This window comes from Thermodiscus maritimus, from assembly GCF_055382595.1.
This window is the reverse complement of the sequence record NZ_AP042434.1, coordinates 1,372,580-1,429,457: the sequence shown is the minus strand read 5'-3', so window position 1 is coordinate 1,429,457 and position 56,878 is coordinate 1,372,580. Positions and strand designations below refer to the sequence as shown.

Below are 56,878 nucleotides of genomic sequence, written 5' to 3'. Positions count from 1 at the left end.
GGTCCGCGCCTTCCTCCGCGAGAAGTTCACGAGCGCAGACTATGGTGTGAGCGGGGCCAATGCCATAGCCGCGGATACTGCTAGTATTGTGCTCGTGGAGAATGAGGGTAACATTAGGCTCGTCACAGGCCTACCTGAGAAGCATATTGTGGTTGCTGGTGTGGAGAAGGTTGTTGAGAACCTCGAAGTCGCCCTGAAGCAGGCGCTGGTCCAGTCGGCCTATGCAGGCCTATACCCTCCAACCTATATGAACATCATATCAGGCCCCTCTAGCACGGCTGATATAGAGCATAGGAGGGTTTACGGGGCCCATGGCCCCAGAGAAGTCCACCTGGTACTAGTCGATAACGGGAGGATGAAGGCTCGGGACTCGCCGCTCCGGGAGCAGCTTAGGTGTATAAGGTGTGGACGCTGCCAGTGGGAGTGCCCTGTTTGGAGGCATACTGCCAACTTGTGGGGTGGGGATACTTATGGGGGTCCAATGGGTGTGAACTGGACTGCTATAACGGAGGGTTTGGAGAAGGGGGGAGAGCTGAGCATGCTGTGCCTCCAGTGCATGCGTTGCGACGTGGTTTGCCCCGTAGAGATACCGCTCTCATCGATCATACACTGGCTTCGGAGGAGCTACGTGGCTGGACTCTTATCCTAGACTCTAGCCTCCCCCGGATCTTCTCCAGGATCTCCTCGGCCACTTTGAGGTCCACGGAACTCCTCCTCACAGCTTCCAGGTCTATAACCGTGAGGCTTATGTAGCCGTTAAGTACTGCCCAAACATCGCTTCCTTCAACGGTGTCCCAGTACCGGTCCCTGAAACTGTGAGAGGCCGGCTCAAAGCGGCCTCCAACCCCTACAAGCCTCAGCTTGTAATTGTTCCATGCTAAGCGGGTCGCCATTACCCCTCTAGGTTTCTCCGGCACGTTCAGGTTAACCAGCATGCCGGGTCTGAGACTCCTTAGGTGTTGCAGGAGTTCAGCCGCGGCCCAGGCGGCCGGCGAGTATTCATCCTCGGTTAACCCCTTGTCTGTAGCGAGGCTCACTGCTAGACTTGGTATCCCGTTTAGGGCTCCCTCTATAGCCGCTCCAACGGTGCCGCTCGTGAAGAGGTCTTCCAAGCCTATATTCGGCCCCCTATTGATCCCAGAAACTATCACGTCGGGCTTTTCGCTTAGAAGGTGGTGAAGTGCAAGGTAGACTGCAGAGGCGGGTGTCGAGTCAACCCACCATGCCTTCCTCGCCCATGGATAGTCTGCTTCACCATACTCTGCCCTCATCCTCATGGACTTACCCATACCACTCTGCGGATTCTTTGGCGCGACAACGTATACCTCGTGCCCCCTTTCATGGATCTCTCTCACGAGCCTCTTCAGGCCGGGAGCATCGATTCCATCGTCGTTTGTAGCTAACACGATCAACGCGGTTTCTCCAGGCAGTGAATGTGGATTAAGGAAATTAAGTCCTTGCGCAGGGCGGGTCGTAAGGATCCTTTATCTCAACCCCCAATAACAGGCAAGTTTGGGTCTTACTCCCATAATATATGCACTCAAGGCAATTAGTAGGTTTTCTACCGTCGAGGGTGAGCCCCTTAGTCTCACGGGCAAGCGCCCGCTTCCTAGCCTTAATCCGGCCTAAGCCAGGCCCCTGTGGGCCGGAGGCCTCCCTGGCCGGCGGCGCTGGTGCTAGCTGTGGCTTGGGCGGAGCAGCTGGCTTGGCCTCCCTTTCCACCATAGCTTTCTCAGGCTTCTTGGCTTCCTGGGCCTGCCTGTAGTATTTGCATTTCTCGTACTTGTCTGTGAGGCAGGGATATGCTAGTGGGTTAACCTTCTTTCCTGTAACTCCGCATATTACTATTGGCCCCTTTCTTTCCGCGTATGGACAAACCAATAGTATTCGCCTCCCGTTAAGGGTTGGGGTGTTTACCCCGCTATAATGGGGGACTGTATGGGTTTAATTGGTAGCGCCTGTTATTCTACCACCTCTGACTCCTTGAACAGGTAGTATGCTCCAGCAGCTGCTAGCAGAGCTGGGACTATGCCTCCCAGGAGGTACCATGCCCCCAGTGCTAGTGATCCGCTCTCCTTCGCGAGCGAGTAGGTTGGAAGCGTTGCACCATGGATTAGGAAGCCTAGACCGAATAGTAGGAGTGATGTGCTCCTTATCTCCTTGTACACTTTGAGGAGATATGCTCCGGTTATGAGGGCTACTGGGACAAGTATCCCTAACACCCTCCCCGCGCTGGATATAAGGATCCTCTTGTCGAGAGGCGTGATGTGAGAGAAGTTTAATGCGATAGTCCAGATCGTTCCAACCACTATTATCGCTGCTGGGATATAGACTTTAACACTCTTCCTCTCAACGCCAAGAATCTCCGCCGCGAATAATACTTCGAAGGCCGCCCATAGTATTATGAAGACTCCCCTCACAGCGTCTAGGGCTAGCATACTGTTTAGGTAGCTGGATTCAAGATTATTCCACGAGCCTCCAGCAAGCGCTAGAAGCTTTGATGCCTCATAACCGTCTAGTAAGCTCTCGAGGCCAACCCACAATAAGCCGAGGCCTAGCCATAGGAGGGCCTTGTGGCCCACTTTCTTATAAACGTAGAGGACGAATATGCTGGCTAACAGGAGGACGACAAATGTCCCGTAGGGATAAGCTATCTCTGGTTGCATAAGGGTCCACCTCCCACTTACATTACACTATACCATGATTTAAGGGTTAAATGTATCATACTAGTTTATAACAATGACGTTACCAAGCACTAATCATGGATTGTTTGAGAATGCAAGGGGCTCGAGTATGAGGGTCTCAGTGGTCGGGGGAGGCGTTGCCGGACTCACACTAGCATTGATCATGGCGAGGAGGGGTCATAGGGTCACACTCTACGAGCAGCAATACCCCGGCTGGAGCGCTACGGGGAAGAGTGCCGGGATAATAGTCACGGTATTCGAGGAAGACCTGCTAAGGCATGTCCTTGCATCCCTCGACTTCTACCATAGCCTCCCCGGCTCGGAGTCTATTGTGAGGGGTGTGGATGCTCTATACCTTCATAGAGAGGGAGCCTGCGTCTCCAAGCTACTCCGCATACATGAATCTCTCGGACTTGGGAGCCCCAACCATGTACAAGTCGATCTCGGAGTAGACTTCGATTACGGCAGGGATTACTATGCCCTCATAAGAACGTACCTTACCGATGCGGGGTGGACCGTTAACACCCTCTACTCAGAGCTGCTGAGGAGCGGCGGAGAGATAGTGGATGGGTGGGTTGAGAGAAAGGGAGACAGCTTCCACCATCAAAGCGGGAGACTTGAGGGAAAAATTGTTGTAGCGGCTGGTCCATGGACAAGAATACTCCTACCAGAGATAGAAGACTCCACCACCATCTACAGGTGTCAAGCGGCTAGCGTGGAGGGACCCGCCCCAAATGTAGTCATTGAGGATGACGCCCTCGAATACTACCTTGTCCCAACCACTAACTCCCGCTTCGTGATCGGAGACGGGGCTAACCCTATAATAAACGACCCCATTGACGGCTTCACCCCCGACCCGGAGGACTCCTATGATGTACTAGAAAGGTATGCGAGGAGGGTCCCCGAGGCCTGGGAGTCTAGGATTATACAGGTGTGGGCCGCCCCATGCATCACTACAGGGGACGGACTCCCACTAGCTGGTAGAGTGTACGATGACGTCTACGTTCTAACGGGCTTCAATGGGGCCGGGTTAACGCTGGCTCCAGCGATAGCAAGGATGCTCGCGGCCGAGCTCGAGGGGAAGGGGAGGGTCCCCCAGGACTTCTCACGGCTGGAGAGACCCTCTCGAGGCGTTGTAGAGCCGTATTTCGTCAAATGCTAGAGCACCCGCCAGATATACCTCATTTAAAGGAGTGCATCCTACATTATCTCCCCGGCGGCTGAGAATGCAGAAGCGGATACTCGTCACCAACGATGACGGGATATATAGTCCTGGCATAAAGCTCCTCTACGATGCTGTCAGCCCTCTCGGCAAGGCGATCGTATTCGCCCCCGAGACACCGAAGAGCGCGAGCGGGCTGGGGATAACCCTCCACAAGCCCCTGAGAGTTATGAGGGTCAAATACTGGGGGATAGACGTCTACCTAACCAACGGTACCCCCAGCGATATCGTGTATCTAGCTATAAATGAGGCTGTCCCACAGCTCGACCTAGTAGTCGCCGGGATCAACGTGGGTGATAATACGAGCGTCCAGGTTATACTGTCCAGTGGGACAGTAGGAGCTGCAGCACAGGCCAGCCTGCTAGGCATACCCGCCATCGCTTTTTCAGCCAACGTCGAGGACGCAAACGACTTCAACGACCCGGAATATGCAAGGGAGGTGACGAGGATAACTAGGGCTATATCAGAGTACGTGTTAGAGCATGGTTTGCCCGAAGGCATACAGGTGTTAAACGTCAACTATCCCAGAAAGATCACTAGGAGGACCGAGGTGAAGCTGGCTAGAATGGCGACAATAAAGTTCCTCCAGAGAGTCAACGTAAGCTATGATCCAAGGGGTAACAAGTACTACTGGATGTATGGCACCATGGCTGAGCCGGAGCCAGGAACCGACGTGTACGTAGTACACGTGGAGGAGAATATCGCTATAACCCCGATAAGCTTCCACCTATTAACTGCGGATACACTAATCGAGAAGCATTCCGGCTACTTCGAGGACCTCGTTAAGAGCATAAAACTGGGAGAGATAAGTGTTTGAGGGTGAGTCTCCGGAGATGTCTTTCCCTTCGAGACGCTTCAAGGACTGGGTTGTCGCTCTAGCATATGCTGAGAAGTGGCTTATACTAGGAACGATTATAGGGATCGCCAGCTCCATAGTAGTGATAGTCTTCTTCGAGCTACTGGTTAGAATGGTAGCCTTCTCCTCCAGCCTCCTAGGAGTCCAACTATCAAGCCCCACCACCGACCTCTCAATAATATTCGCCGAGACGAGCAAGAAGTTAATGATACCCCTACTCGTGCTCGCAGGAGTAGCGGCGAGCGCACCAATAGTGTATAGGATAGCCCCGGAGGCGGAGGGAGGAGGTACCGAGGCAGCGGTCTTCGCCTACCATAGGAGGGCCGCCCTGATACCGGCTAGGGTCCCCTTGGTAAAGCTAGTCGCCAGCGTTTTAACTATAGGAACGGGTACGAGTGCTGGCGTCGAGGGTCCCAGCGTCCACATGGGCGCTGGCGTCGGTAGCGTCCTTGCTAGGAGGCTCGGCCTTTCCCGGCGGGATAGGAACATCGCCTTCGTCTCAGGGATCGCTGCTGCCCTCGCAGCAGTCTTCAGGGCGCCTCTCGGGAGCACCTTCTTCGCTACCGAGGTGCTCTATAAGAGGGATATAGAGGCCCACGCGTTCATGCCAGCCTTCATATCCTCCCTCGTAGCCTATGCTGTATCCGCGCCCTACTTCAAGTTCGTTGAGCCTCTTCCAAGGATAGACGTTCCACCCGAGAATATCTATAGTGTTGGAGGCCTCCTAACGCTGATTGGGCTAGGCTTCTTCATAGCACCGTTCGCATACTTCTTCATTGAATTAATTCTAGGCTCTGACAGGTTTTTCAGGAGGATCGTGCGAAGGCTTGGCTTGCCAATGGAGGCTAAGCCCCTCCTGGGAGCGTTACTCGCGATCCCTATAATACTGGCATTCCCCATAGTGGCGGGGTCTGGGAAGAAGGCGATTGTCCTAGCCCTGACCGGCCAGGTGAAGGACTACCTTCCCTTCCAGCACATTATGCCACTTGTAATTATATTCATTCTCGCCGCTATAGCCAAGGCGCTCGCCACAAGCCTGATGGTAGGCTCTGGTGCAAGCGGCGGCGTCTTCGCCCCCTCACTACTGGCAGGGGCATTTCTAGGCTGGTCCTACTATCTCCTTCTCGGCAGCCATGCTCCTCTGCCTGGACACGTCTATGCATACGTTGGGATGGCGGCCTTCTTCGCGGCTGCTGGGAAGGTCCCCCTAGCAGCCTCAATAATAGTTGGAGAGATGGGGAAGAACTACTACCTAATCGCCCCCACTCTGGCTGCAGCGTATATTGCTAGGGAGCTGACTGGTGAAAAGACAGTATACCCGCCGCAGCTGAAGGAGAGGCCTATAATCTAACCCCTACCTCTCCAAGTATTCCCTAAGAACGTCTAGGTGGGGCTCAAGCATCCCAAGAACCTCTCTAGCCTCATCCTCCCCCAGCCTGTGCCTGTGGATCAACGTACGCCACCCGCCTCCCCTCCACCTGGGGAGGACGTGGACATGGAAATGGAAAACCTCCTGTCCGGCAGCTCTCCCCGAGTTCACTAACACGTTAACTCCTGGCGCTCTAAGGCGGACACGGTATATCCTCGCCAGAGCGGCCGCTGCCCTGAAAACCTTCGACACGATGCTTGGGGGGGCATCATGTATCGACTCGTAGTGCTCGTTGCTGATCACTAGGAGATGCCCCTTCTCAACCGGGTATATATCCAGTATAACCGAGATATCACTGTCCCTGTATACGAAGTAAGCCGGGGCATCTCCCCTCGCGATCCTACAGAAGATGCAGCCCTCCATTCCCGGCACCTCCCCAAGAATGTTCACCGGTATCATCTAAAATACCTGCCACCACCCGCACAATTATAATGGATGACCCGGTTGACTCGTAGAAGGAGTAGAATTAGACAGGAGATAAACAAGATAATCTACACTGGGAGGGGGAAGGACTACAGGATAGTCTACCTCGACAGAACGAGAGAGTATGGTGCAAGGCTCCGAGAGCTCTCCTTCAAGAGGATCAGGAAGGTGACCGAGTGGGCCATCTACCTAGATGACGATGAAACCGTCATTCCGCTCCATAGGGTCGTTGAGATACGTGATGAGAGGGGTAGGAGCGTATGGAGAAGATCCGGGGAGCAAGATACGAGATCGTAGTCGACGAGAAGATAACACTTCCCAAATGGGATCCTGGGGAGAGAAGGCTGTACGTTAACAGGCCCCTTCTAGAGGCTGATGTGAAGATTAGCCTCCTAGGCGAGAGGATAGCTGGGCTCCTACTTCCACCAGTGGAAGCCAGCTCTAATGACCTAGAGGAGCTCATCGCCGTCTACAGGAGGAGGGTAGCGGCAGAGCAAGCGATCGATCTAGTATCTAGGCTTGGACCCCTAGCTAAGATGGCTAGCATCGATCTAGCATACTTCCCAGTATCCAGGGCCCAACTTGTATGGGGGGATGTCGGGTGCATGCTCGACCTCGACCCGGAAAGGCTTAGGAAAGCCTTTAGGGAGGCCGCGAGAGTAGCTGGCGAGGTCGCGGGAGATACTGTCAGGGTAATGCCGAGAAGGTACAGAGAGTTCATCTACACTACTCTAAGAAGGCTACAGATCTCTACCATAAACTGGGCTTCAAGCATAATGAGGCTTATCAGGGCAAGCGGCTACAACCCCCTATCCCTTTGTAGGGAGAGGGATGAGGAACCCCCAGACCCATCTTGGCTAGTCTACCTCCCAGAGGGTCAATTCCTCTATGACTGTCCTGGCGTTGAAGATATAGCGGAGAACTACGTTGGCGGGGACGCCCGGTGTAAGAAGGTTGGATTCACCTCCTCAACCCTAGTATGCGAGGGTCCCTCGGGGAAGATCGCTGTAAAGGAGTATTTGAGGATGATCGCGAAGTGGCTTCCTGCTTCCATACTAAGCAGGTCTGCCGTGAAATACCTTATTACCCCGAAGAGCAGGCTCTATAACGAGTACAAGCATCTGATCGAGCTCAGGAGTATAATTCAGACACCAAGGATTCTAGCTGTTTGCGGTGACCCGGTAAAGGCTGTTATGGCTCGATCATTCATTGAAGGAACCCCTGTCATTGATAGCGGGGATCCAGGAGAGTGGAGGGACTCTGGCAGAGCACTCGCCGATATACATAATGCTGGCTACGTGCTTGGGGATCCGAACCCCGGTAACTTTGTCGCCTCACGGGATGGGCTAGGACTGATAGATGCTGAGCAGGCTAGAAGGTTCACCCCTGCAGGTGGCGCGTGGGATCTAATAGTATACGTATACTATCCCGTAGCCCTTGGAAAAGACAGGGACTTAATAGTAGAGGGGGTTAAGGGCTACTTAGAACGGGTTGATCCAAGGAGGAAAAAACGGGTTGTTAGAGAACTAAGGAAGGGTAAGATATGGCTCGGACTTGTACTCCTACCCTACCAGTTTAGGAAGGCCAGGGAGGTTTTCCGGGAGGCAGGAGTCGAGCTTACCTGAACGTGTTTATGTATGCTAAGTGGCCGTGCCTAGCGTAGGTCTTCGCCCTAACCATCTCTGCTAGATCGATGTTAGCTGGCTTGACGGCGCTCCCGACTACCTCAACCACTCCCATTGCGGCCAGCTCTTCAAGTATAGGCGACGGAGCCATCACCTCTGGAGATCGGTCTCCGCGCACCCACTTTGCCATCCTCTGCATCGTTTTCCTCATATCCCTTCTCACCACTATCATGCTGAGACAGCGCCAGCGGCTATATAGTAGATGTATTCTTTTACGAAGAATTATTAGTGGGCCAGCCTACAGTGGGACCTGCTGGGAAACTAGAGGGTTCCCCCGCTTCCTCCTCTAAGCTTGTTATAAGGCTTCACAGCATAATTATTAGAGTGGAGGTGCTAAGATGCGGGCTACAGCATCCACGGCAGTAATAGTTCTCACAGTTATAATCCTGTTAGCGGCTACAGCAGTATACTCTGTTACAAAGTATAACGGGCCACCATCACAGTCCACCGCACCCTCTGGAAGCAGTACCAGTCCAGCAAACTCAACTACGAGTCCAGCAACAACCAGCCAGGCCGGGGAGACCTCTGCGGAGGAGAGCGTAAAACTTAGTGGCTACCTTAACATAAGCGTGGAGTCGAGGGGATCAGTCATTAAGATATCGAAGTATCACGTCACTGTGAGGGCGAATAACAGCACAGTCACGATAGACATGGTACTACCCAACCCCTGCTACAAGGCGGATCTTAGGTACAACTCACCGGATAACACTCTCCTCCTAACTATAAACTCCCCTCCAAAAGGCAAGGCGTGCATACAGGTTTTGAAGCCTATAAGCCTCTCAACAAGCATAGAGCCCCCGCCCACAGGCAAGGTTATGCTGAAGGTGTATCTCGACGGTAAGCAGGTTGCTGAAGCGGTAATACCCCTCTCATCGTAAGAACCCATCAATTTTTACCACCCTGCTCAAGCACTGGATCACCCGGTGTAGGCGGGCTTGGGGTATCTTGAATCGTTCCACGCGGACAAATCGCTGATAGAAGACTTGATTCTAATCCCTGGGGCTCCAGGATACGAGGATAGAGTGCGGAACTACATTTACGAGATAGCCTCTAAATACGGACGGGTCGAAAAGGACGCGATGGGGAACCTCCTCCTACGCCTTCCAGGTAGAGGTGAGGGGACCATCCTCCTCGCAGCCCACATGGATGAGATAGCACTGGTAGTAACGGGGATAGAGGATAACGGCCTCCTAGCCTTTAGGAAGCTTGGAGGGATAGACGACTCCATCCTCCCAGCCAGGCATGTACTCGTCCACGGCTCACAGGGCCCCGTGCCGGGGGTAATAGGGGCGGAGCCACCCCACCTCAGAATGGTTAGGGGGGAGGATAGGAATAGGGTCAAGCCCTGGTACGAGCTAAGGATAGACATAGGTGCTGACTCCAAAGATGAGGCTATCGAGATGGGTGTAGGAGTACTGGACCAGGTAACCTTCAAGAAGCACATCTCCTACCTAGGCAACGGCAGGTACATCTCTACTAGGGGCCTAGACGATAGGGCAGGCTGCGCCGCGCTGGTGGAGCTGGCTAGGCTCATCGGGTCTGGAGTAGTTGAGCCCAGGCCAGACGTGGTCATAGCATGGACCGTTCAGGAGGAGATCGGCTTGATGGGTGCTAGGGCTCTAGCGAGGAGACTCCAGCCCGACCTCTTCATAGCAATAGACACGACCACCTGCTGTCACCCCTCTATAACAGGAGGGCTAAAACTAGGCAATGGACCCCTCCTAAGGGCGCTCGACAACTCCTACATAGCTCCCCCCAGCCTGGTAAAGAACCTCTACAAGACGGTCACGTCGAAGGGGATACCACTCCAGGTGGCGAGCGCTGGGGGAGGAACTGATGCGGGTGCCTTCCACGTAACAGGAGTGCCCTCGATAGCCGTCTCTGCCCCGACACAGTACACTCACAGCCTCACTGAGAAGATGCATCTCGGAGATTATGAGAACTGGGTGCGGGCCCTCGCCGCTATAGTGGAGGCGGGAGTAGAGAGTTGAAGCTGAGGCTAGACTACCTCTACTTTATTGCAGCAATTGCACCTTTCGAGGCATTGATAGGGGTCTCCCTCCAGGAGCTGGGGGCAATCATAGCCTATAACCTCATACTAGCAATCACTCCACTCATTATAGCCTATGCATTCTACACTATGGGCTCCAATGGGGCTAGGAGGAGTGGCTTAATCGTAGGGTCCCTAAGCCTCGTAAAGATAGCCTCGATGACTATTGTGGATCTCCCCCCTCTGGCGGACGCTGTAGTTGACGGGCTTCTAATTCTATCAATGCTATTGTCAGTCTACTATCTGTGGCCGGGAAAGGACTCCGCACTCTCAACAATACTGGGGGTGCTGGGCGTTGGGCTTGTAACCGTTAAGCTTGGATGGCCGACACTGGTTGGGGGCTTGGTGCTCGAGTCGGCAGCGTTAATCCTTGCCGGCGCGGTTGCTGGAAACTATTCGAAGAAGGCTGTAGAGAGCGGCTAGCTATGTATGCGTCCCCCCTTATTGGCTATTATTATTGAGATTTGTGTGTTGATTTTTCAGAGTTCATGCTAATTAAGCCTTAAATCCTCCAGGCCCTATATTTATAATAAGGCTGACTCCCCGTCAGCCCCGTATATACCCCCTTAAAAGAGGTGTAATGGTATGGCCTCTGTACAGGACCTCCTCCGGGACATCCTTTCTAGGAGGGACCCTCACGGATACTATGTAATCCCGGTCGACGTCGACCGGGTTGATGATATATTGAAGACTGTCAATGGTGGAGGGATAAGGGTTGTCTACGCTAACGATGTCGCCCTCATAAAGACAAGGAGTAGGAGTCTAGCCATAAAGCTCGTGAGGGCCGCTGCGAGGATGGATGCGCTGGTTATAGAGTTGTAGGGGTTGTTTTCTCCTCTCCCCCATATATTCCTGTAGACTGTATTGTTTTCAATCCTATATAGTTTGATACTAGGTAGCTTCCCAGATATACTAGCGGGGTGTCTCCGAGGGCTATCAGCCACTTCACAATGTACTGGCCTAGTATGATGCTTCCTATCACATTCCATGGCAGGGCTTGGCCCCCGAGCAGGCTGGGTATGATGTTGAATGCTAGGCTTATGAAGATCACTGTGTCAATGAACTGGCTGACCATAGTGGAGGCATTGTTTCTCAGCCACAGCCACTTTCCATGGGTCTTCTCCTTCCAGAAGTGGAACGCCCAGACGTCGTGGGTCTGGCTTATTATGTAGGCGGTGAGGCTGGCTAGTATGATCTGCGCACTACCACCCACCACGGACCTATAGGCTTCGGGCGAGGCCGGGCTGAATGGGGCGTGTGGGAGCTTGAGGGCGAACGCGTTGTAGCCTAGTATTAGCAGTTGTGTGGCGAATCCTATCAGGACGGCGACCCCGGATGCCTTCTTACCGTATATCTCGCTGATTATGTCCGTGAAGAGGAATGTCATAGCGTAGGCTAGAACGGCGGCTGGCGCCGATACTGTGACCCCGAAGATCTCTGCGGAGAAGAGCTTGGAGGCCAGGTAGTTAGATGATACTAGGCTCCCCGTGAATAGGGCTACGAGTGCAGCGTAGGCTATGGTTGCCTTGTCCAGTCTCATCTCAGCCTGCATCTTCCATCACCTTCTATACCGATTCATTTGTAAATCCTTATTATCCTTTAGGATCACATTGGCGGTAAAATAGCTCTCCATAACACTGTTTAGTTAAACAACTTTCTAGTGGTTTCCACACCATTCAACCATATTATCCAAAGTGTATGCGAGGACTAGAATAGGGGAGAAGCATGGCGGTAGTGTCTTTCAAGGTTGTCCCGATTGTAGGGGAGAAGAGCGTATCTAAGTATATTGCGAGGGCGGTGGAGGTTCTCGTGGAGGAAGGCTTCGACCCCATAGTAACCCCGGACACGACGGTCGTAGCAGTCGACGACCTATCTAGGATAGGAGAGATTGTTAAGAGGATCCACGAGGAGCTTGCAGGAATGGGGGTTGAGAGAATCGTAACCCTAGTCATGATAGATGATAGGAGGGATAAACCCAGCAGGGACCCCATGGAGCTCGTGAAGAGTGTTGAGTCCAAGCTGAGGGAGGAGAAATAGCGGGGTTAGACCCATACCAGGCTGCGGAAGCGATTACACTAGTAATCCTCGGAGTAGCCGGGGTGCTGGACTATTTCTATAGGGAGGTTGACCCGGAGCTCTGGATCATCCCGGCCCCTCTCGCTATAGCTCTCGGCTTGGCCAGCACAGTACACTACACTCAATTACCCGTATGGTTCCCCTACCTCTTCAACGGGGTCATTGTTGGAGTCGTTGCTCTCATGTACTATTTGGGGTTCATGGGAGGAGGGGATCTAGCAGCTGTAGCCTTCACTAGCGCTGCCCTCCCAGTTATACATGGTAGCGTCCTCCCCACGAGCCTCTTAATGATCCTCTATTCAGGCCTCTACCTCCCCCTATACTATCTGGGAGAGCTGTTGCGGAGGTGCGGGTCCACGTGCCTTCCCCGGCTTAGGGCACGGGTTACGGGGTACGAGCTCGTCGGGAAGTATAAGTGGTGGCATCCATTGGGGTGGAGGATTGAAGGGGACCCCCACGAGGTTGTGGCTTTGATGAACGCCTGGGACAGGGAGCTCGACGCTGCCCCCCTACTGCCCCAGGTAACCCTCCTCTTCCTGGGCCTGTTAACGGCCGTGATAGCTGGAGACGCCCCCATCCTAGCACTGCTTGGAGGGTAGATGGTATTGGACATGCTCTCGGAGCTCGTGGAGGAGCTGGGAGGGGCTCCAGCTAGGATCACGCTGCCGCTAGCGTCTAGGAATCCGGGCAGGTTGGCTAGGAGGCTATCCTTCACCCGCGGCCACGGCTACTACTGGATAATACTCTGTAGGGGTCTTTCTTGTAGGGCGTGCGGGTTCCGGGAGGAGCCTATTGTCCGGGTCGAGAGGATTAGGGAGAAGGACATCCTGAGCGGCCTGAGCCATCCTGTTCCAAGGCTTGTTGTCGAGTGCTGCGGCAGGGTTGTGGGCGTTGGAGAGTGGCGTGGGAGCAGGATCGTGTTGGAGGATTTGGAGTGCGACGTTAACGTTAAGCCTGCGAGTGTAGAGTGTGGTGGCAGGGAGTGTAGGATTAGCTTGGCGGAGTGTTTGAGGGAGTGCTCGGGTTAGAAGGCTACTCGGCGTCCCTAATGCCCCACTCTGTTACGGCGAAGACCGCCTCACCCTCCGGCAGGTGGGGGGCGTCTACCACCCTCGCTATCCTCTTGTTGCCCCTGCTCTTCTTCAGCTGTATCCTCACTCCTGGGGCATGGTACATTACGTGTCCTCCCACGGCAGTGGTTGGGTCTCCGTAGAAGACGTTTGGCCTAGCCATTACCTGGTTCGTTATAACCACTGCTACATTATAGATTTCGGCGAGCCTCCCCAGCTGGTGGAGGTGCCTGTTCAGCAGCTGCTGCCTCATGGCGAGGTTCTCCCTACCTGGGAACTCGGCGCGGAAGTGGCTCGTGACGGAGTCGACTACCACTAGCTTGATGTTCTCCCTCTTCAGCATGTCGAAGAGCTGGTCGACGATAGCCATCTGGTGGTGGCTGTTTATCGCCCTTATCCAGTAAATATTCTCCATCACTGTATCCGGGTCGAGGCCTACACCCTTAGCCATCTGCTCGATCCTCTCCCAGCGGAATGTACCCTCAGTATCAATATAGACTGCCTTAGCCTCTAAACCCCCCTGGTCCTCTGGGAGCTGCACGTTTACCGAGAGCTGGTGGCATACCTGGGTCTTACCTGAGCCGAACTCGCCGAAGAACTCTGTTATGGTGCGGGTCTCTATGCCTCCTCCCAGGAGCTCGTCTAGCGCTTTGCTTCCCGTCGTGATCTTTCTAACATTCATCCTCTCCATTTTCAGCTCTTTCGCCGTCTTGAATCTTATCTCGAGGGCTTCCCTAGCAGCCTGTATGATCTTCTGTGCTGTTGGGAGGGGTATACCGGTTACCTGGCTGAGCTCGTGTGGTGTTGCTACTGCTATCGCCTCTATGCTTGTGTACCCGTTCTCAATGAGCTTCTGGGCCGAGTTTGGGCCTATTCCTGGGAGGTCTGTTATGTCGCGTATCTCCTTATCCTTCTTACCCATTACTATTCAATCCCCACTTTACTATCGCGGCGAGCCTAAGGGTAATATAGTTACGGTATACTATGGATCCTGGTGCCCGGGGTTACCGGATGTATTATTGCCCCTTATTAATATACCCAGGGGTCCCAGACTAGTCTCCATCGAGGGTTAAGGATTGAGGATCCTCTTGATACACGCCGAGGAGATCTGGTATAAGACCCACAAGCCCGCGGTAAGGGACCCTCCCGACCCTCCCCGAGAATATAGGGATGCCAACGCCGTTGTAGCATACGTGAGCGTTGAGAAGGGGGACGACGAGTCAACCGTGAAGGCGGCCGCCATGGAGATCCTGCGCTATGCGGCGGAGATGGTTAAGACCGACTCAATCATAATCTACCCCTACGCCCACCTCAGCAATAGGCTAGAGAGGCCTAAGAGAGCCCACCACCTCCTTGTGAGACTCGAGGAGGAGCTCCGCAGGAACTGGGAGGGCCGCCTCCACAGGGCGCCCTTCGGATGGTATAAGGAATTCCGGCTACATGCTAAGGGACACCCCCTCTCAGAGCTGTCTAGGAGCATTGAGCCGGGAAGCCACGTTGTAGCGTATAGGAGTGGGGGGAGGAGTCTCACATTAAAGGAGGCAGTGAAAGAAGGGCTCCTACCAAAGTGCCTCGGCATTGGATCGCCGGGCCTCAATAGGATCGCCCAGGAGAAGCTAGACTTATTCGGAGTATTCGGGTGGAGCAAGTGGCTAGCCCAGGAAATGGTGGATAGGCTCATCAAAAGACTCAGAGCGCTCTACGGGCCCCCCGAGGAGGTCGTCAACACTCCATATGCTGAGAATAATGGGTTACTAGACCTAGCCGGTGCTGGAGGCGTATATAGAGCGGCTATGCAGGCTAAGGTGGGGAGTCTGGTGGGTGCTCCTCTCCCATCAAGCGTCTACAAGTACCTTGGGGACCCCCTGGAGTTCCTCATAGAGACTAACAAGAGGCTAGAGGACAGCCTAGTAACTATACCATTGTGTGGCGAGGAGCCCTGCCTAGACCTCGGAGTTGAGGGTGAGCTAATACTCTATAATGGCGGAGCCTGCCTCCCCCTCGGGGTAAGAGGGAAGGATTGGAGCCTGCTTGGACCCCTCGGCAACATCATTGTCTCCCTTATAGACGTTGAGTCGCGGATGGCCGTAGAGGGAGACCATACACCCACCCTCCCGGTATGGCTTCACCCGGTAACAGCCTACATCATTCCCGTCGCAGGCGTCGAAGAATACGCTAACACTCTGGCCAGGGAGCTTGCCTCTGTTGGTGCTGGAGTGATTGTAGATAATAGTATGAAGGGTGTCGGGGGCCGTGTCAGGAGGGCTGGCAAGCACTGGGTACCTTACACTTTAACAGTTGGAAGGAGAGAGGCTGATACTGGAACAGTTACAGTTAGGAGGAGGTGGAGGCCTGGTAGCCAGGAGGTTGTCCCTCTAGGCGAGCTCGTCTCGGAGGTTAAGGGGCTCCTCTCCGTCTATGGGGTCGTCGGCTTCGTCTGGCACCTTTCCTAAGACTATATGGAACGTGTTCTTCTTACAATACTTGCAGTAGTGGTATATCCTACCCATCCGGTCTAGGCGGAAGCTTACCGGGAGGATCCACTCCCTACCGCATTCTGCACATTTAAGCCTCCATCTAGTCATTCATCCAGGCACCCTTTGGAGTACCCCGGGCACGCCACGCCTTATACGTGTAGCGTCTAGGGCTTCTCGAGGGAGAGCTTCGAGGCTAGGTACATCTTCTCGACTACGGGTCTAAGCCTTGGGAGGAGCATGTTCCTCATAAGGTAGAGTGCTTTGAGGGGTATGAGGATCTTCTCGCTATTGATCGTGTAGCCGCAGACAGGGCACTGGAACGAGACTGTTACGAGAACGTCTCTCTCCAACTCACCCGGCCACTTCAACTTATACTTATAGTCCCCCGGCGCGCCGCAGGCGGGGCATGGCCCTACCTCGACGAACTCGTACTCCAACATAGTCCCCTCCACAAGTATGGCCGCGCCAATACATTGGAGCGCATCCAGTTTATCATATGATAGGCTCCGGAGTCTTTAAAACAAGAATTACCTCCCCGGGAGGACCCCCTTCCCTACGAGGAGATCATAGGCTTTCCTCAGAACCCTCCTAACCCTCCACCTCTTATGTATTGACCCGTAGAGGCTGAGAGCTGCAAGCCTGATACTACCCCTCCTTGTAACCTCTAGGAGAACCTCCCTCTCCTCGAGGGATAGCTCGTTGCCGAGATACCTGAGGGCGATCCTGGCAAGGTCCACGGGATCGAGGCCACCGTATGGGTCCTCGCTTGCTTCCTCACCGAAGCGCTGGACGACCTCCAACCCTATTATAGTGACGTAGTCGTCGCGGCGCAGGTCTCCATATACCCTCCTAAGCTCGCGTAGGAGCGTCCTCTTATCCGGGAAGCCGTCTAGCCTCGCATCCTCATCGGTTAGTTCCTCCACGCGCTTCACCCTTGTGAATGTAATCCTAGCTTTAGCCACAGGCCGTCCGCCGGCATGTATAATGACCTCCGGATACTTCACCCTCACTACACCGTAGCGTATGGTAGCCTTCTTCTCACCGGAGAGCAGCTTCTCAGCATACTCACGCTTCAACATTAGGTGTCTTCCCAGGAATGTTCTCCTCGCCTTTTTACCCTCTCCTCCCAACACCTACACCCTTGGGCCCCGCGGATCGAGGCCTGTGAGCAGTAATCCACCCACCTCGATACTTGCATGGGTGGACCGGGCTGAGTAAAATAGTGATGAGGGGCCAAAGCGGCGAGGCCCCGTTATCCGCGGGGCTCCAGTATTTACTCTACAAGGGATCCTGGCTCCAGCCTCCTACAAGTGGCGAGGCTCCGCGAGCCTGGAGAGAATACAGCCCCCATCCTGAGGCCCGGAGGTACTGAATCCGCAAGCCCCTTCATCCACTCCGGTACCCCGGTGATCCCTCCATCCCTAGCAACCGTGTGGCTAGCTACAACTGCCCCCTCCCCTACAATAGTCCTCTCGAGAACGCTGCCGGCCTCTACTACTGCCCTCTCCATCACGATTGTGTTTCTTAGGAGGCTCATAGGCTCGACTACTGCTGCTTCCTCTATGATCGTGCCGGGCCCTATGATTGAGTTGGCGCCGACCCTAGCTCTCCTCCCAATGTATGCTGGCCCCATTATAACGACGTTATCCTCGACTACCGCCCCACTCTCTATAACGACCCCCCGCCCTATCGAGGCACTGGGGGATACGCTGGCTTTCCCAGTTATCGTCGAGGAGTCAGGGTCTAGTATGAGCCTGTATGCCTCGAGGAGGTCCCAGGGATAGGCGAGCTCCAGCCAGTCTCCCTCCCATATGTATGCTCCAACCCTGCCCTCTCTGGCAAGCTTATTCATACCCTCAATAAAGTCATAGCCAGCCAGAGTTTGGAGGATTTCCCTTTTACCAATAAGTATGCCGGCGAACACGTAGCCCCTTCCAGCCCTCCACGGCTCCAGCGTCTCAGTTAATCCTTCAACCCTGCCCCCAATATCCAGCTTCACGAACCCGAAGGTCTCCAGGCCGCTGCTCACGGGGGCGATCGCTAAAACGACTGGGTACTGGCTTGCAGTATAGTAGTCGAGGAGTTTAGCAGCGATATCCCTGGGCCTGGTCAGGTAGCCTGTGAAGGATAATAGAACCTCTCTGCCCTCCGCGTTGGAGAGGGCGGCTTCGAGAGCGTTCCTCAGCCCGGGACCCTTCTGCTCGACGATATCGAAGGTTGGAGGGACCCCGTAGAGGGGGGTCATTTTGGGGTGGACTACTATTGAGCCGTGGCCGGGCTTGATGACGGAGACCTGGTCAATAGTGTAGTCTATTATCCTCCTCCCCGCGATCTTGAGGAGGGGCTTAGGCTTATCCCTCGTCAGGGGGCCGAGCCTCTTACCCCATCCCCCTGCCAGTATGGAGACCCACACCATTATTCACCCCATCTACTCGACGGTAACTGTTTTAGCGAGGTTGCGGGGTTTGTCTGGATCATATCCCCTCGCCACCGCCATATGGTATGCTAGCAGCTGGAAAAATGGGATGATGCTGAAAGGCTCTAGTAGTATGTGTCTTGTGGGAGGCGAGTCCTGCACATCCACGTCGCCAGGTATGTCTAGGGAGAGGCTGGCAGGCTTAACCACCCTCACCCACGCCCCCCTAGCCCTCATCTCTATAGCGTTCCCGGAGACCTCTGGGGAGTCGCTGGTGCCTATAACGAAGACGGGGAATCCCTCCTCCACCAATGCTATGGGTCCATGCTTGCTCTCCCCCGCCGGGTAAGCCTCGGCATGCACATATGCTATCTCCTTCACCTTCAACGCCGCCTCCTTCGCAAGGAAGGCGCCGAGACCCCTCCCCAGAATATACATGCTCCTCTGAGGCAGCCTCCTCGAAAGCTCCCTCGCCTCCGAGTCCCCCACCTCTATCGCGTCCTTCGCCACTATCGCTGCCTCCCCCAGTAGGCCAGATAGCTCTTCAGCATCCTTCTCGTCAAGCCTACCAGTAGCGGCTCCGGTCTTAATGGCTAGGAGTTCTAGTAGGAGCAGCTGTGTTAGATAGGTCTTCGTAGCAGCCACCCCTATCTCGGGGCCGGCCCTGGTATAGAGGCTCATATCCGCTTCTCTAGAGAGGGCGCTCCCTATCACGTTGGTTATACCAAGGATCCTCGCACCCTTAGCCTTATAATGGGCTACCGCCTCGAGGGTATCGAATGTCTCACCGCTCTGGCTGATCGCCACCACTAGGGTGTCCCCGTCTACTGTAGGCTCGAGAACCTTGAACTCCGATGATATGAGTGGATAGGAGGCTAGGCCGGCGAGCCTGCTGAGGAAGTAGTGGAAGACGAGGCCCGCATGATAGCTGGTGCCGGCAGCCACGATAATTATCTTCCCCGCCCCTGCAAGGAGTCTAGCCGCCTCATCAAGGGCTGGGTCCTCTACGCTCCCATTGTAGGTATCGTAGAGGGCCTGGGGCTGCTCGTGTATCTCCTTGATCATAAAGTGGGGATAACCCGACTTGGACGCGGACTCCGGGGTCCACTCAACAGTCTTTACCCGGCCAGCAACCTCTCCACCCAGGACCTCCACGGGCCTGCTGTCGCTGAGCCTGTAGATCCTGGCCTCGTAGGGTGTTATGTAGCCGAGTTCTCCGTCTTCTAGGGGGAGTATCCTCCTCGTGAGGGGTAGCAGCGCGGTTATATCGCTCGCTACAGCGTTCTCCCTGTCCCCCAGGCCAAGTATGAGGGGGCTCCTCATCTTGGCGAAGTATACACGGTCCGGCTCCCTCGCATATAGTAGTGCTAGGGCATAGGTACCCTCGATCCTCGAGAGGGCCCGGGCAAGGGATTGGAGGAAGCTCAACCCCTCCTCCAACCCCTCCTCTATAAGGTGGGCTATGAGCTCGGTATCCGTCTCGCTAGCGATGCTGTGCTTCTCCGCCAGATCCCTTCGGAGAGAGGCAAAGTTCCTAATCACACCATTATGGACTACTGCGATTTCTCCATTACAGTCTAGTTGCGGATGCGCATTATAGTCTGTGGGGGGCCCGTGCGTTGCCCACCTGGTATGGCCTATCCCAGCCCTACCCTTCACCCCAGATAGATCCATCTTCCTCGTAAACTCATCTATGGTTCCAGCAGCCTTCCTTACCACTATTCCACCGTCGCTGATAACTGCAATACCAACGCTATCATAGCCCCTATACTCGAGCCGCCTCAGCCCCTCGATTAGAACGTCAACCACATCATCCCGCTTTGCACTAGTTACCCCTATAATACCGCACAAGCCCCTACACCGCCGTAGCGGAACCCCGGCTATAACCGGGCTGACCAGCTACAATAAAATGTCTTCTAATAATAAAATCTCCTCCACATTATTGCCCAGGTCCGTGGAGGGAGGTATCGTATAGCATGGTCGAGCCCTTAATCTCTGGGTTAAAAGCTCCAATCGAAGCCATAGTTAATCCAAGAAGGTTCTTCTCAAAACTCAGAGAATATACTAGGAGGTATGGAGTCTACTTCACGGCGCTCTTCTACATTGGAGCATGGATGGCGTCAACGTTTACAGCCTACTTCTTGATCCTAGCAATATACATGATCCGGGATATTGCGGGCTTCAATCTATCTGGCCTAATACTATCACCCATCACGACACTAGTCTACAGCTTCCTCTTCCCGCTCGTAGCGGCGGGGCTCGACTCACTGCTCATAATTATTCCCGTATACTATGCTAGGAACAGGCCTCCCCTCCACACAGTTATAGCTGTCAAAGCGTCTAGCCTCCTACCCTACACTATACGAGTCGTGCTCCTTGCAGCCTCAGGGGATCTCTCCCTACGAAGCCTGGTGGAGGCCTCAACATCCCTTTACAGCCTCATACCCCTACTAGCAGGGACCCTGCTAACATACTATGGACTGGTGAGGATCGGAGTGCCGAAGCCACACTCGGCGGTAGGAGCGCTCCTGCCACTCCTTTACAAGCTCGCCCTCTAGCCTGTAAACCCGGGGGCCTCGGATTAAACACGGCTCCTCAACCGCGCAGCCATAGGAGGGCTGCGCGTTGGTTCACGGCCGTATCCTCACAGGCCCCCTTATCTAGGAGAAGCTTATAGGTGAGGGGGATAAACCAGATAGTCTACAGGAGCCCTTAAGGGGAGGGGTGATTATAGTGGTATTCGATGAATTCCATATACTGCGGGTAAACCTAACCAGTGGAAAGGCTAGAGTAGAAGAGCTGAGAGAGGAGGATGCCCGCCTATTCCTTGGCGGGAAGAGCCTGGGGACCCTACTAGTTTACAGGGAGGTGCCTCCCGGAACAGAACCCCCTATCAAAGTACAATAAGATCGTGTTCGCATCCGGCTTCTTCAACGCGCTCGTACCTGGAGCCAGCAAGATAAGCGTGGTTTCAAAGAGCCCGTTAACAAACCTCATACACGACAGCTCATCCGGAGACTTCTTCGGCCCGCTGCTGAGGAAGGCTGGCTACAATGCCCTCATCGTGGAGGGGGCTAGCAGGGACCCCGTCTACATCTGGATCGAGAACGATAACGTCGAGGTCAGGGACGCGAGTAAGATGTGGGGTAAAGACGCCTCGACAGCAACCAGGATGATAAGGGCGGAGACAAGCGAGAAGGCGAGCGTCGCAGCGATAGGCCCTGCCGGGGAAAACCTGGTTAGGATCGCTAACATAACCTTCGATGGAGAGAGGGCTGCGGGTAGGGGAGGACTAGGGGCAGTAATGGGTTCTAAGAAGCTCAAGGCTGTAAGCGTATACGGGGACAAAGCCCCTAAGGCTGCTAGGCCGGAGGAGCTCAAAGAGCTTGGGAGGAGGTGGTACGAGCACTTCTCGACCAGCCCCCGCTATGAGGATACGAGAAGGTATGGTACGACCAACGCTCTCCTATACTCGAGCCAGATGGGGATGAGCCCCAGCTATAACTTTAGGAGGCCATGGATACCCTTAGAGCTCGCGCAGAAGCTCTCTGGTGATGAGATTAAGAAGAGGGAGGTTGATCCTCCATGGTATATTCACGGGGCGAGCTGCCCTATCAAGTGCGCAAGGTACGCTAGAGCCAAGTACAAGGGGAGGGAGTTTACGGTTAAGCCCGAGTACGAGAGCCTAGCCATGCTGGGGGCGGCGACGGGCGTATTCGACCTTGACGCTGTCCTCTACTTCAACAGGCTCGCTAACGATCTAGGGCTGGACTCTATAAGCGCGGGTAACACCATTGCCTGGTTCCTCGAGCTGGTCGAGGATGGATTAATCGATCCCAGAGAGCATGGTGTAGAGGCTAAGGGCTTCGGAGACACTGACGCCGTAGAGAAGCTCCTCAACATGATAGCGTATAGGAGGGGTGTTGGAGCAGTACTCGCTGAAGGAGTAATGAGGGCATCCCGGATCCTAGGAGTAGGCGGGGATAGAGCGGTTCACGTGAAGGGCCTAGAGGCCCCCGCATGGGATCCCCGGGGTAGGAGGGGTCTAGCAGTCAGCTATGCAACCGCCGATGTGGGCGCCAGCCACCTTAGAGGGTGGCCCTCCACCAGGGACCCTCCATCTAAGGGTCCAGCGAAGGAGGTTGTGGAGAGCATGGCCTACAACAGGGACGTAGACGCGCTGCTGGACACCCTCGGCCTCTGCAGATTCGTCCCCTACAAGGAGAAGGTCATCCCCGAGTTCTACGAGCTAGTCACTGGAGAGAAGACTAGCCTCGACGAGCTACTACTAGTGCCTAGGAGAGCGGAGGCCCTAGCCAGGATATACGGTGTTCTAGACCACCTGCACCCTCCGATCGACGATGATATACCAAAGAGGTGGATGGAGCCGATAAGCGAGGGACCCCTTAAGGGCGAGAAGGCCTTCATAGATGAGAGGGACAAGGTTGAGGCGATAAGGAAATACTACTCGTTGAGGGGATGGCATCCAGAGCTAGGAGTGCCCCTGCCCGAGACCGTGGAGAAGCTTGGTCTCGAGTGGGCGCGGGGCGACGCGCTGAAGACCCTAGAGATCGCCTCCCGTAGAGAGGGATTGATGTAACCCTTCACCCACCATTTTTACTATGCCATCCTATATATCGGTCTCCTAGAACACCATCCCCCTGGAGGGCGCCGAGGCCATTGAACAGTCAACTGAAGAAGCTGATACTAGCAGGATTGCTCGGCGGAATAGCATGGGGAATAGTATGGGCGGTGCTAGCACCCTACCTCCGCATGCTGGGCTACTCTGGGAGCGAGTACGGGTTAATGGGTAGCACCGCGGTCCTCTCCGGAGCGCTATTCACCTTCCTCGGAGGGACCCTCAGCGACAAGTATGGTTCGAGGAGAATACTATCAGCTGGCCTAGTCCTGCAGTCGATAGCCCTCCTACTCATATCTACTGGCCGAGCCTACTATGTCGCGGGTGGATTCTTCATAAATGGAGCGGCTAATGGCCTGAGCTTTGTGGCCCAGGAGGCCCTCCTGGCAAGGACTGGTAGGGATGAGGAGCTACACTACACCTTCAGCTATGTGACCGCCGCCTCTACACTGGGAGGTGGGCTTGGGAGCCTGCTCGGATGGGCCCCAGTGATAGCACGGGATGTTTTCGGTATAGGGTTGGTCGAAGCCTACCGGTACACGATTATGGCGGCCTCAATACTCCCCCTAGCAACCATACCCCTCATCCTATCTATCAGCGAGCGTATGGCCCATGGAAAAGGTGGAGGCTACGGACTCCTCGAGGCGGCTAGACGCTTCACTAGACGCTTCTATATTGTAGCGGCTACGAACGTGTTGATAGGCTTCGGAGCCGCGATGAGCATCCACAACATAGACTACTACTTCGCCGCAAAGTACAATGTGACGAGCGCCAGCCTGGGGAGCGTGCTCGGCCTCCAACAGTTGGCGATGGCGGCGCTAATGACGCAGATGCCCCGGCTCGCGGATAGAGTAGGAGGCGTGCTGAAGGTTTACCTGGCGCTGAGCTACAGCAGCGTCCCACTCCTAATAGCAATGACCCTCACAAACAACTTCCCCCTAGCAGCAGCACTATACCTTGTAAGGAGCATACTCATGAATGTTGCGAATCCCCTGTTCAACGCATTCGTAATGAGGCTAGTACCCCTAGAACTCCGGGGCACGGCATCAGCTTTCCTAAGCCTCTCATGGACGATACCAGCGGGTGCTGGGAGGGCTGTTGGAGGATGGCTCCTCGATAAAGACTTAGAACTCCCCCTGAGAGCTACTGCAGGATTCTACACTGTCGCGCTAACCGTCCTTGCACTCGTCTTCAAGGACGAGATCTCGAGGGGAGAGGATATGTCCATGGGAATGACGGGGGAGGGGCTCAGGGATGTACTTTTTGAGTAGAGCGCAATGATATCGTAGTGTCACCTCTATAACCATCGAGACCGAAATACATTATCCGGCACTAAGAACCCTGGAATGCGGCAGGTATTCGCCACGGGCCGTTTAAGGGTTATGGTTTATGAAGAAGGGGGAATCGGGTAGGGATAAGGGGACGCGAACTAGCAGGTTTGGTGCCCCGGGTAGGGTCTCCCATGACTCTACTCCGTTTTATAATAGAAGGCTATATGAGGACATAGCTCTCCCCAGCCCCGCCAATGAGGCTGTGGTGGAGAACCAAGTCCCCCAAGCACTCCTGGATAAGGTTATCCATGATGACGCCAGAAAAGTCCTCCCGAAACTACCAGATAATAGTGTACACCTTATGGTTACTTCTCCCCCTTATAATGTTGGGAAGGAGTATGATGAGGACCTAACCCTGAGAGAGTATCTTGACTTCATAGAGGAGGTGATGAGGGAGGTTTATAGGGTGCTGGTGTGGGGTGGACGGGCTTGTGTGAACATCGCTAACCTCGGACGGAAGCCCTACATCCCCCTCCACGCCTACCTTATGGAGAGGTTTGAGAGTATAGGCTTCCTCCTACGGGGGGAGGTTATATGGGATAAGGGGGACGCGGTCTCAGGCTCCAGCACTGCTTGGGGCACGTGGATGAGCCCCGTAAACCCCACTCTCAGAGACCAGCACGAATACATCATAATACTAAGCAAGGGAAGCCTAAAGAGGCCCAAGCCGCCTGGGAAGAGGAGCACGATCACACGGGACGAGTTCCTAGAGTATACTAGGAGCGTATGGCGGTTCCCACCGGAGAGCGCGAGGAGAGTAGGGCACCCAGCCCCATTCCCCGAGGAGCTACCATACAGGTGCATCCAGCTCTACACCTTCACGGGAGACGTAGTATTAGACCCATTCGCAGGCTCCGGAACCACATGTGTGGCAGCACGCAAGACGGGAAGACACTACCTCTGCATTGACATAAACAAGGAGTATGTCAGGCTGGCGGAGAGACGAGTTGAGGAGGCGGGTAAGCATCCGCCTTTGACATGGTTCATGAGTGAGCCTTTTGACGATTAGGCTGCTGGGCACTATGTGTTCTCGGTGCTGATGGGTTTTGGCTCCCTTATCTCTTCGGGGATCCTTTTGACACGAAAGACGCCTATCCTCCAGTCTTCGTCTGAGAATGGGTCTTCAGGCTCGATAACTTCTATCAGCTCGGCCTCTGCCCCTAGGTCTTCTAGGACGTACTTGAAGTCCTCTACCCAGTCGTTTATGCCGCAGGTCTCGCAGAAGCTCCCCTCGAACCTCACCACCACCCTGTCCCCGGTTATCCTTACCAGCTCCGCAGTGCTCTCTGGAGCCCTGTACCTATTGTAGAATCGTATAGCATGGTCTATGAACCTCTTAAGCTTCAAGCTAACGATCTCCATGGCAGGGGTCCCTCTTTCCCGATAAATCCCTATAGGTGAGGTTAAAATTGCATCCCTCTATACCCTCGCCATTCCACTCTTGAGCCTCCTCCATGGCTCGTAGCAGATCTTCTTGAAAACGGTCTCCACCCTACTGGGGTCTAGGCGGGCTAGGATATCTAGCCCGACCTGGGCGGGCTTGTAGGCCAGGTATGAGTCCTCGTAGGCGCAGGCCGCCCTTTCTATCCTGGCGAGCGCACTGCGGCCTATGATCGATTCCGCCATCTTGTATGGTAGAATCTCGTATCCTATGCTTTGGAACATCCTTATGCTGGCCGTGTTGCCCTCGGCTATGGTCGCCATGTAGGCGTCGCTCTTGGCTTCCTCCTCAACGCTTAGTACCAGTGCTCTGCCGACTCCCTCCTTCCTAGCCTTCTCAGCTACTACGACGTAGTATATGATGGTAGCCTTCTCTCCACGTGTGGTTGGGAGTATATAGTATATGACCGCGCCGACCGGTGTATCGTCGAGGATGGCGACAAGCTGCTTTGCTACCCCGCTCTTAACAGCTTCTATCGCGTAGTAGGCGTGCCACTCCCCCATGGCATCGACTAGCAGGTCTTTAACCGTCTCAACCCGCCCCTCCTCTATCCTCAGCGCCATCCCCATGCCCCACCACATGAATTCAAGACTTGGAGGGTAATATTGCGGGGTTATCCGTATGCCTAGCCCGCTGGGGCTGGGACCGTTATCCACAATAACCTCCAGACTTACCAGTATATAGTGATCCCGTCCGTTTGGTGGTCCTAATGTCTGGTAGGGATTCATATGTCATTGTAAGCATGAGTCCCCTCCCCGAGTCGTTCCTCAAAACCCTCTTCGCCCCCTATGCTGGACAGCTCGATAAGCCCCTCGAGTTCATAGTCGTCACTGCCAGGGATAGTAAGGAGCGTATACTCGAGGCTCTCGAGAAGGCGGATGTAGTGATTGGAGACTACTCCTTCTCTCTACCCATCACTGCAGAGATGTGCGAGCACATGAAGAATGTTAGACTGATCGCCCAGCCCAGCACGGGCTTCGACCATATTGATATAGAGGCCTGCGCGAAGAAGGGTATACCGGTAGCTAATATTGGCGGCGCCAACTCGGTCTCGGTCGCTGAGTACACGATCATGGCTGCCCTAGCCCTTCTCAAGCGCCTCATCAAGGCCCACCTGGATGTATCTGAGGGGAAGTGGAGCCAGTGGGAGCTGATGGAGCTTGGCACCTATGACCTCTACGGGAAAACGTGGGGGATCATAGGTATGGGCCGCATTGGCCGGCAGGTGGCTAAGAGGCTCAGGGGGTTCGATGTAAGGATACTATACTATGACAAGTACAGGCTCCCAGAGGATAAGGAGAAGGAGCTGGGAGTAGAGTACGCTCCCCTCCCCAAGCTGCTCAAACTGAGCGACGTAGTCTCAATACACGTCCCCCTGACTGAGGAGACGTATCACTTGATCGGTGAAAGGGAGCTGAGGCTGATGAAGCCTACGGCCGTGCTCATCAACCCAGCGAGGGGTGAGATCGTTGATGAGGAGGCTCTAGCTAGGGCTCTAAGCGAGGGCTGGATCCTTGGCGCCGCGGTGGACGTGTACTCTAGGGAGCCCCCGGGACCCGATCATCCACTGATAAAGGTTAAGAATGTGAATATAATTAGAACCCCGCACATCGCTGGAGCAACCAGCGACAGCAGAGCCAGGATAATACAGGCTACCGTCGAGAACATTGTACGGGTCCTGAAAGGGGAGAAGCCGGTTAACGTCGTCAACATGTAGTGGTGTGTAGGGCGAATGGGCATGAGCGGTGCTAGGAGCCTTGGAGACTACATAGCGGAGTTCCTTAAAGCGATAGGTGTCAGGAGGGTCTATGGAATAATCGGTACAAGCGTAGTCGACCTCGTAGACAGCCTGTACGAGTACAGGGGCGAGTTGAGATATGTGTCAACCCGTCACGAGCAGGTAGCAGTTGCCATGGCGGATGCCGAGTACAGGACTACTGGTAACCTTGCAGCCGCACTCGTCCACGCCGGGCCCGGCTTTCTAAACTCTCTCCTAAGCCTTGGAGTAGCGTATAAGGACAGGGTCCCCCTCATACTGATCTCGGGAGGGGTCAGGAGGAGGCTGTACGGCACAGACTCATGGCTCGAGGTGGACCAGCAGAGCATAGCTAAGCCCCTCACAAAAGCCGCAGTGAGGCTGTCGAGCCCCGATGAAGCTGGGGAGGCCCTCTCCCAGCTAGTAAGGAAGGCTCTCACGCCGCCAAAGGGCCCAGTACTCCTCGAGGTGCCGGAGGACTTATGGAAGATGAGCGGGGACTTCGGCCCCCTGCCAAGCGGGCTCGAAGAGCTGGCCCCCACTCCTACTAGGCCGGATAAGGAGTCTGTGGAGAGGATTGCTGAGAGTATGGTTAAGGCGAGCAGGCCCCTCATATATGCATGCGGGGAGAGCCTCGGGGAAAACATTACTGCGATCCTAGACGAGATCGCTGAGAGGCTCGGCGCATATATTGTTACCAGTGGCAATGCTAGAGGAGCCTGCAACGAGAGCACCAAGCGCTGCCTGGGGAGAGTAGGCTTCGGCGGAGGCTTTCTACCCGCCGATAAAGCCCTTGAGAGGGCAGACACCATACTCGTCCTAGGCGACGAGCTGGACGATATAGCTACCTACGCCTACACGCTGTACCCTGAAGGCGACCTCATAGTTGTGTCGGAGAACCCGATTGTTGACAAGAGGCCCATATACATATCGCACCGCATCGTCGCATCCCCATACCATACCGCTCTCCACCTCCTGGAGAACCTGCGGAAGAATAATGTGAGGAAGGAGAACAGCGAGTGGGACGCGGAGATAGAGGGATACATTAAGGCTTGGGAGAACCTCCTGAATGAGGCTGTCTCCCGCAAGTATAGCGGTTATGTGAACCCCAACCTCTTCTTCAAGAAGCTCGGGGAGAAGCTGGGTCCAGACGATATAGTAACCGGGGGGCAGGGGACCCACATAGTATACACCTACGACTACATCAGGATATCCAAGCCGGGCAGGTTCCTTGCAGCCACAAACCTGGGTGCCATGGGCTACGCATTCCCAGCCGCGCTCGGAGCTAAGATAGCCAACCCGGAGAGCCAAGTTATAGCGGTGGTCGGGGATGGAGAATTCATGATGACAGTCCAGGACCTGGAGACTGCTGTAAGAGAGGGGATCCCCGTGAAGGTTGTAGTAGTAAACGACGACTCCTACAGAGTCCTCTACCTCCGCCAGATGATCCAGAAGGCCGGCAGGGTATATGGGACCCTCCACTCGAACCCCAGCTTCGAAGCCCTCGCAAGGGTATTCGGGGCCGAGGGCAACACGGTGTCGAGCGATGAGGAGATAGACGACGCGATAAGGGAGATGCTCGAATCCGACAAGCCGTACGTGCTTGACCTGAAAATAAGCAGGGAGGACATGCCGCCCCTCAACCTAGACGCAACCCTACGGATGAGCGGCCCATAAACAAACCCTACCCTCCTCTTCCAACATAAATTCCAAAGGTCAACCCGTATTAACCTAGAAGGCCGCCCCTCTCTCCAACCTGGTGCGGAGGGAAAATGGCTAGGGGGACAAGTATAGTACTCACTATAATGTTGTTGCTCTCACTATCCACTCCAATATCCACCCACGCCACCGTCCAAGAGTACTCCTGGACAAGATCCTGTAGCGTCCACATTGTGGCAGTTTCAAGCAGTGGAGGCGGGGTTGCAGGGAACCTCACGGTTAGAGTAGCATACCCGGGATCCGGCAAGGTGTACATCTCTACTAGCCCAGCCTCCATGGTAGATACCCAGGGCAGTGCTAGAATCGCTGCTTTCGCCGCGAGCCTCCTGGCAGGGGTCGACATGACCCGGTACGACTTCTTCTACGATGTCCAGTCGAACTCCATCATTATAGGGGGCCCGAGCGCTGGATTCGCGATGGCACTCGCAACCCTCATGGCTCTTGAAAACGTGACTTGTAGGAGCGATTTTGCATTGACCGGTATGATCCAGCCAGATACTAGTATTGGCCCCGTTGGGGGCTTGAAGGAGAAGCTGGAAGCGGCTGCCAGTGTTGGCGCGAAGCTCTTCCTAATCCCCGCAGGGCAAGAAGTCTACACATACTATCAGACGAAGTATGAGAGGATCGGCCCCTTCATTAAGGTTGAGAGGGTCCCTGTAACAGTGAACCTCACAGAGTACGGTTCAAAGCTGGGCGTCAGGGTAGTATCCATAGCAACTCTTGAGGATGGGTTCAGGGTGATCACTAACAAGAGTCTAACCAGCACAGGAGTCAACTTAACCATACCCGTACGCGTCTCAGAGGCAGTCAAAGGCTTCGTCGAGTGGGCCAATAAGACTGTTGGAGCCGGCCTCGACTCGATCCAGAACAAGGATAACGGCTTCGTAAAGGCTCTAAGCGAGAACGCCACAAGCAAGTTAAAAGAATCCGCCGCTCTGCTGGAAGAGGGAAGAATATACCAGGCAGCCATATCCGCTGTCAGCGCATTAGAGTACGCTTACACCGCCGAATACGCAGACACTGCCCTTGCAAGCGACTATAAGGTTACACCAGTAGTCGACGATGTAAATGCCACGATCAATAAAGTGTATAGCGAGCTGGTAGAGGCTGGCAGGGGGAACCTTACTCCCGTCCAGGTTGAGACTCTGGCGAAGGCCTGGGCTAAGCTAGGTATAGGCGCCTACTACTTCCAGGGAGCTCTCAAATCACTTTCTATGAGGGGAGGCGACTACTACCTCCCAATAACCCTGGGCGGGGTAGACCTTGCCCCACTCGTGTACCTCGGGGAAGCCCGTGCCCTTGCTGTGTGGGCGGAGTTCTGGTTTAATCTCTCGAGCACCGTGCCAGTTTACATGGCTAAGCCTGTTGAGGCGTCGAGGCTCAACGAGGTATCTAGGCTACTGGAGGCGGAGGCTAGGAGCGCGACAGCATACCTCCAGACGATCCTGGATGAGGCGGGGGCAAACACTTCACGGGCCAGCCTCCCGCTCTTCCTGGCAGAACAAGCCCTCACAATAGATGATCCCATCGCTAGGATCGGGTTCTCCATAGAGTCTATAGCCCTCACAACCACAGTGATCCATGAGACATTTACGCTCGACCCAGCAAGGACTGCAGCCGGATTAACATCCCTTGCACTAACCCTGTACAAGAGGCTCGATGGGGGATCGATCCAGATACCACTCCTTGTAAGCCTCGCTATGCAGGGTAGCAGCTCCTCTAAGACCCCTGTCCTAGCCTCGAGCAGGGCAGTGCTATATGGGTGGCTTACTTGGGAGCTCTCAAGCCAGACTTCGAGCATCTCTACTCCAGCCTCCACAACAACCACGACCCATACAGGATCCAACACTACAGCAACCACCACGAGCAGCATGGGCGGATCAAGCAAGGAAACAGGCGGGGGCGTTAGCGCAGCTTATCCGCTTGCACTAGCATTGACCGCTGTGGTAAGCCTTATGCTAGGAGTGGTAGTCGGCTGGCTCGCCCTCCGCGAGTAGGCGGCTCTGCGGGGGTGAGCCAGCCTCTTGTTTTCCTCACAGCACAGGGGGCTCGGAGCCCGACTCTACAGCATCGCCGCCTTCAATGTATTGTTGGCTTAGGATTTGCTGGTTAAATAGGATATTAGGAGGTTATGGAGACGGCGGTACTATTTTATCCAGGTTTACTTGCTTGTGAGGTACTCGTGGATTTTCTTCGCCGCGTCCATCCCGCTCTTGAGGGCGGGTCCTATGAGGCTGGGACCGTGCCTCACGTCCCCAGCCGCGAAGACGCCCTCCCTGGAGGTCATGAAGTTCTCGTCGGTTACTATGGTGCCGTGTGGGTCTACTTTTATCCCGCAGCAGCCGTCCTTGAAGGGTGGTGTGGGGAGTACTCCTACTGCTTTGAGGACGTAGTCGAACTCCTCCTCGAACTCGCTGCCCTCTATTGGCACAGGCCTGGGCCTCCTCTCGGCGCTCGACTGCACCAGCCTGTTCCTCACGAATTTGACTATCTTCTTCCCATTCTCCTCCCTGAACTCTACTGGCTGTGTTAGCTCCCAGTACTTTGCGCCCGCGGCTATCAGGTTGTCTATCTCCCTCTTGCCCATGGGGGCATACTCTGCCGTCCTCCTATAGCTGAGGACGACCTCCTTGACCTTGCCCTTGAACTCCTCGTAGGTTAGAGGCATGAGGACGGCGTCAGCTGCCGTTAACCCTCCTCCAATGACGAGGACTCTCCCCTCGAGCTTCGGTACAGTGTCCCATGGCTTGTACCCGTACTTGGCCATGTGGACCGAGACTATCCACTCTACCGCCGGATAGACCCAGCCTAGATCCTCTCCGGGAACATTCATATCCCTAGTCTTCCAGGTACCCGTCGCTATCAGGGTGGCATCGTACTCGTTTATGATGTCCTCCAAGCTCACTCTCTCCGAGGGTGATATTACTTCATCCATTAGTCCTAGGCTACCGGTTGTGTCAACCTTCGTCCTTAGGACGAATTTGACTCCAGCGTCCATTAGCTCCTTTATGCCCTTCCTCACGGGACCCTTGGGTATCCTTGTTATTGGTATGCCGAACATTATTAGGCCTCCGGGCTCAGGGTTCTGGTCGTATACTACTACCTCGTGGCCCTTACACCTTAGGAGTCCGGCGGCTCCCAGGCCGGCGGGGCCTGCACCTATGATGGCGACCCGCTTCCCGGTTGAGGGGGGTATCTCCTTGCACCTTAGGAACTTCACTTCTAAACACCTTCCTCCATCTAGCACTCACTGTATAGTCTCGAATTAAAACCGCTCAGAATAATTCTGTCCATACAGCTGCCTTCGCAGGGGATCGTATTGTGGCCTCCCCTGCATCTTAATGGCTGGATTAACTACTTCTCTCCGAGGACTTCACCGATCATCTGGGACCAGAGGCTGCTTACCTCTCTACTAGTGTACTCGATAATCCCTCTCTCAGTAATCGCTGCTTTGATGAGGTCCTCGGGGGTTAGGTCGAAGAGGGGGTAACGGGTGGGGCCGTATCCTGGCGCTAGATATGTTCTTTCTTCTATCACGTGGGTCTTACAGGTCGAGTCTGGGTGTATTTTCATGGAGTCGAATACCCCTACTACCGGTCTCTCGTAGTACCTTGCTATTAGAGCCAGCTGCCTGGTGCCTAGCTTGTTTACGAGGCATCCATCCCTTGTCACAGCGTCTGCCCCAACGAGTATGTAGTCGGATTGCTCGGCTGCCTCGTACATCATCGTGTCTGGGAGGAGTCTTACACTTGCTCCAGAGTCCCGGAGGTTTGCGGCTAGTATTGCTCCCTCTCCTCCAGGCCTGCTCTCCAATACAATGATCTCCTGTAGGTCGCCTTTGAGCGTATGGAGTATCGCCTCGATGGTTGAGCTGTAGCTGAATGTAGCAATCCTCGCTGCTCTTGGAAGATTCCTCGCCGCTTCCCTGATCAGCTCGAGGCTCCTCTGCTGATGGTATAGAATGTTGCGCGCCACGATTTTCAGGTCAATCCCCTTACTACAGGCCTCCTGGAGGATGTATGACAGATTTGCTAGGGGGGCCATGCTCTTGTTCGCCCCCCTTATAAGCTCAGCCGCCTCATGTATCCTCTGGCAGATGAGGAGTCCGTTCTCATAATCCTCGATAACGGCTCTCGTGATCGTGTATAGGCTCCACCTTGCGCCCCGGATCTTCTCCCTTCTAACCTCTTCGACTGCCTCCTCCAGCATGCTACGCTTCAATACCTATTCATCCTCCGCGTAAATGTGGGGGTTCTCCCTCCTATATTACCCGCCCCAGAATAATTGGACCATTAGGTCGAGGATTCTCGCCAGGTTCTTATAGTAGTCTTCCCCGGGATTGGCTAGTTTCCCCGATAACGGTTCCTGCGCGGGGGATGGAGTACCGTGGACTGCTTCCTTTAGGAGTGCAATGGGATCATAACCTGCGGCTACATACATGGCTAGTGCGAGTAGTAGGGCTATGGTGAGCCCGTATACTGCTCCCGCATAGGATGGCTTCCTGATCCTATTTGATGGAAGTGTTCTCACCATTAGTGAGACGAGCATCTTGAGGGGTATCCATGCTATTATTGTGGCTGTTAGGGAGGCTAGGACTGCGATCCATCCCTCCCCGAGGCTCAGGTGGGAGGATAGTGTGGAGACGAGATCCTCTACTGGGGGGTAAATGATGGGGGCGACGAGGAGGGTTAGAAGTATGCTTGAACCCCATTCCAGGGCCCCATACTGGGCGCCCTTAAACTCTACTATCGTCTCCCTCTCCTTCATTAATTGGACCATTCTTAGGGCTCTCCTCGCCTCCCCTCTGGAAAGGTATGCTATCGTGAGGTCTGCTAGGGAGGAGAGGGCTTTGTAGGCGAATGAGAGGAGTATGGCTGAGACTAGTATCCTGTAGGCTAGGGTGGTTGAGAGGGCTGATACTACTACATCTGCATCCCCTGTTAGAGGAGGCTTTATTGACAAGGCTTTGTATAGGAGGTAGCCTAGGCCATAACCGGTTATGGCGAATAGCATGTAGACGAGTAGGTAGGCGGTGGTCCCGGCGGTGAGGCGGAAGCTGCTTTCAACCCTCATACTCCTACTAGTGTACCTGTACGTTATTGCTAAGGCGGGTGCTGGGAGTATGTATAGTGGCAGGGTTGTGATGGGGTTTATCGCCTCTGCCCCTACTAGGGCTAGGAGGGGGGCCCAGTAGAGCCTTGTCGATAATACGCCGGCGAGGCTTAACCCTACTAGTCCATACGTGGTTAGGGGCTTGAGACCGTAGGGTATAGTTGTGATGGCTAGTACAGCGTAAAGCTTCATGGTATAATAGAGTACCGTGGCAACGTACAGCCCTCCTACGATCGCTCTCGCTATCCTGGCGCCCTCCAATACGCTTCCACCTTCCCATCCCTATACTCCAATAATAAGACCGGGATACCGTGTTCTAGCAGGATAGGCTCCACCATGCCGAGCATGTCGCTAACAATTCTGGAGGGGCCGGCGATAACCAGTACGGGCCTCGCCCGAACATACTTGGCCAGATACTCTGCTAGAATAGCGGCTGTGTTGAATGGTAGCGGGCCCGCGGGGGGAGTGTTTGCTAGCCCGTCTAGGACTCCGTAGAATCCCTTACCCGCCAGGCTTGGAGGCGTTATGACAGGTTCTCCTGCGAGGCCTATGTATCCTATGAGTTGATTATAGGAGGATAGGATCATTGCTAGTCCCGCCAGTCTCCTGGCTAGGACTTCGAAGAGCGTCTCACCGGGCTTTCCCTCGTCCCCCTCCGGGCCGGGCGAGAACATTATGATCGTTGGGCTAGCAGCCTCCTGCCTCATCTCCTTCACTATCAGTGTCGCGAGCCTCGCTGTCGCCTTCCAATCTATAAGCCTGGGATCGTCACCCTCCACATACTCTCGTACTGCGTAGAATTCTAGCCCGTGCTTCTCTGAAGTCCGAGCGGCTGTCGAGAGGATTACTCCTTCAGTTTCACTCTTAGATTCTGGCTCAACTACCTTCGGCCTCCCCTGGATGTATCGGTCCCCGTTAGGCTCTAGGGTTATGGTTGCCCTGTATAGGCCTAGGAGGTCGGTTACTGTCACCATTACTTCGCCGAACCTCCTCCTCCCAGCTCTGGCTACGAGCTTGTAGTTTGTGGTTATACGGGAGCCTGGTAGGAGGAGTAGTCTCACCTTCCCGTAATCGACTGTCATGGAGCCTTTTGGAGGTGTATCCATTATCTCAACCGCCACGGGTGGTGGGAGGGTCCCTCGAGTACTTAGCTGGAATAATACTAGTGCAAGCCTCCCCTCAACAGGGGCTCCTGGAACTATCCTCTCGAGCCTCTGGGCTAGAATGCTTATTCCATGATGAACTGCTAGAATGCTGGCTAGGGGGAGGCTGGCAAACGCTAGCCCCGCTTCGAGCATGTAGAGGTTATCCTGGTAAATCCCCCATCCAATCAGGAATAACCCGGTAAAGACTACAAGGTGCCCGGCTGCGGTGAGCCTCTTCTCTCGTAGCCTGGCTAATTGGGGTCACCTCGCTGGCGGGGTTGGTGTTGGCACGCTTGCTAGGATTTGCTCCACTATTCTTGAACCCACATTGGGCTCGCTTGAGACTCCTGGCTTGGGTATTATTCTGTGCGAGAGGACATTAACAGCTACCTCCTTTACATCGTCTGGTAGAACGTAGTCCCTCCCATGCATAGCAGCCCACGCCTGGGCAGTTCTTAGGAGGAATATAGAGGCTCTTGGGCTGGCTCCTAGCCTCACCATTGTATGGGTCCTTGTCGCCCTCACGATGGAGACTATGTAGTCAATTATAGGCTCAGCCGCCCTGACTCCCCTTATAATCCTCCTGGCTTCTCTAACATCTCCTCCAGCCGCTACGGGCTCCACGTTGAACTCCTCTATCCTGTCTATTCTCTTCAGTATCTCCTTTTCCTCCTCCTCCGTAGGATATCCTATATCGATCTTCATGAGGAACCTGTCTATCTGGGCTTCTGGGAGCGGATACACGCCCTCGAACTCAACAGGGTTCATTGTCGCTATTACTATGAAGGGCTCTGGAAGCTTATAGGATACCCCCTCCACCGTTACCTGTCCCTCCTGCATAGCCTCTATGAATGCGCTCTGAGTCCTCGGGCTTGCCCTGTTTATCTCGTCGGCTAGGATGATATTGGCGAATATCGGGCCCTTCCTGAACCTGAACTCCCCCCTGGCCTGGTCGAATATCATTGTTCCAAGTATATCGGCTGGCAGCAGGTCTGGGGTGAACTGTATCCGTTTAAACTCTAGGTCCAAGCTCATTGCTATAGCCTTAGCTATACTCGTCTTGGAGACGCCTGGCACACCAACTAGTAGTACGTGGCCCCCGGCGTAGAGGGATGCGAGTATGAGCCTTATCTCCTTCTCCTTACCAACAATTACCTTTGACACCTCACCCATTATCCTAGCCGTCATCTTCTCCACGAAGCCTACTCCGTCATCCATTCTCCTCTCCCCTCACAATCCTCACAGCATCCACGTAGTCGTAGACTCCTGCAAGGGATAGCACTGTTGCCAGATCCTCTAGCACCCTACGCCTAACCCCTCCCCACAACGGGATATACCTTACCAATAAATTAGCGGTTTTAACCCTCCTGCACGAAGACATAATCTCCCTCCTGAGGCGTTCAACCTCTTCGCCAACCAGCCCCTCTGGGGGTGAGAGCACCTCTACCCTCCTCACAGCCATGTCACAAGCCTCCCTAGCCCCCCTCCAACCTCCAAAGGGCACGGCCGGGAGCCTTCGCACCTTCATCTTCTCACTTGCCTTGCGCTTCCGCCTCTCTCCATAGAGGCCTGAATAGATGGAGGATGAAGCCAGTATAGAGGCGAGGCCAGCAACTATTAGAGGGGTCAAGCCGATTCTTGTCTAGGGCTTGAATAGATAGTTTCTCGAGCGAAGCATAAGCTTTGGATGCGGCCATCAATAATACTGAGGGGTGGAGGCTCAGGACTAGCTGGAGGCTCTCGCTCCCTGGAGAAACGTATAGTTCCTCGTCGGAGACTACTAGTGTAGTGTTTGGAGAATCAACCCTCTCCCGTATTAGGGTGTCGAGGTATTCTAGCGACTCGTTAACGGTCCCCGTCTCCAGGTTAACAGCTATAGTGCTGTCAGCGATAATGACCACGCTCCCCTTCATAGACCTGCACTCTGCGCCGACAGCGTACCATTCACCCGCGTAGGGCTGGGAGGGATAGGGCCATGCTGCAGCGATAACCTGGTAGCCGTTGATTGGCTGGGGTAGGAAGGGTTTGGCGGGGTAAACGAGGGGGTCTCCAGACCAGGTAATGTAGCCTGTGAATCCTGTTGGAAGGAGGTACTCCCTATCGCCAGCTATACCGTAGAATGTTGATATGGTAGAGTTCAGGATCCCGATTATTCTGGGCGGGTTCGACCCGCAAATGAGCTGTGAGGCATTCCATGCCAGAGCCTCGACAGGTTGCCGGGGGGCCTCGTCTAATAGGATGAAGTGGACTCTTTTCCCCTCTTTAAGAGCCTGCGCTATTATCATGGAGGCCTCTCTCAAACTAGCGTTGTCGGGGAGGGTCCCTCCTACTGCCAGGTAGACTAGGTCTGATATGTTCGCCAGGCTCGGTAAGCCGCTCGCCCCATAAATGATAGCGGTCCTATATCCCCTCTCCGCGAGCCTCTCCCATAATAGGCTGGTGCCTGATGGTGCAGTGTTTAAGGGGTAGGGGGCATCTGTTGGTATGGCTATCTTTAACAGTATGTTCCTGGGGAGGTACTCGAGGCTGGCTAGGAGTGCTATTACTATGAGCAGTGTTGCCAGGAGTTTTTTAGACTCCACCAGTCACCAGCCTCCTGATCTCGCCTGTACAGGTTTTAGGATCGATCAAACCGGTTCTGCCGGCGAATTCTTCTTCCTCATAGGCCTGAGTTATGCTCTCTAATAAGGCAATCGTATTGGAGGAGACCTGTTCTCGGATTCTTTCAAGGTACTCCCTCGGCGTCTCATAAGCCTCCTTGGGGAAACCTCTAAGCTTTAATGCTAGTATTAGTGCCTTGTAGCACCACCTTGCGCCCGCGTTCCTAGGGGGCTTAGAGAATAGTATCCTTGCGAGTGTGGCGGCGGGGGCCAGCTTATCCCTCTCCACCCCCACCGCGACCGCTAGTAATCCGATTATGGAGACCCATATTATGTGTGGGGTGAGAGGAGACACGTGTATTGAAGGGGCTGATAAGCCTCCTCCACCCCCCTGGTATTCTAGTCTAGCCTTCTCCGCCTCCTTTACTACCCCCTGAAGGTTTGTGAGGAACGAGGATAGGTTCACCTCCACCTGTTTCTTGTTCTCGGCATTCTCCTCTTGCCCTGTTAGTATGGGGGTGCCGTACTTCTCCTTGTAGAGCCTTAGAGCTTTAGCATATGTATCCCAGCTGATTAATCCTCTTTTAGCGTAATCGTTTAGGGTTCTGAGAGCGTTTAACGCCTCTTGCTTTGAACCGTTCTCTATGCTCGTGAAGAGTTGCTGGATAATTGTCTCATTAACTTTTAACCCGCCTTGCTCTATGAGCTTGACAACATCCCATCCCAGCCTTCCTTCGAGAGCTGACTGGATAACGCTTGGATACGCTGCGAAGCTGGGAATGTGGAACGCCTCAACTATATACTTTCCATTGTATCTGACGGTTTCGTTGAATGTTAGGAGCGTCACTATGGTGTCTAGTGCGGAGTAGAATTGTATTGTTGACTTGGGTGCTAGGCAGTCCTGGAGCCCTGGTGGGGCGTAGGGGTTTGGAATGAGGAATACCTGGACTGATGCTCCCTTCAACTCTATCTCTTGAGGGCATGCCGCCATCTTTACGGGATAGTCTCTTGCAAGATCCCTGAGGTCGCCAGCAGCTAATACTGAGACGAGCTTCCGTAGCGACCATAGAAGGCCCTGGGCTCCCTGGGTGTCGTTGGCGAGGAAGCTTTCGTAAATGGAGTGTAGTAGTGGGGGTATGGGGCCGAGGGTGGTTATCTTCTTCCCTGTTATGTTGGCGGCATAGAGGGACTGGTAGTATGCTATGTATGAGATGTAGGCTAGATCATAGTTGTCTACGAGAAGAGTGCCCTGTGGGGTTATAGTCTGCTTGGGTATGAATGGGGGGTGTCTGGGGAGCTCTTCAGCTAGCACAATTGGAGCGGCTACAAGCATTATTATCATTATGGCTGGAATGAGTCTCATCAATCTACATCATCCTTGCAGACTCTACCTCGGCCCCTACCCCTCTACATACACCTGTCTCCTCGGCGGTCTTAAGTACTAGTCTCGCCGCGAACCTTGAGATGCTCCTCCGCCATATCCTCCCGAGGAGCCTAGCCGTGAATGGGATGTCGAGCTTTGCCCCCGCTGCTCTCGGGTGCCCTCCCCCGCCGAGGGCTGATGCTATTATTTGCACGTTCACGCTTCTACTTCTCAGGCTTATTCCTCCATTGCTCCTTATGATAACTGCTATATCGCTCCTATACCTGGAGAGGAGGCTTGCACCTATGAAGCTGTTTGATGGAGGCCCGTGCTCCTTGAATGTGGCTGCCACTACGCATTCTCCCCTTGCTACGTAGGTTCGTGATAGGATCTCGTTGAAATTGAGTAGCTCCTTGTTCACATATTCTTGAAGCTTCTCCTCTATCTCCTCATCCCAGAGGATCCCGTTAGAGAACTTCTCTATCAGCCTCCTACGCCACTCTTCAGGCCCTTCCCCATACCTCGTATCCGCCACCCTATAGAGCTTCGGAGCGAGGGGGTGGTCCCACCTCCACAAGTCGGCGGCGCAGACAGCCGCCTCCATCTCCCTCAGATAGTCGCCTATCTCCCTGTTATTGTACTGGGTTGCATACCTGGCGACTACTCCTGTTGCACAGGTCCTCGTGTCTATGGTAAGCCTTACTCCCACATTCCTCATAGACTCCTGCCATTCCACGGGCCATATGTGGTGGTCATACCAGTCTACAGCGGCTCCCCTGCCCGTGATTTCTTTTAGAGCGTTAATGGTCTCTGTTATGGAAGACTTGTTGGGGCCGAGATCTGATATTACTAGAGTATCGCCCCCTGTTATCTCCCCCTTTATACTGTTTAGGACCTCGTGTATATTGTATGGTTCGGCGAATAGTATTGTTGCTTCGTTAATTGTCCTACCATATGCTATGAGTGCGGCGGCCGCTGACCCTGCTCCGTCCAGATCTGTATGGGTCACTATGAAGAGGTGCCCCATTCTAGCCCTTCCTCCTCGGCTACCTCCTTAACTTTCTCCGGCAGGGCTTTTCTTAGATTCCTATATGTGTCCTCGAGCGGCTCTGGTACTACCTTTGTCCCAGAGAATATGACTGTGAAATTAGTGTCTCCCCTCCACCTGGGAAGCACGTGGATGTGCACGTGGCCAGCGATGCCTGCTCCCGCAGCCTCACCCATGTTCACCCCGATATTGATTCCATGGGGCCTGTAGACTTCCTTCAACGCCCGTATGGCTGCTTTGAGCAGCAGCATCATCTCCGCCAACTCCGGGAGACTCAGCTCGTCTAGCCCAGAAACGTGTCTGTAGGGGATTATCATTAGGTGGCCGGAGTTGTAGGGGTACCTGTTTAGAATCACATATGACAGCCTCCCCCTGTAGACAATTAGGGCCTCGTCATCGCTCTTCTCTACTACCTTGCAGAAGACGCAGCCCTCAACCCTCTCCGCGCTCTTAATGTACTTGATCCTCCATGGAGCGTATAATATCTTGTACCATGGCTTTGGCCACTCGCCTTCCTCTCCATTCAAAGCCTGCACCCCGTAAACAGCATATACTCCCGCTATTTAGAACCCAGCATGTAGGTTAAACAGTGGAGAGTGCATGAGCCTTGACGTGCTGGAGGGGAGAGAGGAGAGATTGCAAGGCGAGATGGATAGTTTGCGACAGCGGGCTAGAGGATGAGGCAGGCGACCTGCTAGACGCTTACAGCGAGATAGCTGTGAATAATGTGAATGTTAGAACAATAAATGAGGGGGAGCTGGTAAGGTACGCTTATATAAACGATAAGGGGGCTGGATTCATCTTAGAGATAGACTCGTCCATATTCGACCCCGACTGCCTGGGTCCCATAAAGTCTGATCTCATAGATAAGCTCACACAAGCACTATATGGGGACCCCAGATGGCAGCTCCTCTATCATATAATTGAGAGGCAGATGCTCCCAACACCATAATGGGGGTCAGGTGAGACAGGTCTCCACATCCCCTTGTTATTCAGTCCCGTGGAGACATCATCCCCATACAAGACATTCCGGTTATGCTGAGATAATTAGCGTGAGACCTCCCGGTGCCCGGGTCATGGATAGGGAAGGGTGTCTAGAGTATTCCCGGCAGCTGGCTGAGGCGGTAGCTGTTGAGGCGAAGAAGAGTAGATGCAACTGTATACTAGCCTCTGGCGGCATAGATACATCATTCGTCGCCCTCTCACTCCACCAAGCCTCACTGAAGCCGATTAGCATAACCGTCTCTTTCCCGGGCAGCCCGGACCTCTACTATTCGAGGCTGCTAGCCCGAAGTCTCGGCTTGAGGCACGTGGTGGTCTCGGCCCGGAAAGGTAATATTCGAGGATGCCTCGAAACGATCCTTTCAACCCTTAAGACCATAGACCCGATAGAGGTTGTATGCGATATACCCGTATGCCTCGGCCTAGTTGAAGCTAGGAGGCTTGGATGCAACTGCGTTATGACTGGTGATGGGGGAGACGAGCTCTTCCTAGGCTACAGCTTCCTCCTCAACCTGCCCCGAGAGAAGCTGGAGGAATGGCTCAACAGAATGCTCTCTAAGGAGGGCTTCCCGGCTGAAGAAATAGGTGAGGCTCTCAATGTTAGGGTTGTACCAGGCCTATTCACTCGACCCATAAAGGAACTAGCCCGGGAAATCCCGCTAGAATGTATGATAGGAGAGTACCGTGGGGCCAGGTGGGGGAAGCTTCTCTTGAGGCTATTCCTCATGGAGCACGGCTTGGAGGAGATAGCGTGGAGGGAGAAGACTCCTATAAACATAGGCTCGGGAAGCTATACTCTACTAGACGAGTGGGCTGGGAGGATTAGCGGTATTGAGGCTGTCGAACTGTCCAGGGAGTCCGGAGTACTTTTACCCTCCAGGCCCCACGCTTTCCTCTATAAGAAGCTAATGGAGTATAGAGTGGATCCCCCGCCTCCCTGCAATGATCCGGATAGAATCTGCCCGGTCTGCGGTAGATGCTTGAGGAATGGTCACTGCCGCTTCTGTGGAGCAAGCCTCTCATACGGGAACCGGTTAAGTGTGTACTCCGACAATCTCCTCATTGTAGTCCTCGAATCTACGGGTTCCCTAGGAGTAGATTGAATGGGTGGGTGTCAGCACTCAAGACCCTCGTCATCCCTCATGGAGGGTCGGGTACGCCGAGCACATCATCCTCTATTCCACTAGACTGTTGGGGGAGGGAGTTAATCTCCCTCCCCTAGCTCGAGCGCCTTGTCTATGGCGTAGCGTACGTGTTCTGTGAGACTGTCTACTATCGGCTTGTTGACTCTAACCCTCCCGATTAGGAGTGAGAGCTCCGTGCACCCATAGATTATCGCCTCAGCCCCCTTACCTGTAAGTTCCGATATTAGGGTTGCTAGTATGAGCTTGGAGGAGTCAGGTATTACTCCCTGAGTCAGCTTCTCGATCACCTCTTGGAGCTTCTCATTCCCAGGCCTGCTCGGCGTGATTACCTCGTACCCCTTATTCTCTAGGTAATCGTGGTAGAGGCGGGACTCGAGAGTCTGCTTGGTGGCGAGCAAGCCTACCCTTTCAACTCCCAGCCTCTCGAGCTTCCACGCGACCGCCTCCCTTATGTCAATGAAGCGAGCCCCGCCTGCATGTTTCAGCAGGTCTTCATCTATGAACATGTGGGGCGTGTTCGCAGCTAGGAGTACTAGGCTCGCCCCCGCTTTGCCGAGTCCTTCTAGGGCCTCTGCTAGCATGCTCCTTGCCCTAACATGGTCGCTTTTCTTCGCAGCCTCGCACATTTCCTGGACCGGAATACTATATATTATGATACGGGGGTCCACTCCCTTCCTCTCCCTATAGTATTCTACGAGGAACTTGTAGTAGAGTATGGTAGAGTAGGGGCTTAATCCTCCAACGAGGCCAATTACCCGTTGCAACCCTCAATGCACCAAGATCTACAGGACTGGGTTAGGGAAATTAATGGGGGTATTAGGGTTACTCTTCCACGGGGCCTATTACTTGTCTTCCCACGAGCTTGTTTATCCTTTCAACCTCCTGGTCGACCCACTTCTGGATCTCCTCGATCTCCTCCTCTGTAAGGTGGCGGAACCTGCCCTGCATCTTTAGGTAGTGGCGGACGTGCTTTCTCCTGGCAACCGGTACTGTTACGTCGAATTCCCCATGGTCCAGCTCCCAGTTCACCCACATTCCTGTCTCGGTTGCTAGCCTTGCCACCTTTATGCCGTGGCGGGGGTCGAATCTCCAGCCAGTGGGGCATGGCTGGAGGACGTGGACGAAGGCTGGCCCCTCCACCTCGAGGCCCCTCTTAAACTTGTTGAGCATGTCTAGGGCGTAGGCTGGGTTGGCTGTCGCTACATATGGTATCCTGTGAGCCGCCACTATGTCTGCTATTGGTTTCTTGGGCCTCCTCTCACCCCTCCAGACTTTACCGGCTGGGGTGGTCGTGGTCCACGCGTGGAGGGGTGTTGACCCGCTCCTCTGTATTCCAGTGTTCATGTATGCCTCGTTATCGTATAGGACATACATTACATTATGGCCTCTCTCCAGCATCCCCGAGAGGGCTTGAAGTCCTATATCATAGGTTCCACCGTCTCCACCCAGGACTACGATGTTTATCTTCTTGTCGGGGTCGATTACTCCCTTCCTCTTCAACACTTTTAAGGCGGCCTCAACCCCGCTCGCCGCTGCTCCAGCGTTCTCGAAGGCTAGGTGTAGCCATGGAATCTTCCAGCTGGTGTATGGATATGTGGTTGTAGAGACTTCGACGCAGCCAGTGGCATTCACCAGTATAGTGTTCCTTCCGGCAACCTTCAACAGGTGCCTTACTATAGTGCCTGCAGTGCACCCGGCACACAGGCCGTGGCCGGATGCGAAGAGCTCCTCACGGGGTATGTCTGTGAGGAGCCTGAACGCCCTCCTCTTCCTAGCCACCTGTTTACTCATATCTCACACCCCTTACTCCCCAGTACAGGCTCTCCTGGGGGACCCTGCCCCTGTCGAGTAGCTTAACGGCGTAATCGACTATCTCCTTTATAGTCTGCTCGGTTATCCTCCTCTGCCCTATCCCGGCGATCACGCTCAGCACCTGCGGCTTATCGGCTTCATGGTAGAATGCTGACATCACCTCTAAGGCTACGGGGCCAGCGATCCTCGCTCCATACGAGATCGCCTTATCAATCACTACTGCGAGCCTCGCATTTGCTAGCGCTCTCTTGACATCCTCCGTGGGGAATGGTCTCCATAGGCGTATCCTTAGCCCTCCCACCTTGACGCCATTCTCTCTCATGATATCTATCGCCTCCCTTATTGTACCGAAGAGTCCACCATACGCCACTAGCACTATGTCGGCGTCCTCAGTCCTGCATTCTTCGACGAGACCATAACCTCTGCCAAAGTATTCTTCGAAGAGGCGGTCAGCTTCCCTCGCCTTCTCGAGAGCCTTCTTCATCGCGACTACCTGCTGGTACTTGAACTCATAGTACCATTCTGGCCCCGTGAGGGTTCCCATCGAGATGGGCCTGTCGGGGTCAAGGCGTATCCTATTGTAGTTCTTGGGGGCGTATTCTAGTATAGCCTCATTACTCTCTGGGACGAGCACCGGCTCATAGGTGTGGCTCATTATGTATCCATCGTAACCAACCATAACGGGCAACATTACCTCGGGGTCCTCTGCTATCTTGTATGCCTGGACAACTGTATCGTAGGCTTCCTGAGCGGTGGAGGCTATAATAGTTATCCAGCTGGTGTCCCTTGTATTCATCAGGTCGCTGTAGTCGTTCCAGATGCTTATCGGGGCTGAGAGCGCCCTCGTCGCGACACTCATGACTACAGGGAGTCTTAGGCCACTGGCTATATGGAGTATCTCGTGCATGAGCTCTAATCCCTGGCTTGCCGTGGCGGTGAAGGCTCTCGCCCCCGCGGCGGAGGCCGCTATAGTCGCGCTGAGAGCGGAGTGCTCGCTCTCAACATGAATCATCTCGGCGTCCAGCTCACCGTTGGCGATGAACTCTGATATTTTCTCAACCACTGTGGTCTGGGGCGTTATTGGGTAGGCTGCTACTACATCAACGTCTAGATCCTTTACAGCGTATGCTACCGCATAGTTTGAGGAAAGGGGGAGCCTCTTCCACTCAACTCTCGCTTTCTGCTCCACTACTGCCACTCCTACTTCACCTCCTCAACGAAGTCTATCGCGTTGACAGGGCACTCCTCAACGCAGATCCCGCATCCCTTACAGTGATAGTAGTCGATCTTGAGGCTGAACTTGTACTTCCTGCCAGTGCTTGTTTCGTAGGGCTCCTCTACTATATCGAAAGCACTGTCTGGGCAGTAGACCCAGCAGAGTAGACACCTTATACACTTATCCTGGTTTATAACCGGCCTGAAAACCCTCCAGTCCCCAGTGTATCTTTCCTCACTGTTGCCCGGCTCGATAATGATTCCCCCTGCAGGGAGCTCGTTCCAGGCCGGGAGCTCTTTTGAAGCCATCATACACCACCCTTCAACCACTAGCCTCAACTAGAGCCTCATAGGCGGCCTGGGCCGCCTCAACGTTCTTTTCCCCAACCCGACCAGGGAAGGTTTCCTGGATAGCTCTGGCAACACTCTCCAGGGAAACTATCGGTAGGGCCTTAACAAAAGCACCCACCATCGCCGTGTTGACTATAGGGACGCCCAGCACTTCCAGGGCGATCTTCGTGGCGTCGACAGTGTAGATTTTGTATCTTCCATCTATGCCTAGAGCCTCCCGGAGCTCCTCTGGCGACTTCTTGGTATTCACTATTAGGAGTCCCCCCTCCTTCAACCCCTCCAGGTACAGCTCCTTGGGGAGGCTGGAATCGAGGACTACGACTGCGTCTGGGTTAAGGATGGGGGACCTAGAGTAAATAGGCTTATCAGATACTTTACTATACGCTCTTACCGGGGCTCCCCTTCTCTCTGCTCCGAATTCTGGAAAGGCCTGCGCGTACTTCCCCTCATATATAGCTGCCTTGGCGAGGATCATTGCAGCAGTTACGGCACCCTGCCCTCCTCTACCATGCCATCTTATCTCGTATCTCACTTCTATTCACTCCCAGACCGGGCTCATATTCAATTATACTTCTATACACCGGCCATCTATAATAATCTTCCACCATGTATATAGATAGACACGTGAGTAACTTCTCGGTGATCGTCGTTGGGCGAAGGGCTACTGGAGTACATGAGGGGGCTTGTGGAAAGAGTGGTTGTAGCTAGCGACTTATACTCGCGGACGAAGAACGCCCTCGAATCTAAAAGGGTGAATGCAGCTATAGTGGTAGCCTTCGGAAAAGCCAGCATCCCTATGGCCCGGGCAGCCGTAGACGTGCTAGGCGAACGGGTTGAGGGGGGCGTTGTAGTTATACCCAAGTGGAGGAGGCCGGAGAAGATCGATGGACTCGAGATAATAAAGGCGAGCCATCCCACACCCGACGAGGGAAGCATTAAGGCTGGCGAGGCCGTTGTTGAGTGGAGTAGGGCGGCAGCTGGTAAGGGGTTGCTCGTCCTCGTCTCTGGAGGGGGGAGCTCGCTAGTAGAGAAGCCCCAAGAAGGGCTCTCCCTCGAAGACTTAGCTACTACTAATAGTCTCCTCCTATCCTCAGGGGCTAATATTCACGAGATCAACACTGTCAGGAAGCACCTTAGCCTGGTTAAGGGTGGATGGCTGGCAAAGTATGCAGAGCCCGGCCCCGTATATGGATATTATGCAAGTGATGTTCCAGGTGATAAGTTTGAGTCCATCGCTTCTGGACCCACCGCGCCGGATCCCACAACCTACAAGGATGCTCTAGAAGTCCTAGAGCGGTATGGGCTCCTCGGGAAGGTGCCAGAGAGCGTTGTTCGCATCCTGAAGGAGGGAGCCCGAGGGGAGAGGCCCGAGACCCCCAAACCGGGTGACCCCGTGTTTAAGAATGTCGCCAACGTACTCGTCGCCTCCAATATAAACGTCCTGCGGGACCTGGAGAATAGACTAGCCAGCGACGGATACAACACTCTTATATTGACGAGCAGGCTGGACGGGGATAGTAGTGAAGTTGGAAAAGCCCTCGCATCCATTACACTAGAGGCTATGGAGAGAGGGATTCCCGTTGAACCGCCCGCAGCAATATTATTAGGCGGGGAGACTTCTGTGAGGGTTCGCAACCCTGAGGGAGTTGGGGGGCGTAACCAGGAGCTTGCCTTATCCTGGCTCCTCTATATGGATAGGTGGGCTGAGAAGAATTATTCTGCTGCCCTTCTTGCAATGGACACTGATGGGATAGATGGGAAGAGCCCCGCCGCCGGGGCTATTGTGGCTGTGGGCATGACTGCTCGAGCTAGAAGAATGGGATTGGACCCATACAAGTTCCTATTAGAGAATAATTCCTACCATCTTCTAAAAGCACTTGATGCAGTGATTGAAACGGGGCCTCTCGATTCCAACCTTAACAGCATAATAATAATAATAATAAAATAGTTTAAAAAAGATTTTTCTAGTGGCTTCTCCTAGACAGGAATAGGACTCCAGCCACTGCCACTACAAGGCCGAGAGCCATTGCTATTGTTGCGGCAGCAGGCGATCCCGCGTCGACTGCAAGCTTACCTCCTACCAGGTTCGGTATCGCAGTGAATATCAGCGGTGTTCCAGAAAGGTCTGACACTGATGGGCTTGTCGTGTTGCTTATAGTGATCGTAACTGTGCCTGCAGTCTTATTCGTGGTGTAGTCGCTTACAGGCAGCCACTGTGAGCCGTTCCACCAGTAGAGCTCGGCTGTTCCCGCTCTCACCAGCTTCTTATTCAAGTGGATCGTTATTGTTAACTGCTTCAATGCGCCGCTGACTGAGGCGTTGGCGTACAGGTCCATGTATAGGTTGTAGTTGTACAGGCCTGAAGGCGGTACGACACCTAGCTGGTTAGTGAAGGAGTTTCCACCTGTGAATGCTACCAGCTGAACTAGTACGGGGGCTGTGACGTTAGCGGTTATCGTTGCACCATTCGCCACGCCAGATACGTTGACGGTGGTGTTACTGGTGAAGTATGCTCCTCCTCCACTCGCATAGGGATGGTATCTTACTGGTATGTTCACAGCGGTCTCATTTCCTACCAGGTCCACTCCGATGACCTGGAAGATGTAGTCGCTCCCAGCTTGTAGTCCGAGCACTGATGGGTCTACTTGGAAGACTCCAGAGTAGTCGCCCGTCTCGTATAGGAGGGTGCCGTTCTCGTCGTAGACCTTCAACAGGTAGAATGCTATCCCGGTGTCTTCTGAGAACGCGTTGGAGGCGTTGACGGTTATCATACCATTACTATATGATACGGGGATCTTGTCCGCTGATACAGTGGGAGGGGCCGTGTCAAATGCGAAGGCGAGGACCCTCTTCGCGAACTCGGATTGGAGGCTCTGCGGTAGCTCTTCGAAGTCGAAGGCGAAGTATACAGACTTTGCCAGCTCCGATCCGTTTCCATAGTATAGTACTATTGAAGATGTGCTCGTGTTAAATGCCCATACGGCGGCGGAGGTCCCGTTGTTCACCGGAGATACCATGTCTGGCCAGTAGTCGCCCATGTAGATGGTTGTTACGTTGCCTATTGGCGTCCCTGTAGTGGTGTTTTCATACATTAGATAGTTGTCTGGGCCAAACAGTGTGGATGTTAGCTCGTTCTTTAGTAGGGTTACATTATAAGAGCCTGGCAAAAGGTCGTCGACGAAGACGGCGTGCGCCACCTTCTGCATTAAGTCGTCGTTATAGTGGAACCATCCTATATCGCCTCCTGAGAGGACTATGAGACCTGGGAAGTACATGGAGTATAGTATTAGAGCCGTGTAGTCTGCTGCATCGGATACTGGATAGTAGTAGCCTCCGGAGAGATAGATAACTGCTGCGAAGTCACCACTTAGAACTGGCCCATAGACTGTTCCAAGCACTGCTGGGTTCCATACCAGCACGTTGAATCCTAGCTCCTCTGAGGCGTTCTTGAACGCCTCTATAGAGGATGTAACGTTCGGTGAGGCGTACATGTCTGGGAATATCAGCACGCTTCCAGGGGTGACTCTCTCTTTTAGGCTTATGTTGACTACTAGTCCATCGTCAGTGTCGACAGGATAGCCCATGTATAGATAGTACTCTGACAAGTTACCCTCCGCTACAATCCTTACCGTCGTGTTGCCAATAACCTTAATGGCGAAGTTGCCGCTAGCATTGGTTAGCTGCCATGCATAGAGCGTGTCAAGATAGGGGGTCCATATTGAGACGTTAACTCCCTCGAGCGGTTGGCCTGTGTCAACATCTATTACTGTGCCGTTGATCCATGTTAAAGCGTTGAGCTTGAACCCGAATATGACCTTGATTATACCGGAGGTGTTGGTGGAGAACTCAATGTATCCTCCATAGACGCCTGCCGGCATTGATAGGTTGGTGAGGTCTATGGTTATGGGTACTACTGCAGAGTTGTTGCTAGCTATTACGAATGACTCGTTCAGGGTTGGCGAGGTGATCGCCTGAGTCCAGTCCTGGTACTGTAGGTTGGATAAGTTAGCATTGGTCCAGTATAGGTCCATGTCTATTACAGTCACGTTCACAGGGGTAGATCCAACATTATAAATGGTGATGTTCGTAGCGGTCTCATTGTCTATCTCTTTGGTCGGTGTGCCTAGGAATGCATTAGCAGGGAATGGCAACACTGTCGTTGAGACTGCCTGGATAGGATCGATCATTCCAGCACCCTGCCTGTACACGTCTACTCTCGGGAAGTACACGCTTGGCAGGAGCCAGTCTGCTGTGGAGATTATCGCCGACTTAATCATTAGTGGACTCCATGATGGGTTGGCACTCTTGACAAGCGCCGCCAGTCCGGAGACGTGTGGAGTAGCCATGCTAGTACCCGCCCACGCCTCGTATGGGAAGTCGGGGGCCCACAGGCCGAGGGCTAATGGTACCGACGACGATACAGCCATTCCGGGCGCTGAGACATCGGGCTTTACAATGTAGTCTACAGGGCTTGGACCGGCGCTTGAGAAGTATGCTGTGGTCCACGCCTTAGTCGCGGCGCCAACTGTTAGTGCTAGATGGCTTATACCGGGGCTCTCGACCGTGTAGAAGTCTGGGCCGGAGTTGCCAGCTGCTATTACCACTAGGGTCCCATGCTCAACTAGCCAGTCAGCCATCTGCGCTAACAGGTCATAGTAATACGCTGTTCCGCCCAGGCTCATTGATACAACGTCGGCGCTTATGTTGTAGGCCCACTCCATACCGTTTAATATAGCGCTGGTTGGGCAGCCGCCCAAGCTACAGACTTTACCGGAGGCTAGTGTGGCTCCGGGTGCTACTCCGTGGAAGCTTGAGGGAGTCCTGATCCACCATGTCGCGTTTACCACGTAGGGTGGGAGTGGACCGTAGATCGAGTTGACGTCGTCATAAAGTAGAATGTCGGATGCATTACTCGCATTATAGACTTTAACGTAGTCTATGAACCATCCGTCTATATCCCAGTGTGATAGGTAGAGGGTCCCGTTGGCGCCATAGAACGCTAGGTACTCGTAGATGAAGGAGACGTACATTGATGAAGCATTAGCTGGAACAGTTATATTGAACTTGTCCTCGACCGGTGTGGTCTGGTTCTTGCCGCTGAAGTTGGCTACTAGGCTCCAGTTTCCGTTATCGAACTTTACAAGTATGTAGGCGTTGGCTGCGAATATCACGTTATCACTGCTGAGGCTGGTGTCCAATAGTATATAGAGGTGCCTGAGGTCTAGTGTTACATTACTTCCGTTATAGCCGGTCACGTTCACCTCATATGTTAGGTTGGCTAGCCTCTGATAGTTGAACTGGCCCGTGTTGCCTACAAGGACCGAGTGCCACATTCCAGTGGTTGTGTTGAATATTGAGGGGCCGTTGCCCAGGATGGTGCCGGTAACATGGGTTCCGTGTCCAACGTTGTCGTAGGGGGTGCTCTGGTTGTTCACGAAATCCCTCCAGTATACTGGATTCGGTATCGCTGGATGGCTCGGATCTACACCAGTATCTAGCACCGCTACCAGTACGCCACTACCGTTAATTCCCAGGTTGTTCAAGTAGTCTGTGCCTAGCATGACAGTGGTGTCCCACATTGCGGGCTGGGCTATCTTGTCGAGGTACACCTTCTTTACCTCGGGGAGGCTTGAGAATTCCTTCGCAACCTTCCCTACTAGGGACGAGTCCGCTGGGAGTGCTACTAGTACAGCATTAATCTCAGGCCACTTCTTGACTATGACTGCATGATACTTCTCAGCTACTCTCTCAAGGAGCCTTTCAGCCGCGGTGCTGTTCACCTGAACTATGAGGCCTACCGCGTTAAAGCCTATGTCCTTCCCGAGGGTTGTAGAGTAGACGCTCCTATAGAGATCGCCGTACCTGCTGGCTAGTTCGGAGACGTAGTGTGAGTCTAGTATAGCCGTGTCAAGTTTGTCTGGGTTGAAGTCTATGCCCTTAGGTGGTGCTACCATCAGATTTGCATGGCTTGGGGCTATAGTGTTTATTGTCTTTATTCCTATTAGGGGTTCCTGTTTTTGGGCAAGTGTTGCCGGGAGTGCAGTGCTTGCGAGCATTACTGCTATTAGGATCATGCTTAACGCCTTTGAATTCACGCGCATCACCCGATTAGTAAGGGGTTCTTCTGTATATCCGTAATTGGGTCACTAGGTATTTAACTCTCTCTACTGATTAGATTGCTAGATAATTAAATTAATAGGTCTAGGAATAGGTCTAGGAATGCCGGAATAGAAGGATCCTTGCTAGTATGGGCCTCGATTAACCCGGTGCTCGTCACAGTCCGGGTCTAAGAGGGGACTCGGATCCAGCTAGGTCTTCATCGGCCGCTCCCACTCTGGTTCTCGGGGTAGACTGCATATATTTTAGTGATTAAACCGGTTTCATCGTTGCATTCTACCTTTTTACCCACGTAGTCTCCCTCGTGGAACTCTCTGGTTTCCTCCTTATCTCCACACTTGATAATCGTATATACTTTTTTCTTCACGGGTAGCTGCATTTTCTTAAGCTCCCTGGCCTGCTGGATTGCCAAGGCTATGGCTAGCCCTATGAATAATAGTAGGAGGAGGGACTGCATCCAGTCGGGCATTAGGTTCGTCGCCATCCCTTTGGCACCTCATGCTACTCCGAGAGTGTTTCCGACGCCTATCACTACTACCGTGTCCCCTTCTCTCGTCTCGTTCTCGATTATCTCCTTGACCCTGGCAACAGCCTTCTCTACTCCATCAGCGATCTCCTTCTTCATTGCTTGTATCGCTTCATCCATGCCCATCTTAACGATGACTGCTCTGAGGGGTATCCCGTAGTGGGACGCTATTCTCTCGAAGCTTATCTTCTCTGGGCCAGGGTCACCTATCGCCGCTCCAACCCCGTCGGCTACACTGCCAGTTTCCTCTCCCTCTAGCTTTAATGCGGCATCCACTGTTAGGATGAGGCTGGGCTTCTCACCCCTCTCTATTAGCTCCTTGACGAGTTTCGCTGTCGCTACTCCAGGTTTGCCCACGCTTGACCCGGGGCCCTTCGCCTTCACAATATAGACTTTCCTGTTCGCGACTTCGCTCACAGTGTAGACTGTCTCCTCGTCTATCTCCTTCCACTCTGCCTCGAGCCCCGCGAGCCTCACCGCTACCATGGGGCCCGCGGCGTCTCCTATAGGTACGCCCTTGAGGAAGTCGTCTAGTGCCTTTCGATACATGTCTGCTATCTTGACTATCTGGGGCATTATTAGCTGGAGCTGCATTATTAGGATCCAGTTCTTTGTCTTCTCGCCTGTTATGAGGAGGTGCCTTACATACTTGTATATGAAGGTGAGAGCCGCCGCTATCTCGCCCGCTGTCTCAGCCCTGCTCCTCGTGTACTCGTCGGATTCTGGCATAGCCTGCTTGAAGTATTCTTTGAACCTTAGCCTCCTCACGTCTAGAAGGTGCTCTAGCCTCCTTATTATGTCGGTGGGTTCTATGTCTACGGGAGATATCACGAAGAAATCGGTGATCCTGTCGAGCAGCTTCTTAGCGTCTCTCGCCTTATTCTTATTCATGAAGTCGAGGGTCTTCCTCCTCGCCTCGCTCGCCATCGAGTTGATGAGTGTTAGTTTGGCCCGTATATCCCTGCTCCACACGTAGACCTGGAACCTCTGGTTGACGCCTAGGAAGAGGAATATGAATATTATTAGGAATAGCAATTGGCTTATTGCACTTATCCAGTCGGCTAGATTTGAAGCAGCCGCCAACCCATTGCATCCCTGGGGTCATGGTGGAGGCTACTGGGGGTTATATCCTTAAGAACATAATCCTCCACCCGGGAGGGGCTACTGGCAGTCCCTGCACGTCGTGACTATCACTCTATCTTCTAGTATGAGGAATGTGTGCTCGAACTGTGAAACGAGACCCTTAGACGCCTCGACTAGTATGGGGTATGGGTATATGATACCTTTGGCAGTCAACGTCCTTATGGCTTGGGTGATGGTCTCCTTGTCGAATCTCTCCAGGAGCCACCTGGGGGTGAAGGGTAGGGTCTTGTAGTTCTCTACGATGTATTCTAATACCTCTTCCTCCTCGGGGGAGAGCTTGTATCTTCCCCTCTTACCGGTATAAGAGTATATGTTTACTACTCCACCATCCCGTACAAGCCCCCTCCCATTAGTTGCGAAGGGCTCGACTGCGACAAGTGTGCCGGGCCTTAGTCTTTTATGGAATGTGGTCCTGTCCGGATAGTTTGGTATCTGTGTCCCGGCGTGTATGATCCACCGGCCTATAGTGTGGCCTGTAAGGTTCCTGACCGGCCTATAGCCGTGCTTCTTTATGGCCGCCTCTACGGCCTTCCCTATATCGTATACGCGTATGTTTGGCTTCATTATCCTTACAACCTGCTCGAGCGCGCTCCTGGCCGCGTCTAGGAGTGGACCGTTAACCCCGGAGAGGTCTACTGTTGCAGCGGTGTCCGCTATGTATCCATCCACGTGCACCCCGACATCAATCTTGACAACCTCGACTCCCGTCAGCCTAACGTCATCATCCAGCCCCGGAGTATAGTGTGCTGCCACCTCGTTCACGCTGAAGTTGCATGGGAAGGCGGGCTTCGCGCCCAGCTCCAAAGTGTACTCCTCGACCCTTGAGCATACCTCTCTTGCAGAGGCACCAGGCTTTACGAGGCTGGTTGCAAGCTCTCTCACCCTAGCCCCTATCTCGCCGGCCTTTATGATCTTCTCGACAGCCTCCTCGTCCAGAGCCACTATACTATACACCCGCCCGGAATAGTGGGGTTACCAGGATTATACTTGTTGATCCGTGTTAACTTTAATTCCACCCAACACTACATATATGGAGAGTGGAGTGCTTAGAGGTGATGACTGGATTGGCTTACCTAAAATACTATGGGCACTCAGCGTTCGAGCTCTACGTTGATGGGAAGAAGATACTCATAGACCCATTCCTAAGCAACCCGCTCTCTCCGGTCAAGGCGAGTGAAATCACAGGAGTAGACCTAGTCGTTCTCACCCACGGGCACATGGACCATATAGGTGACGCTGTCGAGATCCTCAAGAACAATAAGAATGCAAAGGTGGTAGCGATCTTCGAGCTCGCCAACTACGTTGGCGAGCAGATAGGTGATACCTCACGGGCGATAGGCGGGAATATGGGTGGTCCCATGAAGGTGGACGGCCTCGAGATAGCCCTCGTCCCAGCAGTCCACAGCAGCCCGATAGGCGCGCCGACAGGGGTCGTGATAAGATCTAGTGAGGGGACAGTCTACCATGCAGGTGATACCGGCATAACGATGGATATGGCGCTAGTCGGCGAAATATACAAGCCCGACATAGCCCTCCTCCCGATAGGAGGCCACTTCACAATGGACCCAGTGGAGGCCGCGAAGGCTGTTGAGCTGATCAAGCCGAAGGTAGCGATACCAATGCACTACAAGACATTCCCTGTCCTATACGGGACCCCCGAGGAGTTCAAGAAGAGGGTCGAAGAGAAGGGCCTCGACACCAAGGTGGTCATCCTCAACCCTGGCGAAAAGTACGAGTTCAAATTCTAACACTAAATAAACTATTTTTATCCATCTCTAGACTCGATCCTAGACTCGATTATAATCCTCAGATACAATCCCGCCTTTAACGGGAGGAGTAGGCAATGACGGGAAAAGTGAGGCTAGCAGTAATAGACTATGACACGTGCAAGCCGAGGAAGTGCAGCTACGAGTGCATAAACGTTTGCCCAGTAAACAAGAGTGGGAGAGGTGTGGCTATCAAGGCTGATAAAGCGAATAAGGGGAAGCCCGTTATCATAGAAGACGTCTGTATAGGTTGCGGACTCTGCGTTAAAGCATGCCCCTTCCACGCTATATTCATAGTCAACCTGCCGAGCGAGCTTGAGGAGGAAGCGGTTCATAGGTATGGTGTGAACGGGTTCAAGCTCTACCGTCTCCCGATACCCAAGGATGGGAAGATCGTTGGTATAATTGGGAAGAACGGGACCGGGAAGACCACCGCTATACGCATACTTGCTGGGGAACTCAAGCCGAACCTGGGAGACCCGAACAGGGACCCCGACTGGGACGAGGTGATAAGGAGGTTCCGTGGAAGCGAGCTCCAAACCTACCTGCAGAAGCTTGCCAATGGAGAGCTCCGGGTGGCTCACAAGATCCAGTACGTCGACCTTGTCCCCAGGTACCTTAAGGGAAGTGTTGGAAGCCTCCTGGAGAGGGCGGATGAGAAGGGAGTGGTGAGGGAGCTTGCCAGGGAGGTGGGCCTTGACAGGATATGGGATAGGGATGTTAGGAAGATCAGCGGAGGAGAGCTCCAGAAGATGCTTATTATAGCCACGCTCTCCAAGGATGCAGACGTCTATATTTTTGATGAGCCCAGTAGCTACCTGGATGTGAAGGAGAGGATGAGGATAGCGGGCCTCATAAACCAGGAGGTAAAGCCCGGGAAATTCTTCCTCATAATAGAGCACGACCTCGCAGTACTGGACTATGTGAGCGAGATAACCCACATAATGTACGGCGAGCCAGGAGCATATGGGATAGTCTCTTCACCTTACGGGACGAGGATGGGGATAAACAACTTCCTCGAAGGATACCTCCCCGCCGAGAACATAAGGCTGAGGAAGGAGGCGATAAGGTTCAGGAAGCTCTCAGAGGCATCAGCCCAGGAGCCCGCCTCGCCCGGGAGACGGTGGAAGTATATAGAGTGGACCAGCTTGAAGGTGAGGAGGGGAGACTTCATCCTCGAGGCCGAGCCGGGCGAGATATGGAGCGGAGAGGTCCTAGGAATCGTTGGCCCAAACGGTATAGGTAAGACCACCTTCATC

The 56,878-nt window shown here is 53.9% G+C and carries 58 protein-coding genes and 1 pseudogene (2 of these 59 cut by a window edge); 27 read left to right on the top strand and 32 right to left on the bottom strand.

The window, feature by feature from the left end; all coding sequences use genetic code 11:
* Positions 1 to 649 (top strand): annotated as a pseudogene (locus ACZ47H_RS07985) (LUD domain-containing protein) (it extends 522 nt beyond the left edge of the window).
* Here the strand turns inward: ACZ47H_RS07985 and surE (ACZ47H_RS07980) are convergent.
* The 3 genes from surE (ACZ47H_RS07980) to ACZ47H_RS07970 all read right to left on the bottom strand — a co-directional run bounded on the left by surE (ACZ47H_RS07980) (position 603) and on the right by ACZ47H_RS07970 (position 2,666).
* A complete protein-coding gene (gene surE / locus ACZ47H_RS07980) occupies positions 603 to 1,406 on the bottom strand; it encodes a 5'/3'-nucleotidase SurE (protein ID WP_464933978.1) in 804 nt (267 codons plus the stop codon). The pseudogene ACZ47H_RS07985 and the gene surE (ACZ47H_RS07980) sit on opposite strands and share 47 nt — an antisense overlap.
* Positions 1,407 to 1,449: 43 nt before the next feature.
* Positions 1,450 to 1,881 carry a hypothetical protein gene (locus ACZ47H_RS07975; protein WP_464933155.1) on the bottom strand — a complete coding sequence of 144 codons (432 nt, stop codon included), beginning with the start codon at positions 1,879 to 1,881 and terminating at the stop codon, positions 1,450 to 1,452.
* 80 nt (positions 1,882 to 1,961) lie between these two features.
* Positions 1,962 to 2,666: a hypothetical protein gene (locus tag ACZ47H_RS07970; protein ID WP_464933154.1), complete on the bottom strand. Its 705-nt coding sequence runs from the start codon at positions 2,664 to 2,666 to the stop codon at positions 1,962 to 1,964.
* Positions 2,667 to 2,793: 127 nt separating this feature from the next.
* On the opposite strand from ACZ47H_RS07970, the gene ACZ47H_RS07965 reads away from it, so the two are divergent.
* The 3 genes from ACZ47H_RS07965 to ACZ47H_RS07955 all read left to right on the top strand — a co-directional run bounded on the left by ACZ47H_RS07965 (position 2,794) and on the right by ACZ47H_RS07955 (position 6,113).
* Positions 2,794 to 3,846, top strand: a complete 1,053-nt coding sequence (locus ACZ47H_RS07965; RefSeq protein WP_464933153.1) for an NAD(P)/FAD-dependent oxidoreductase — start codon at positions 2,794 to 2,796, stop codon at positions 3,844 to 3,846.
* 64 nt (positions 3,847 to 3,910) lie between these two features.
* Positions 3,911 to 4,723: a 5'/3'-nucleotidase SurE gene (gene surE / locus ACZ47H_RS07960; RefSeq protein ID WP_464933152.1), complete on the top strand. Its 813-nt coding sequence runs from the start codon at positions 3,911 to 3,913 to the stop codon at positions 4,721 to 4,723.
* A 16-nt stretch (positions 4,724 to 4,739) separates the two neighbouring features.
* On the top strand, positions 4,740 to 6,113 hold the full coding sequence (locus tag ACZ47H_RS07955) for a chloride channel protein (RefSeq protein WP_464933151.1): 1,374 nt from the start codon (positions 4,740 to 4,742) through the stop codon (positions 6,111 to 6,113).
* Between the two features lie 3 nt (positions 6,114 to 6,116).
* Here the strand turns inward: ACZ47H_RS07955 and ACZ47H_RS07950 are convergent, their stop codons facing one another.
* Entirely contained in the window at positions 6,117 to 6,554 is a 438-nt protein-coding gene (locus tag ACZ47H_RS07950; protein ID WP_464933150.1) for an HIT family protein, read from the bottom strand.
* Between the two features lie 81 nt (positions 6,555 to 6,635).
* Between ACZ47H_RS07950 and ACZ47H_RS07945 the strand changes: the two genes are divergently transcribed.
* Positions 6,636 to 6,911 carry a DUF504 domain-containing protein gene (locus ACZ47H_RS07945; RefSeq protein WP_464933149.1) on the top strand — a complete coding sequence of 92 codons (276 nt, stop codon included), beginning with the start codon at positions 6,636 to 6,638 and terminating at the stop codon, positions 6,909 to 6,911.
* Positions 6,875 to 8,239, top strand: coding sequence for a hypothetical protein (locus tag ACZ47H_RS07940; protein WP_464933148.1), 1,365 nt, complete (start codon positions 6,875 to 6,877; stop codon positions 8,237 to 8,239). The genes ACZ47H_RS07945 and ACZ47H_RS07940 overlap by 37 nt, the downstream gene beginning before the upstream one ends.
* On the opposite strand, the gene ACZ47H_RS07935 is transcribed toward ACZ47H_RS07940, so the two are convergent.
* A complete protein-coding gene (locus tag ACZ47H_RS07935; protein WP_464933147.1) occupies positions 8,232 to 8,450 on the bottom strand; it encodes a hypothetical protein in 219 nt (72 codons plus the stop codon). The two genes, ACZ47H_RS07940 and ACZ47H_RS07935, sit on opposite strands and share 8 nt — an antisense overlap.
* Before the next feature lie 187 nt (positions 8,451 to 8,637).
* Here ACZ47H_RS07935 and ACZ47H_RS07930 point away from each other — a divergent pair, with 187 nt between their 5' ends.
* The 4 genes from ACZ47H_RS07930 (at position 8,638) to ACZ47H_RS07915 (ending at position 11,171) form a co-directional block, all read left to right on the top strand.
* Positions 8,638 to 9,177 (top strand): hypothetical protein, encoded by a 540-nt coding sequence (locus ACZ47H_RS07930; RefSeq protein WP_464933146.1) that lies wholly within the window; start codon positions 8,638 to 8,640, stop codon positions 9,175 to 9,177.
* A 57-nt stretch (positions 9,178 to 9,234) separates the two neighbouring features.
* The gene (locus ACZ47H_RS07925) at positions 9,235 to 10,290 is read left to right on the top strand and encodes a M42 family metallopeptidase (RefSeq protein WP_464933145.1); all 1,056 of its coding nucleotides are present in this window, start codon (positions 9,235 to 9,237) and stop codon (positions 10,288 to 10,290) included.
* Positions 10,287 to 10,772: a hypothetical protein gene (locus ACZ47H_RS07920; protein ID WP_464933144.1), complete on the top strand. Its 486-nt coding sequence runs from the start codon at positions 10,287 to 10,289 to the stop codon at positions 10,770 to 10,772. The genes ACZ47H_RS07925 and ACZ47H_RS07920 overlap by 4 nt, the downstream gene beginning before the upstream one ends.
* Positions 10,773 to 10,934: 162 nt before the next feature.
* On the top strand, positions 10,935 to 11,171 hold the full coding sequence (locus tag ACZ47H_RS07915; RefSeq protein WP_464933143.1) for a hypothetical protein: 237 nt from the start codon (positions 10,935 to 10,937) through the stop codon (positions 11,169 to 11,171).
* Here ACZ47H_RS07915 and ACZ47H_RS07910 read toward each other — a convergent pair.
* Positions 11,158 to 11,901 (bottom strand): queuosine precursor transporter, encoded by a 744-nt coding sequence (locus ACZ47H_RS07910; protein ID WP_464933142.1) that lies wholly within the window; start codon positions 11,899 to 11,901, stop codon positions 11,158 to 11,160. The two genes, ACZ47H_RS07915 and ACZ47H_RS07910, sit on opposite strands and share 14 nt — an antisense overlap.
* Positions 11,902 to 12,074: 173 nt before the next feature.
* Between ACZ47H_RS07910 and ACZ47H_RS07905 the strand changes: the two genes are divergently transcribed.
* The 3 genes from ACZ47H_RS07905 (at position 12,075) to ACZ47H_RS07895 (ending at position 13,453) form a co-directional block, all read left to right on the top strand.
* Positions 12,075 to 12,386, top strand: coding sequence for a thiamine-binding protein (locus ACZ47H_RS07905; RefSeq protein WP_464933141.1), 312 nt, complete (start codon positions 12,075 to 12,077; stop codon positions 12,384 to 12,386).
* Between the two features lie 62 nt (positions 12,387 to 12,448).
* Positions 12,449 to 13,024, top strand: coding sequence for a hypothetical protein (locus tag ACZ47H_RS07900; RefSeq protein ID WP_464933140.1), 576 nt, complete (start codon positions 12,449 to 12,451; stop codon positions 13,022 to 13,024).
* A gap of 6 nt (positions 13,025 to 13,030) precedes the next feature.
* The gene (locus tag ACZ47H_RS07895) at positions 13,031 to 13,453 is read left to right on the top strand and encodes a hypothetical protein (RefSeq protein WP_464933139.1); all 423 of its coding nucleotides are present in this window, start codon (positions 13,031 to 13,033) and stop codon (positions 13,451 to 13,453) included.
* A 4-nt stretch (positions 13,454 to 13,457) separates the two neighbouring features.
* Here the strand turns inward: ACZ47H_RS07895 and radA are convergent, their stop codons facing one another.
* The gene (gene radA, locus ACZ47H_RS07890) at positions 13,458 to 14,417 is read right to left on the bottom strand and encodes a DNA repair and recombination protein RadA (protein ID WP_464933138.1); all 960 of its coding nucleotides are present in this window, start codon (positions 14,415 to 14,417) and stop codon (positions 13,458 to 13,460) included.
* 154 nt (positions 14,418 to 14,571) lie between these two features.
* On the opposite strand from radA, the gene ACZ47H_RS07885 reads away from it, so the two are divergent.
* Positions 14,572 to 15,948 (top strand): threonyl-tRNA synthetase editing domain-containing protein, encoded by a 1,377-nt coding sequence (locus tag ACZ47H_RS07885; RefSeq protein WP_464933137.1) that lies wholly within the window; start codon positions 14,572 to 14,574, stop codon positions 15,946 to 15,948.
* Between the two features lie 188 nt (positions 15,949 to 16,136).
* Here the strand turns inward: ACZ47H_RS07885 and ACZ47H_RS07880 are convergent, their stop codons facing one another.
* From ACZ47H_RS07880 to glmS, 4 genes are all read right to left on the bottom strand, one after another.
* On the bottom strand, positions 16,137 to 16,409 hold the full coding sequence (locus ACZ47H_RS07880) for a hypothetical protein (RefSeq protein WP_464933136.1): 273 nt from the start codon (positions 16,407 to 16,409) through the stop codon (positions 16,137 to 16,139).
* A gap of 90 nt (positions 16,410 to 16,499) precedes the next feature.
* Positions 16,500 to 17,102 carry an ASCH domain-containing protein gene (locus tag ACZ47H_RS07875; protein WP_464933135.1) on the bottom strand — a complete coding sequence of 201 codons (603 nt, stop codon included), beginning with the start codon at positions 17,100 to 17,102 and terminating at the stop codon, positions 16,500 to 16,502.
* Between the two features lie 143 nt (positions 17,103 to 17,245).
* Positions 17,246 to 18,388 (bottom strand): sugar phosphate nucleotidyltransferase, encoded by a 1,143-nt coding sequence (locus tag ACZ47H_RS07870; protein ID WP_464933134.1) that lies wholly within the window; start codon positions 18,386 to 18,388, stop codon positions 17,246 to 17,248.
* Positions 18,389 to 18,400: 12 nt separating this feature from the next.
* Entirely contained in the window at positions 18,401 to 20,239 is a 1,839-nt protein-coding gene (glmS, locus tag ACZ47H_RS07865) for a glutamine--fructose-6-phosphate transaminase (isomerizing) (RefSeq protein ID WP_464933133.1), read from the bottom strand.
* 125 nt (positions 20,240 to 20,364) lie between these two features.
* On the opposite strand from glmS, the gene ACZ47H_RS07860 reads away from it, so the two are divergent.
* The 5 genes from ACZ47H_RS07860 (at position 20,365) to ACZ47H_RS07840 (ending at position 25,367) form a co-directional block, all read left to right on the top strand.
* Positions 20,365 to 20,946, top strand: a complete 582-nt coding sequence (locus tag ACZ47H_RS07860) for a hypothetical protein (RefSeq protein WP_464933132.1) — start codon at positions 20,365 to 20,367, stop codon at positions 20,944 to 20,946.
* A gap of 175 nt (positions 20,947 to 21,121) precedes the next feature.
* Positions 21,122 to 21,295: an aldehyde ferredoxin oxidoreductase N-terminal domain-containing protein gene (locus ACZ47H_RS07855; protein ID WP_464933131.1), complete on the top strand. Its 174-nt coding sequence runs from the start codon at positions 21,122 to 21,124 to the stop codon at positions 21,293 to 21,295.
* Between the two features lie 4 nt (positions 21,296 to 21,299).
* On the top strand, positions 21,300 to 22,988 hold the full coding sequence (locus ACZ47H_RS07850) for an aldehyde ferredoxin oxidoreductase family protein (RefSeq protein WP_464933130.1): 1,689 nt from the start codon (positions 21,300 to 21,302) through the stop codon (positions 22,986 to 22,988).
* Between the two features lie 80 nt (positions 22,989 to 23,068).
* Positions 23,069 to 24,298, top strand: a complete 1,230-nt coding sequence (locus tag ACZ47H_RS07845; protein ID WP_464933129.1) for an MFS transporter — start codon at positions 23,069 to 23,071, stop codon at positions 24,296 to 24,298.
* A gap of 118 nt (positions 24,299 to 24,416) precedes the next feature.
* Positions 24,417 to 25,367 (top strand): DNA-methyltransferase, encoded by a 951-nt coding sequence (locus tag ACZ47H_RS07840; protein ID WP_464933128.1) that lies wholly within the window; start codon positions 24,417 to 24,419, stop codon positions 25,365 to 25,367.
* Positions 25,368 to 25,378: 11 nt separating this feature from the next.
* On the opposite strand, the gene ACZ47H_RS07835 is transcribed toward ACZ47H_RS07840, so the two are convergent.
* The gene (locus ACZ47H_RS07835; RefSeq protein WP_464933127.1) at positions 25,379 to 25,720 is read right to left on the bottom strand and encodes a hypothetical protein; all 342 of its coding nucleotides are present in this window, start codon (positions 25,718 to 25,720) and stop codon (positions 25,379 to 25,381) included.
* Positions 25,721 to 25,777: 57 nt separating this feature from the next.
* Positions 25,778 to 26,362: a GNAT family N-acetyltransferase gene (locus ACZ47H_RS07830; protein WP_464933126.1), complete on the bottom strand. Its 585-nt coding sequence runs from the start codon at positions 26,360 to 26,362 to the stop codon at positions 25,778 to 25,780.
* Positions 26,363 to 26,508: 146 nt separating this feature from the next.
* Between ACZ47H_RS07830 and ACZ47H_RS07825 the strand changes: the two genes are divergently transcribed.
* The 3 genes from ACZ47H_RS07825 (at position 26,509) to ACZ47H_RS07815 (ending at position 31,271) form a co-directional block, all read left to right on the top strand.
* On the top strand, positions 26,509 to 27,516 hold the full coding sequence (locus tag ACZ47H_RS07825; protein ID WP_464933125.1) for a 2-hydroxyacid dehydrogenase: 1,008 nt from the start codon (positions 26,509 to 26,511) through the stop codon (positions 27,514 to 27,516).
* A gap of 15 nt (positions 27,517 to 27,531) precedes the next feature.
* Entirely contained in the window at positions 27,532 to 29,232 is a 1,701-nt protein-coding gene (locus tag ACZ47H_RS07820) for a thiamine pyrophosphate-binding protein (protein WP_464933124.1), read from the top strand.
* Positions 29,233 to 29,327: 95 nt separating this feature from the next.
* Positions 29,328 to 31,271: a S16 family serine protease gene (locus ACZ47H_RS07815; protein ID WP_464933123.1), complete on the top strand. Its 1,944-nt coding sequence runs from the start codon at positions 29,328 to 29,330 to the stop codon at positions 31,269 to 31,271.
* A 164-nt stretch (positions 31,272 to 31,435) separates the two neighbouring features.
* On the opposite strand, the gene ACZ47H_RS07810 is transcribed toward ACZ47H_RS07815, so the two are convergent.
* From ACZ47H_RS07810 to ACZ47H_RS07765, 10 genes are all read right to left on the bottom strand, one after another.
* The gene (locus ACZ47H_RS07810; protein ID WP_464933122.1) at positions 31,436 to 32,494 is read right to left on the bottom strand and encodes an FAD-dependent oxidoreductase; all 1,059 of its coding nucleotides are present in this window, start codon (positions 32,492 to 32,494) and stop codon (positions 31,436 to 31,438) included.
* Positions 32,495 to 32,628: 134 nt separating this feature from the next.
* Positions 32,629 to 33,495, bottom strand: coding sequence for an eIF2B alpha/beta/delta subunit family protein (locus ACZ47H_RS07805; protein ID WP_464933121.1), 867 nt, complete (start codon positions 33,493 to 33,495; stop codon positions 32,629 to 32,631).
* A 45-nt stretch (positions 33,496 to 33,540) separates the two neighbouring features.
* Positions 33,541 to 34,647 carry a hypothetical protein gene (locus ACZ47H_RS07800; protein ID WP_464933120.1) on the bottom strand — a complete coding sequence of 369 codons (1,107 nt, stop codon included), beginning with the start codon at positions 34,645 to 34,647 and terminating at the stop codon, positions 33,541 to 33,543.
* Positions 34,629 to 35,684: a DUF58 domain-containing protein gene (locus tag ACZ47H_RS07795; RefSeq protein WP_464933119.1), complete on the bottom strand. Its 1,056-nt coding sequence runs from the start codon at positions 35,682 to 35,684 to the stop codon at positions 34,629 to 34,631. Before ACZ47H_RS07795 ends, ACZ47H_RS07800 begins: the two co-directional genes overlap by 19 nt.
* A gap of 108 nt (positions 35,685 to 35,792) precedes the next feature.
* Positions 35,793 to 36,749, bottom strand: coding sequence for an AAA family ATPase (locus ACZ47H_RS07790; protein WP_464933118.1), 957 nt, complete (start codon positions 36,747 to 36,749; stop codon positions 35,793 to 35,795).
* Positions 36,742 to 36,993, bottom strand: a complete 252-nt coding sequence (locus ACZ47H_RS07785; RefSeq protein ID WP_464933117.1) for a hypothetical protein — start codon at positions 36,991 to 36,993, stop codon at positions 36,742 to 36,744. Before ACZ47H_RS07785 ends, ACZ47H_RS07790 begins: the two co-directional genes overlap by 8 nt.
* 70 nt (positions 36,994 to 37,063) lie before the next feature.
* On the bottom strand, positions 37,064 to 38,113 hold the full coding sequence (locus ACZ47H_RS07780; protein WP_464933116.1) for a hypothetical protein: 1,050 nt from the start codon (positions 38,111 to 38,113) through the stop codon (positions 37,064 to 37,066).
* Positions 38,103 to 39,494: a DUF4129 domain-containing protein gene (locus ACZ47H_RS07775; protein WP_464933115.1), complete on the bottom strand. Its 1,392-nt coding sequence runs from the start codon at positions 39,492 to 39,494 to the stop codon at positions 38,103 to 38,105. Before ACZ47H_RS07775 ends, ACZ47H_RS07780 begins: the two co-directional genes overlap by 11 nt.
* A gap of 4 nt (positions 39,495 to 39,498) precedes the next feature.
* Positions 39,499 to 40,521, bottom strand: a complete 1,023-nt coding sequence (locus tag ACZ47H_RS07770) for a DHH family phosphoesterase (RefSeq protein WP_464933114.1) — start codon at positions 40,519 to 40,521, stop codon at positions 39,499 to 39,501.
* Entirely contained in the window at positions 40,503 to 41,069 is a 567-nt protein-coding gene (locus tag ACZ47H_RS07765) for an HIT family protein (protein WP_464933113.1), read from the bottom strand. Before ACZ47H_RS07765 ends, ACZ47H_RS07770 begins: the two co-directional genes overlap by 19 nt.
* An 80-nt stretch (positions 41,070 to 41,149) precedes the next feature.
* Between ACZ47H_RS07765 and ACZ47H_RS07760 the strand changes: the two genes are divergently transcribed.
* Together ACZ47H_RS07760 and ACZ47H_RS07755 are read left to right on the top strand one after the other, a co-directional pair.
* Positions 41,150 to 41,494 (top strand): hypothetical protein, encoded by a 345-nt coding sequence (locus ACZ47H_RS07760; RefSeq protein ID WP_464933112.1) that lies wholly within the window; start codon positions 41,150 to 41,152, stop codon positions 41,492 to 41,494.
* Positions 41,495 to 41,618: 124 nt separating this feature from the next.
* The gene (locus ACZ47H_RS07755; RefSeq protein WP_464933111.1) at positions 41,619 to 42,647 is read left to right on the top strand and encodes an asparagine synthase C-terminal domain-containing protein; all 1,029 of its coding nucleotides are present in this window, start codon (positions 41,619 to 41,621) and stop codon (positions 42,645 to 42,647) included.
* Between the two features lie 101 nt (positions 42,648 to 42,748).
* On the opposite strand, the gene ACZ47H_RS07750 is transcribed toward ACZ47H_RS07755, so the two are convergent.
* From ACZ47H_RS07750 to ACZ47H_RS07730, 5 genes are read right to left on the bottom strand one after another with little or no spacing between them, the layout of a single operon-like run.
* Positions 42,749 to 43,453, bottom strand: coding sequence for an aspartate/glutamate racemase family protein (locus ACZ47H_RS07750; protein ID WP_464933110.1), 705 nt, complete (start codon positions 43,451 to 43,453; stop codon positions 42,749 to 42,751).
* Between the two features lie 58 nt (positions 43,454 to 43,511).
* A complete protein-coding gene (gene porB, locus ACZ47H_RS07745; protein WP_464933109.1) occupies positions 43,512 to 44,480 on the bottom strand; it encodes a pyruvate synthase subunit PorB in 969 nt (322 codons plus the stop codon).
* Positions 44,473 to 45,699: a ferredoxin oxidoreductase gene (locus ACZ47H_RS07740; protein ID WP_464933108.1), complete on the bottom strand. Its 1,227-nt coding sequence runs from the start codon at positions 45,697 to 45,699 to the stop codon at positions 44,473 to 44,475. Before ACZ47H_RS07740 ends, porB begins: the two co-directional genes overlap by 8 nt.
* Before the next feature lie 2 nt (positions 45,700 to 45,701).
* Entirely contained in the window at positions 45,702 to 46,025 is a 324-nt protein-coding gene (locus ACZ47H_RS07735; protein ID WP_464933107.1) for a 4Fe-4S binding protein, read from the bottom strand.
* A 13-nt stretch (positions 46,026 to 46,038) separates the two neighbouring features.
* A complete protein-coding gene (locus ACZ47H_RS07730; protein ID WP_464933106.1) occupies positions 46,039 to 46,599 on the bottom strand; it encodes a pyruvate ferredoxin oxidoreductase subunit gamma in 561 nt (186 codons plus the stop codon).
* 117 nt (positions 46,600 to 46,716) lie between these two features.
* On the opposite strand from ACZ47H_RS07730, the gene ACZ47H_RS07725 reads away from it, so the two are divergent.
* Complete coding sequence (locus ACZ47H_RS07725; RefSeq protein ID WP_464933105.1) at positions 46,717 to 48,015, top strand: glycerate kinase type-2 family protein; 1,299 nt, start codon at positions 46,717 to 46,719, stop codon at positions 48,013 to 48,015.
* A 16-nt stretch (positions 48,016 to 48,031) separates the two neighbouring features.
* Here ACZ47H_RS07725 and ACZ47H_RS07720 read toward each other — a convergent pair whose 3' ends face one another.
* From ACZ47H_RS07720 to map, 4 genes are all read right to left on the bottom strand, one after another.
* Positions 48,032 to 52,168 (bottom strand): S8 family serine peptidase, encoded by a 4,137-nt coding sequence (locus tag ACZ47H_RS07720; RefSeq protein ID WP_464933104.1) that lies wholly within the window; start codon positions 52,166 to 52,168, stop codon positions 48,032 to 48,034.
* A 215-nt stretch (positions 52,169 to 52,383) separates the two neighbouring features.
* Positions 52,384 to 52,668, bottom strand: a complete 285-nt coding sequence (locus ACZ47H_RS07715; protein ID WP_464933103.1) for a hypothetical protein — start codon at positions 52,666 to 52,668, stop codon at positions 52,384 to 52,386.
* A gap of 12 nt (positions 52,669 to 52,680) precedes the next feature.
* Entirely contained in the window at positions 52,681 to 53,793 is a 1,113-nt protein-coding gene (locus ACZ47H_RS07710) for a DUF1512 domain-containing protein (RefSeq protein ID WP_464933102.1), read from the bottom strand.
* Between the two features lie 78 nt (positions 53,794 to 53,871).
* Positions 53,872 to 54,795, bottom strand: coding sequence for a type II methionyl aminopeptidase (gene map, locus ACZ47H_RS07705; protein ID WP_464933101.1), 924 nt, complete (start codon positions 54,793 to 54,795; stop codon positions 53,872 to 53,874).
* A gap of 122 nt (positions 54,796 to 54,917) precedes the next feature.
* Between map and ACZ47H_RS07700 the strand changes: the two genes are divergently transcribed.
* Together ACZ47H_RS07700 and ACZ47H_RS07695 are read left to right on the top strand one after the other, a co-directional pair.
* On the top strand, positions 54,918 to 55,601 hold the full coding sequence (locus ACZ47H_RS07700) for a metal-dependent hydrolase (RefSeq protein WP_464933100.1): 684 nt from the start codon (positions 54,918 to 54,920) through the stop codon (positions 55,599 to 55,601).
* Positions 55,602 to 55,696: 95 nt separating this feature from the next.
* Positions 55,697 to 56,878, top strand: the 5' portion of a protein-coding gene (locus ACZ47H_RS07695; protein WP_464933099.1) for a ribosome biogenesis/translation initiation ATPase RLI. Its footprint extends 651 nt past the window's final position; the window shows 1,182 of its 1,833 coding nt (coding positions 1–1,182); it begins with the start codon at positions 55,697 to 55,699; its stop codon lies beyond the right edge, outside the window.

Excerpts from the sequence above, each read along its gene's own strand:
- ACZ47H_RS07970 (WP_464933154.1), bottom strand. The coding sequence starts at position 2,666 with ATGCAACCAGAGATAGCTTATCCCTACGGGACATTTGTCGTCCTCCTG.
- ACZ47H_RS07965 (WP_464933153.1), top strand. The coding sequence starts at position 2,794 with ATGAGGGTCTCAGTGGTCGGGGGAGGCGTTGCCGGACTCACACTAGCA.
- surE (WP_464933152.1), top strand. The coding sequence starts at position 3,911 with ATGCAGAAGCGGATACTCGTCACCAACGATGACGGGATATATAGTCCT.
- ACZ47H_RS07955 (WP_464933151.1), top strand. The coding sequence starts at position 4,740 with ATGTCTTTCCCTTCGAGACGCTTCAAGGACTGGGTTGTCGCTCTAGCA.
- ACZ47H_RS07950 (WP_464933150.1), bottom strand. The coding sequence starts at position 6,554 with ATGGAGGGCTGCATCTTCTGTAGGATCGCGAGGGGAGATGCCCCGGCT.
- ACZ47H_RS07940 (WP_464933148.1), top strand. The coding sequence starts at position 6,875 with ATGGAGAAGATCCGGGGAGCAAGATACGAGATCGTAGTCGACGAGAAG.
- ACZ47H_RS07935 (WP_464933147.1), bottom strand. The coding sequence starts at position 8,450 with ATGAGGAAAACGATGCAGAGGATGGCAAAGTGGGTGCGCGGAGACCGA.
- ACZ47H_RS07930 (WP_464933146.1), top strand. The coding sequence starts at position 8,638 with ATGCGGGCTACAGCATCCACGGCAGTAATAGTTCTCACAGTTATAATC.
- ACZ47H_RS07915 (WP_464933143.1), top strand. The coding sequence starts at position 10,935 with ATGGCCTCTGTACAGGACCTCCTCCGGGACATCCTTTCTAGGAGGGAC.
- ACZ47H_RS07910 (WP_464933142.1), bottom strand. The coding sequence starts at position 11,901 with ATGCAGGCTGAGATGAGACTGGACAAGGCAACCATAGCCTACGCTGCA.
- ACZ47H_RS07905 (WP_464933141.1), top strand. The coding sequence starts at position 12,075 with ATGGCGGTAGTGTCTTTCAAGGTTGTCCCGATTGTAGGGGAGAAGAGC.
- radA (WP_464933138.1), bottom strand. The coding sequence starts at position 14,417 with ATGGGTAAGAAGGATAAGGAGATACGCGACATAACAGACCTCCCAGGA.
- ACZ47H_RS07870 (WP_464933134.1), bottom strand. The coding sequence starts at position 18,388 with ATGGTGTGGGTCTCCATACTGGCAGGGGGATGGGGTAAGAGGCTCGGC.
- ACZ47H_RS07860 (WP_464933132.1), top strand. The coding sequence starts at position 20,365 with ATGGTCGAGCCCTTAATCTCTGGGTTAAAAGCTCCAATCGAAGCCATA.
- ACZ47H_RS07840 (WP_464933128.1), top strand. The coding sequence starts at position 24,417 with ATGAAGAAGGGGGAATCGGGTAGGGATAAGGGGACGCGAACTAGCAGG.
- ACZ47H_RS07835 (WP_464933127.1), bottom strand. The coding sequence starts at position 25,720 with ATGGAGATCGTTAGCTTGAAGCTTAAGAGGTTCATAGACCATGCTATA.
- ACZ47H_RS07830 (WP_464933126.1), bottom strand. The coding sequence starts at position 26,362 with ATGGCGCTGAGGATAGAGGAGGGGCGGGTTGAGACGGTTAAAGACCTG.
- ACZ47H_RS07825 (WP_464933125.1), top strand. The coding sequence starts at position 26,509 with ATGTCTGGTAGGGATTCATATGTCATTGTAAGCATGAGTCCCCTCCCC.
- ACZ47H_RS07820 (WP_464933124.1), top strand. The coding sequence starts at position 27,532 with ATGGGCATGAGCGGTGCTAGGAGCCTTGGAGACTACATAGCGGAGTTC.
- ACZ47H_RS07815 (WP_464933123.1), top strand. The coding sequence starts at position 29,328 with ATGGCTAGGGGGACAAGTATAGTACTCACTATAATGTTGTTGCTCTCA.
- ACZ47H_RS07795 (WP_464933119.1), bottom strand. The coding sequence starts at position 35,684 with ATGCTCGAAGCGGGGCTAGCGTTTGCCAGCCTCCCCCTAGCCAGCATT.
- ACZ47H_RS07790 (WP_464933118.1), bottom strand. The coding sequence starts at position 36,749 with ATGGATGACGGAGTAGGCTTCGTGGAGAAGATGACGGCTAGGATAATG.
- ACZ47H_RS07785 (WP_464933117.1), bottom strand. The coding sequence starts at position 36,993 with ATGGCTGTGAGGAGGGTAGAGGTGCTCTCACCCCCAGAGGGGCTGGTT.
- ACZ47H_RS07775 (WP_464933115.1), bottom strand. The coding sequence starts at position 39,494 with ATGAGACTCATTCCAGCCATAATGATAATAATGCTTGTAGCCGCTCCA.
- ACZ47H_RS07770 (WP_464933114.1), bottom strand. The coding sequence starts at position 40,521 with ATGGGGCACCTCTTCATAGTGACCCATACAGATCTGGACGGAGCAGGG.
- ACZ47H_RS07755 (WP_464933111.1), top strand. The coding sequence starts at position 41,619 with ATGGATAGGGAAGGGTGTCTAGAGTATTCCCGGCAGCTGGCTGAGGCG.
- porB (WP_464933109.1), bottom strand. The coding sequence starts at position 44,480 with ATGAGTAAACAGGTGGCTAGGAAGAGGAGGGCGTTCAGGCTCCTCACA.
- ACZ47H_RS07735 (WP_464933107.1), bottom strand. The coding sequence starts at position 46,025 with ATGGCTTCAAAAGAGCTCCCGGCCTGGAACGAGCTCCCTGCAGGGGGA.
- ACZ47H_RS07720 (WP_464933104.1), bottom strand. The coding sequence starts at position 52,168 with ATGCGCGTGAATTCAAAGGCGTTAAGCATGATCCTAATAGCAGTAATG.
- ACZ47H_RS07715 (WP_464933103.1), bottom strand. The coding sequence starts at position 52,668 with ATGGCGACGAACCTAATGCCCGACTGGATGCAGTCCCTCCTCCTACTA.